The organism is Actinomycetospora soli (genome assembly GCF_021026295.1).
In the GTDB taxonomy this organism is placed as follows: domain Bacteria; phylum Actinomycetota; class Actinomycetes; order Mycobacteriales; family Pseudonocardiaceae; genus Actinomycetospora; species Actinomycetospora soli.
Map to the genome: position 1 here is coordinate 1 of NZ_JAJNDA010000026.1, position 56,232 is coordinate 56,232.

The 56,232-nt window shown below is 71.2% G+C and carries 58 protein-coding genes and 1 other annotated feature; of the genes, 33 read left to right on the forward strand and 25 right to left on the reverse strand.

The genetic code is table 11. The features are described 5' to 3' along the window. Positions 1 to 101 (forward strand): integrase core domain-containing protein (locus tag LN037_RS27830; RefSeq protein ID WP_230759716.1); only part of this gene is annotated, 101 nt, incomplete at its 5' end. Here LN037_RS27830 and LN037_RS27835 read toward each other — a convergent pair. Together LN037_RS27835 and LN037_RS27840 are read right to left on the reverse strand one after the other, a co-directional pair. After that, a complete protein-coding gene (locus LN037_RS27835; protein WP_230759610.1) occupies positions 82 to 990 on the reverse strand; it encodes a hypothetical protein in 909 nt (302 codons plus the stop codon). The two genes, LN037_RS27830 and LN037_RS27835, sit on opposite strands and share 20 nt — an antisense overlap. A 53-nt stretch (positions 991 to 1,043) precedes the next feature. Continuing rightward, a complete protein-coding gene (locus LN037_RS27840) occupies positions 1,044 to 1,976 on the reverse strand; it encodes a hypothetical protein (protein ID WP_230759612.1) in 933 nt (310 codons plus the stop codon). Between the two features lie 423 nt (positions 1,977 to 2,399). Here LN037_RS27840 and LN037_RS27845 point away from each other — a divergent pair, with 423 nt between their 5' ends. The 8 genes from LN037_RS27845 (at position 2,400) to LN037_RS27880 (ending at position 7,779) form a co-directional block, all read left to right on the forward strand. Then, on the forward strand, positions 2,400 to 3,656 hold the full coding sequence (locus LN037_RS27845; protein WP_230759614.1) for a hypothetical protein: 1,257 nt from the start codon (positions 2,400 to 2,402) through the stop codon (positions 3,654 to 3,656). A gap of 41 nt (positions 3,657 to 3,697) precedes the next feature. Further along, entirely contained in the window at positions 3,698 to 4,159 is a 462-nt protein-coding gene (locus tag LN037_RS27850) for a hypothetical protein (protein WP_230759616.1), read from the forward strand. A 106-nt stretch (positions 4,160 to 4,265) separates the two neighbouring features. Continuing rightward, positions 4,266 to 4,634, forward strand: coding sequence for a cold-shock protein (locus LN037_RS27855; protein ID WP_230759617.1), 369 nt, complete (start codon positions 4,266 to 4,268; stop codon positions 4,632 to 4,634). Further along, entirely contained in the window at positions 4,631 to 5,020 is a 390-nt protein-coding gene (locus LN037_RS27860) for a hypothetical protein (RefSeq protein WP_230759619.1), read from the forward strand. The genes LN037_RS27855 and LN037_RS27860 overlap by 4 nt, the downstream gene beginning before the upstream one ends. 6 nt (positions 5,021 to 5,026) lie before the next feature. Continuing rightward, positions 5,027 to 5,221 (forward strand): hypothetical protein, encoded by a 195-nt coding sequence (locus LN037_RS27865; RefSeq protein ID WP_230759621.1) that lies wholly within the window; start codon positions 5,027 to 5,029, stop codon positions 5,219 to 5,221. 107 nt (positions 5,222 to 5,328) lie between these two features. Next, on the forward strand, positions 5,329 to 5,763 hold the full coding sequence (locus LN037_RS27870; RefSeq protein ID WP_230759623.1) for a hypothetical protein: 435 nt from the start codon (positions 5,329 to 5,331) through the stop codon (positions 5,761 to 5,763). Positions 5,764 to 6,179: 416 nt separating this feature from the next. Further along, complete coding sequence (locus LN037_RS27875; RefSeq protein ID WP_230759625.1) at positions 6,180 to 6,737, forward strand: hypothetical protein; 558 nt, start codon at positions 6,180 to 6,182, stop codon at positions 6,735 to 6,737. 781 nt (positions 6,738 to 7,518) lie between these two features. Beyond that, positions 7,519 to 7,779 carry a hypothetical protein gene (locus LN037_RS27880; protein WP_230759627.1) on the forward strand — a complete coding sequence of 87 codons (261 nt, stop codon included), beginning with the start codon at positions 7,519 to 7,521 and terminating at the stop codon, positions 7,777 to 7,779. Between the two features lie 276 nt (positions 7,780 to 8,055). On the opposite strand, the gene LN037_RS27885 is transcribed toward LN037_RS27880, so the two are convergent. Together LN037_RS27885 and LN037_RS27890 are read right to left on the reverse strand one after the other, a co-directional pair. Further along, positions 8,056 to 8,253, reverse strand: coding sequence for a hypothetical protein (locus LN037_RS27885; protein ID WP_230759629.1), 198 nt, complete (start codon positions 8,251 to 8,253; stop codon positions 8,056 to 8,058). 149 nt (positions 8,254 to 8,402) lie between these two features. Next, a complete protein-coding gene (locus LN037_RS27890) occupies positions 8,403 to 8,597 on the reverse strand; it encodes a helix-turn-helix domain-containing protein (RefSeq protein ID WP_230759631.1) in 195 nt (64 codons plus the stop codon). Positions 8,598 to 8,760: 163 nt separating this feature from the next. On the opposite strand from LN037_RS27890, the gene LN037_RS27895 reads away from it, so the two are divergent. The 8 genes from LN037_RS27895 (at position 8,761) to LN037_RS27930 (ending at position 14,337) form a co-directional block, all read left to right on the forward strand. Beyond that, positions 8,761 to 9,588, forward strand: a complete 828-nt coding sequence (locus LN037_RS27895; RefSeq protein ID WP_230759633.1) for a hypothetical protein — start codon at positions 8,761 to 8,763, stop codon at positions 9,586 to 9,588. Between the two features lie 31 nt (positions 9,589 to 9,619). After that, positions 9,620 to 9,784: a hypothetical protein gene (locus tag LN037_RS27900; protein WP_230759635.1), complete on the forward strand. Its 165-nt coding sequence runs from the start codon at positions 9,620 to 9,622 to the stop codon at positions 9,782 to 9,784. Then, complete coding sequence (locus LN037_RS27905; RefSeq protein WP_230759637.1) at positions 9,781 to 10,134, forward strand: hypothetical protein; 354 nt, start codon at positions 9,781 to 9,783, stop codon at positions 10,132 to 10,134. The genes LN037_RS27900 and LN037_RS27905 overlap by 4 nt, the downstream gene beginning before the upstream one ends. Continuing rightward, positions 10,131 to 10,340, forward strand: coding sequence for a hypothetical protein (locus LN037_RS27910; protein ID WP_230759639.1), 210 nt, complete (start codon positions 10,131 to 10,133; stop codon positions 10,338 to 10,340). Before LN037_RS27905 ends, LN037_RS27910 begins: the two co-directional genes overlap by 4 nt. Beyond that, the gene (locus tag LN037_RS27915) at positions 10,337 to 10,570 is read left to right on the forward strand and encodes a hypothetical protein (protein ID WP_230759641.1); all 234 of its coding nucleotides are present in this window, start codon (positions 10,337 to 10,339) and stop codon (positions 10,568 to 10,570) included. Before LN037_RS27910 ends, LN037_RS27915 begins: the two co-directional genes overlap by 4 nt. Before the next feature lie 8 nt (positions 10,571 to 10,578). Then, entirely contained in the window at positions 10,579 to 12,651 is a 2,073-nt protein-coding gene (locus tag LN037_RS27920) for a type IV secretory system conjugative DNA transfer family protein (protein ID WP_230759643.1), read from the forward strand. Beyond that, positions 12,648 to 13,364 (forward strand): hypothetical protein, encoded by a 717-nt coding sequence (locus LN037_RS27925; protein ID WP_230759644.1) that lies wholly within the window; start codon positions 12,648 to 12,650, stop codon positions 13,362 to 13,364. Before LN037_RS27920 ends, LN037_RS27925 begins: the two co-directional genes overlap by 4 nt. Before the next feature lie 175 nt (positions 13,365 to 13,539). After that, complete coding sequence (locus LN037_RS27930; protein WP_230759646.1) at positions 13,540 to 14,337, forward strand: SAM-dependent methyltransferase; 798 nt, start codon at positions 13,540 to 13,542, stop codon at positions 14,335 to 14,337. Positions 14,338 to 14,354: 17 nt separating this feature from the next. On the opposite strand, the gene LN037_RS27935 is transcribed toward LN037_RS27930, so the two are convergent. Beyond that, the gene (locus tag LN037_RS27935) at positions 14,355 to 15,449 is read right to left on the reverse strand and encodes an IS630 family transposase (protein WP_230759648.1); all 1,095 of its coding nucleotides are present in this window, start codon (positions 15,447 to 15,449) and stop codon (positions 14,355 to 14,357) included. Positions 15,450 to 15,854: 405 nt separating this feature from the next. Between LN037_RS27935 and LN037_RS27940 the strand changes: the two genes are divergently transcribed. Continuing rightward, complete coding sequence (locus LN037_RS27940) at positions 15,855 to 16,781, forward strand: hypothetical protein (RefSeq protein WP_230759650.1); 927 nt, start codon at positions 15,855 to 15,857, stop codon at positions 16,779 to 16,781. A 245-nt stretch (positions 16,782 to 17,026) separates the two neighbouring features. Here LN037_RS27940 and LN037_RS27945 read toward each other — a convergent pair whose 3' ends face one another. Then, positions 17,027 to 17,782: a hypothetical protein gene (locus LN037_RS27945; protein WP_230759652.1), complete on the reverse strand. Its 756-nt coding sequence runs from the start codon at positions 17,780 to 17,782 to the stop codon at positions 17,027 to 17,029. 1,427 nt (positions 17,783 to 19,209) lie between these two features. Between LN037_RS27945 and LN037_RS27950 the strand changes: the two genes are divergently transcribed. Both LN037_RS27950 and LN037_RS27955 read left to right on the forward strand, forming a co-directional pair. After that, complete coding sequence (locus tag LN037_RS27950; RefSeq protein WP_230759653.1) at positions 19,210 to 19,500, forward strand: hypothetical protein; 291 nt, start codon at positions 19,210 to 19,212, stop codon at positions 19,498 to 19,500. Between the two features lie 75 nt (positions 19,501 to 19,575). Then, positions 19,576 to 19,731: a hypothetical protein gene (locus LN037_RS27955; protein ID WP_230759655.1), complete on the forward strand. Its 156-nt coding sequence runs from the start codon at positions 19,576 to 19,578 to the stop codon at positions 19,729 to 19,731. 591 nt (positions 19,732 to 20,322) lie between these two features. Here the strand turns inward: LN037_RS27955 and LN037_RS27960 are convergent. Continuing rightward, positions 20,323 to 21,210, reverse strand: a complete 888-nt coding sequence (locus LN037_RS27960; protein ID WP_230759657.1) for a heparin lyase I family protein — start codon at positions 21,208 to 21,210, stop codon at positions 20,323 to 20,325. Between the two features lie 471 nt (positions 21,211 to 21,681). On the opposite strand from LN037_RS27960, the gene LN037_RS27965 reads away from it, so the two are divergent. Beyond that, a complete protein-coding gene (locus LN037_RS27965) occupies positions 21,682 to 22,083 on the forward strand; it encodes a hypothetical protein (protein ID WP_230759659.1) in 402 nt (133 codons plus the stop codon). Positions 22,084 to 22,161: 78 nt separating this feature from the next. Here the strand turns inward: LN037_RS27965 and LN037_RS27970 are convergent, their stop codons facing one another. The 3 genes from LN037_RS27970 to LN037_RS27980 all read right to left on the reverse strand — a co-directional run bounded on the left by LN037_RS27970 (position 22,162) and on the right by LN037_RS27980 (position 26,015). Next, positions 22,162 to 22,449 carry a hypothetical protein gene (locus tag LN037_RS27970; protein ID WP_230759661.1) on the reverse strand — a complete coding sequence of 96 codons (288 nt, stop codon included), beginning with the start codon at positions 22,447 to 22,449 and terminating at the stop codon, positions 22,162 to 22,164. 609 nt (positions 22,450 to 23,058) lie between these two features. Further along, a protein-coding gene (locus LN037_RS27975; RefSeq protein ID WP_443611906.1) for an IS3 family transposase occupies positions 23,059 to 24,326 on the reverse strand; the annotation gives its coding sequence in 2 pieces (ribosomal slippage) (positions 23,059 to 24,041 and positions 24,041 to 24,326; 1,269 coding nt in all). Beyond that, positions 23,941 to 24,072, reverse strand: a sequence feature (AL1L pseudoknot). It overlaps the preceding gene by 132 nt. Before the next feature lie 51 nt (positions 24,327 to 24,377). Further along, positions 24,378 to 26,015, reverse strand: coding sequence for a lytic transglycosylase domain-containing protein (locus tag LN037_RS27980; RefSeq protein WP_230759662.1), 1,638 nt, complete (start codon positions 26,013 to 26,015; stop codon positions 24,378 to 24,380). An 824-nt stretch (positions 26,016 to 26,839) separates the two neighbouring features. On the opposite strand from LN037_RS27980, the gene LN037_RS27985 reads away from it, so the two are divergent. After that, positions 26,840 to 30,232 (forward strand): RHS repeat-associated core domain-containing protein, encoded by a 3,393-nt coding sequence (locus tag LN037_RS27985; protein ID WP_230759664.1) that lies wholly within the window; start codon positions 26,840 to 26,842, stop codon positions 30,230 to 30,232. 2,013 nt (positions 30,233 to 32,245) lie between these two features. Next, complete coding sequence (locus tag LN037_RS27990) at positions 32,246 to 33,163, forward strand: tyrosine-type recombinase/integrase (protein WP_230759666.1); 918 nt, start codon at positions 32,246 to 32,248, stop codon at positions 33,161 to 33,163. 21 nt (positions 33,164 to 33,184) lie between these two features. Here LN037_RS27990 and LN037_RS33920 read toward each other — a convergent pair whose 3' ends face one another. The 3 genes from LN037_RS33920 to LN037_RS28005 all read right to left on the reverse strand — a co-directional run bounded on the left by LN037_RS33920 (position 33,185) and on the right by LN037_RS28005 (position 35,395). After that, positions 33,185 to 34,354, reverse strand: coding sequence for a restriction system modified-DNA reader domain-containing protein (locus tag LN037_RS33920; RefSeq protein ID WP_230759668.1), 1,170 nt, complete (start codon positions 34,352 to 34,354; stop codon positions 33,185 to 33,187). 173 nt (positions 34,355 to 34,527) lie between these two features. Then, positions 34,528 to 35,052 (reverse strand): ImmA/IrrE family metallo-endopeptidase, encoded by a 525-nt coding sequence (locus tag LN037_RS28000; protein WP_230759670.1) that lies wholly within the window; start codon positions 35,050 to 35,052, stop codon positions 34,528 to 34,530. After that, positions 35,036 to 35,395 (reverse strand): helix-turn-helix transcriptional regulator, encoded by a 360-nt coding sequence (locus tag LN037_RS28005; RefSeq protein ID WP_230759672.1) that lies wholly within the window; start codon positions 35,393 to 35,395, stop codon positions 35,036 to 35,038. The genes LN037_RS28000 and LN037_RS28005 overlap by 17 nt, the downstream gene beginning before the upstream one ends. Before the next feature lie 179 nt (positions 35,396 to 35,574). On the opposite strand from LN037_RS28005, the gene LN037_RS28010 reads away from it, so the two are divergent. The 3 genes from LN037_RS28010 to LN037_RS28020 are packed head-to-tail and all read left to right on the forward strand — an operon-like array spanning position 35,575 to position 37,612. Continuing rightward, the gene (locus tag LN037_RS28010) at positions 35,575 to 36,555 is read left to right on the forward strand and encodes a nucleotidyltransferase family protein (RefSeq protein WP_230759674.1); all 981 of its coding nucleotides are present in this window, start codon (positions 35,575 to 35,577) and stop codon (positions 36,553 to 36,555) included. Then, complete coding sequence (locus tag LN037_RS28015) at positions 36,552 to 37,073, forward strand: hypothetical protein (protein ID WP_230759676.1); 522 nt, start codon at positions 36,552 to 36,554, stop codon at positions 37,071 to 37,073. The genes LN037_RS28010 and LN037_RS28015 overlap by 4 nt, the downstream gene beginning before the upstream one ends. After that, positions 37,070 to 37,612 carry a hypothetical protein gene (locus tag LN037_RS28020; RefSeq protein ID WP_230759678.1) on the forward strand — a complete coding sequence of 181 codons (543 nt, stop codon included), beginning with the start codon at positions 37,070 to 37,072 and terminating at the stop codon, positions 37,610 to 37,612. The genes LN037_RS28015 and LN037_RS28020 overlap by 4 nt, the downstream gene beginning before the upstream one ends. A 46-nt stretch (positions 37,613 to 37,658) precedes the next feature. Here the strand turns inward: LN037_RS28020 and LN037_RS28025 are convergent, their stop codons facing one another. After that, the gene (locus LN037_RS28025; RefSeq protein WP_230759680.1) at positions 37,659 to 37,973 is read right to left on the reverse strand and encodes a sigma-70 family RNA polymerase sigma factor; all 315 of its coding nucleotides are present in this window, start codon (positions 37,971 to 37,973) and stop codon (positions 37,659 to 37,661) included. A 322-nt stretch (positions 37,974 to 38,295) separates the two neighbouring features. After that, positions 38,296 to 38,619 carry a hypothetical protein gene (locus tag LN037_RS28030; RefSeq protein ID WP_230759681.1) on the reverse strand — a complete coding sequence of 108 codons (324 nt, stop codon included), beginning with the start codon at positions 38,617 to 38,619 and terminating at the stop codon, positions 38,296 to 38,298. Between the two features lie 459 nt (positions 38,620 to 39,078). Here LN037_RS28030 and LN037_RS28035 point away from each other — a divergent pair, with 459 nt between their 5' ends. Further along, positions 39,079 to 39,522 (forward strand): GntR family transcriptional regulator, encoded by a 444-nt coding sequence (locus tag LN037_RS28035; RefSeq protein ID WP_230759683.1) that lies wholly within the window; start codon positions 39,079 to 39,081, stop codon positions 39,520 to 39,522. Then, a complete protein-coding gene (locus LN037_RS28040; protein ID WP_230759685.1) occupies positions 39,515 to 40,033 on the forward strand; it encodes a hypothetical protein in 519 nt (172 codons plus the stop codon). Before LN037_RS28035 ends, LN037_RS28040 begins: the two co-directional genes overlap by 8 nt. A gap of 45 nt (positions 40,034 to 40,078) precedes the next feature. On the opposite strand, the gene LN037_RS28045 is transcribed toward LN037_RS28040, so the two are convergent. Further along, the gene (locus tag LN037_RS28045) at positions 40,079 to 40,912 is read right to left on the reverse strand and encodes a ParB/RepB/Spo0J family partition protein (protein ID WP_230759687.1); all 834 of its coding nucleotides are present in this window, start codon (positions 40,910 to 40,912) and stop codon (positions 40,079 to 40,081) included. 3 nt (positions 40,913 to 40,915) lie between these two features. Then, entirely contained in the window at positions 40,916 to 41,623 is a 708-nt protein-coding gene (locus LN037_RS28050) for a ParA family protein (RefSeq protein ID WP_230759689.1), read from the reverse strand. Positions 41,624 to 41,793: 170 nt separating this feature from the next. On the opposite strand from LN037_RS28050, the gene LN037_RS28055 reads away from it, so the two are divergent. Continuing rightward, the gene (locus LN037_RS28055) at positions 41,794 to 42,342 is read left to right on the forward strand and encodes a DUF4429 domain-containing protein (protein ID WP_230759691.1); all 549 of its coding nucleotides are present in this window, start codon (positions 41,794 to 41,796) and stop codon (positions 42,340 to 42,342) included. A gap of 590 nt (positions 42,343 to 42,932) precedes the next feature. Here the strand turns inward: LN037_RS28055 and LN037_RS28060 are convergent. Continuing rightward, positions 42,933 to 43,424: a GvpU-like protein gene (locus LN037_RS28060; protein ID WP_230759693.1), complete on the reverse strand. Its 492-nt coding sequence runs from the start codon at positions 43,422 to 43,424 to the stop codon at positions 42,933 to 42,935. Positions 43,425 to 43,590: 166 nt separating this feature from the next. On the opposite strand from LN037_RS28060, the gene LN037_RS28065 reads away from it, so the two are divergent. Then, entirely contained in the window at positions 43,591 to 44,328 is a 738-nt protein-coding gene (locus LN037_RS28065) for a hypothetical protein (protein ID WP_230759694.1), read from the forward strand. A gap of 213 nt (positions 44,329 to 44,541) precedes the next feature. Then, positions 44,542 to 44,664: a hypothetical protein gene (locus LN037_RS32965; RefSeq protein ID WP_255695140.1), complete on the forward strand. Its 123-nt coding sequence runs from the start codon at positions 44,542 to 44,544 to the stop codon at positions 44,662 to 44,664. Between the two features lie 180 nt (positions 44,665 to 44,844). Here the strand turns inward: LN037_RS32965 and LN037_RS28070 are convergent, their stop codons facing one another. Further along, on the reverse strand, positions 44,845 to 45,060 hold the full coding sequence (locus tag LN037_RS28070) for a hypothetical protein (RefSeq protein WP_230759696.1): 216 nt from the start codon (positions 45,058 to 45,060) through the stop codon (positions 44,845 to 44,847). Between the two features lie 201 nt (positions 45,061 to 45,261). Here LN037_RS28070 and istA point away from each other — a divergent pair, with 201 nt between their 5' ends. Both istA and istB read left to right on the forward strand, forming a co-directional pair. Beyond that, positions 45,262 to 46,902, forward strand: a complete 1,641-nt coding sequence (istA, locus tag LN037_RS28075; RefSeq protein ID WP_230759698.1) for an IS21 family transposase — start codon at positions 45,262 to 45,264, stop codon at positions 46,900 to 46,902. After that, positions 46,899 to 47,693, forward strand: a complete 795-nt coding sequence (gene istB, locus LN037_RS28080) for an IS21-like element helper ATPase IstB (RefSeq protein ID WP_308286204.1) — start codon at positions 46,899 to 46,901, stop codon at positions 47,691 to 47,693. Before istA ends, istB begins: the two co-directional genes overlap by 4 nt. On the opposite strand, the gene LN037_RS28085 is transcribed toward istB, so the two are convergent. From LN037_RS28085 to mobF, 6 genes are all read right to left on the reverse strand, one after another. Continuing rightward, entirely contained in the window at positions 47,690 to 48,772 is a 1,083-nt protein-coding gene (locus LN037_RS28085; RefSeq protein ID WP_230759700.1) for a methyltransferase, read from the reverse strand. The genes istB and LN037_RS28085 overlap by 4 nt on opposite strands. Before the next feature lie 113 nt (positions 48,773 to 48,885). Further along, positions 48,886 to 49,398, reverse strand: a complete 513-nt coding sequence (locus tag LN037_RS28090; protein WP_230759703.1) for a hypothetical protein — start codon at positions 49,396 to 49,398, stop codon at positions 48,886 to 48,888. Beyond that, positions 49,395 to 49,601: a hypothetical protein gene (locus LN037_RS28095; protein ID WP_230759705.1), complete on the reverse strand. Its 207-nt coding sequence runs from the start codon at positions 49,599 to 49,601 to the stop codon at positions 49,395 to 49,397. The genes LN037_RS28090 and LN037_RS28095 overlap by 4 nt, the downstream gene beginning before the upstream one ends. A gap of 761 nt (positions 49,602 to 50,362) precedes the next feature. Continuing rightward, positions 50,363 to 50,980, reverse strand: coding sequence for a class I SAM-dependent DNA methyltransferase (locus LN037_RS28100; RefSeq protein ID WP_230759707.1), 618 nt, complete (start codon positions 50,978 to 50,980; stop codon positions 50,363 to 50,365). Between the two features lie 364 nt (positions 50,981 to 51,344). After that, positions 51,345 to 51,866 (reverse strand): hypothetical protein, encoded by a 522-nt coding sequence (locus tag LN037_RS28105; protein WP_230759709.1) that lies wholly within the window; start codon positions 51,864 to 51,866, stop codon positions 51,345 to 51,347. 5 nt (positions 51,867 to 51,871) lie between these two features. Then, a complete protein-coding gene (mobF, locus tag LN037_RS28110; RefSeq protein ID WP_230759711.1) occupies positions 51,872 to 56,140 on the reverse strand; it encodes a MobF family relaxase in 4,269 nt (1,422 codons plus the stop codon). Between the last annotated feature and the right edge of the window lie 92 nt (positions 56,141 to 56,232).

Sequence of the window (56,232 nt, forward strand, 5' to 3'; positions counted from 1 at the left end):
CGCGGCTGGCCGCCCTGGACAGCTGGGTCCACGACTACAACACTCGCCGCGCCCACTCCGCCCTCGGCGGCCAACCACCGATCACCCGCCTCGCCTGCTAACAACGTGACGGGTCACGACACCTAGGGCGGTGATCCAGTCGCGCAGGGTCGCCGCGACGGGTTGGGGCAGGTGGGCGCGGCGGGACTCGACAAGCCCGTCGACCGAGGTGATCCGGTTCATCACGTCCGCCTCGTCGGCCCACTCCGCGAACACGGCCTCGATCGTCAGATGCTTCACGTCGCCGTGGTAGTAGGTGCCGCGGAAAGCGGTCTGCGTCCAGCCGGCCGGCTTTCCTGGCATCGGGCGGCGGAACCGCTCGAACAGGTCGTTCTCCACCTCCGCCTCGGTGACCTGCGGCGGGAGCCCGGTGATCACCAGGACCCGGCCCCGCTGGTCGTCGACGACCCTGGTCTGCGCGGAGAGCAGCAGATCGACCGGCTCACCACGCAACAGATCATCGATCCGGCCTTCGACGGTGCACCCGGTGGGGAACACCGGGGCGCCGACCGCGGCCACCACCGCGACATCGGGGAGCCCGGGGTCCTCGATCAGCCGCAGCGCGGCGTCGAAGACCCGCCCGGGCTCGAACGGCGGCTGCTGCCCGCCGCGGGTCATGTCGCCGTTGATCAGCCCGATCGGCAGCCCTAACGCGGTCCCAGCGCCGTCGTGCAGCACGATCCGCCCCAGGTCGGTCAGTCGGCACTCGGTGTGGGGCGGGTCGGCCGGCGGGTTGTCCATGAACCCGAAGTTGCCGTGGCCCTCCAGCAACCGCAGACCGGCCGCCTCGGGGCCCACGATCGCCACCAGCAGTGCGTACAGCTCTTCGCGGGACCCGGGGGTTCCGGCCCGCTCCAGCTCGTCGAGGACAGCTTGCGAGCGCACGAACCCTTCCTCGCCGCTCTCGAGGCGGTCCACCGCGGCGACCACGACCTGTTCGACGGTGTCCACGGCGGGCACCCTGTCACGCGCTGCGTCGTCCGCCCGGTCCCGGTGCTGGTGGTTCACGCGGCGAGCGGTGGCCGCTTGCTCGCGGGCGGCTTCGGCCGCGGTGGGGTGGGCGGCTTCGGGCGGTGGCGGGCCTCAAGGAGCCCGGCGGTGAAGCTGCCCGCGAACGTCACAGCGCAGGCACCGGCGAGGGCGATCTCGAAGCGGTACGGGTTCCCCGGTCCGCGGCGACCAGGGGTGTGCGCGCGGCGCAGCTCGGCGACCGCGGCGTCGTGGCGCGCGCGGCGGGCCCGGACAGCGTCCACCCGGGCCGGAACCCGCGTGTACTCGATGTAGAAGCCGAACCCGCGGGCAGCGAGCTTGAGCAGCCCCGCAGCCAGGCGGGGCCACTCCTTCTCGGCGTAGGCGGGGTAGAGCTGGGTCTCCCAGACGGTGATCGCCTCGGCGGCCACGGTGGTCGCGCCGAGGGTGGCCGCTTGCCGGCGCTGGTAGGCGATCTGCTCGGCGCGGGGAGCGCGGGACGCGGCGTTGACCGGCAACTGCTGCCACGACAGCGCCGTCCACCACGCCGGGCCCGGCCGGGCCACCCACCGTCGTCCCACGACCAGCTGGTGGCGGTCGGGGCGGTGGCGGGCGTAGTCCCAGCCGGCCTGGACCCAGCTCGCCGCGTACAGCGCCAGCGGGGTCAAGCACCCCACGGGACTGCGGTCCGGGGGTAACAGCGCCGCCAGGGGGACGTGCACGCCGTGCGCGCTGCGGCGGGTCTGCGCCGCGACCTGGCGGTCGAGGGCGGGGCGCTGCTCCTCGCGGGCCAGGTCTTCCTCGGCGCGGCGGCCCGCGCGGCGGTAGTTCACGACGTGGGTCAACACCGTCGAACTCGCCGAGAGCAGCAGCGCGGCCACGGCAGGGAAATCCCGCCGCGCCCACGCGTCGCGGCCGCGGGTCAGGCCCACCAGCGGCCAGACCGCGACCAACCCGGGCCCGGCCAAGCGCAGCGTGCGGCGATGGTGCTCAGCCAGCGCGTCACGGTAAGCCGTCCGAGGGTCGCTCACCCTGCCAGCCTCGCACCATCGAGAAGCAGCCCCGCACTCTGCTGGGCCGGAGAGCTGCCCCGGCGCGAGCCTCTCGCTGAGCATCAGCTGCTGGTGCGCCCCGTACCCCTTGGTCGGGCCGAGGGAAAGCTGACGAGAGTCGACAGGCTCTTCGGACGAGGCGCAGTGCTACAGACAGCGATGACGCTGACCGGGCCCAGCCCGAACACCGGTCACCTCCGGGCGCTGGGGTCCCGACACCACGATCCCTGAAGCGGGCGTACCTGTTCTGGCACACTGCTCGGGTGCGTCGACGCGATCGGATCCATGCCGGGTAGAGCCACCGAACACGGCTCGTCCAGGCCCTCGCGGGGTCTTCTGGTGCTGTTGGGGACGCTGCCGGTCGAGGACGGGCAGACCCCGCCACCGGCGGTGGGCGACGTGGTCCGGCTGACGTTGCGGTTCGCCGAGGCCGATGCGGACGCGGCCGACGCGGCCGTATCGGTCATCAGCGCCCGCGCGGAACCCGTCGGGGACGGCTCTGCCCGCAGCCCCGGGATGCGGTGGGACGGCACGGTCGATGACCGGCCGCCGGTCTGGCCGACGGTGCTCCACGGTGACGGCTGGTCAGCGATGTGGTCGGCGCCGCGCCCGGTGATCGGGCAGGTGGTGCTCCGCGGCACCCTGATCGACAACCTCGACATCGGGAACCACACCGGGGTGCGAGGACGTGTCCTGCGGGCCCAGGTGGTCACCGAGACCATCGACAACACCGACCCCGACCAGCGCCAGTGGCGACCGATTCCCTCCGCGCAACGTCTGCGCGACGTCGAGGTCTCTCCACGCTGGTTCGACCACGGGCTGGTCGTCCCTGATGACGTCCCGACCGGCGGCTGGGTGTCCCCGGTGCCCGGCGACCCCTACGTACTCGAGCGCGGCGTCCTGCTCGACCTCGACCTCGACGACGTACCCGCCCTGGCCCCGCGCCCGAGGATCGTGCCGGGCGCAGTCACCGCCTACGGCGAGGACGTGTGGGTCGCCGACACTCGGCTGCCGCTGGTCCTGCGCGTGCGCCGCCCCCTTGACGCGCACCCAGAGATCACCGAGTACCCCTGGCCCGGCCGCATCCTCGACCCCGGGCACGGCGAACGTCGCAGCCTGCACGCCGACCACGACGGCGCGTGGATCACCGGCCCCGACGGCATCTACCGGATCGACCACACCGACAACGGGCGCGAGGACAACGACCGCGAGGGCACGGTCCGCCTCGTCGACGACGGGCCCGCCTGGGTGCTGGCCGCCACGAACCGCGAGGCGCTGCTTACGGTGCTGCGCCTCGACCCCGGCGACCCGCACACCCCGCTGGTACTGCGCCTGATCACCCCGAACGGCGACCGTAGGGACACCACGCTCGACGACCAGTCCGTCGCCGCCGCCACCGAGGCCGAAGACGGGGCGGGGTTCGTGTTGCTGCTACGCCACCGCGACCACCCACCCGGACCGGACTCGCCCGGCAGGCCGACCGCCGGCCCTGGCTGGGCCGGCTCAGCGCCACCGGCGACCTCGTCGAGGGCCCCTACCTCGACGTCGGCCACCCGGGCCTGCTCCAACTGGTCCCCGGCGACCCGCCGCTCGTGATCGACCAAAACGGCAGCGGCCTGCGACGGGTCCACCCGGACTTGACCCTCGCCGACGGTGTCGCCCTGTGGGCGGACGTGCTGCAGGCCTACGCCACCGGCGGGCGACTGTGGGTGGCCACCCACCCGCCGCACCCCGAGGACATTCGCCGGCGCGGCACCGTCGCCTGCTGGCCGCTGCCCGGGCCGCCGGACTACCCCGAAGACCGGCAGTACTGGCTGCTCACCGAGCTCGACCCCGCCACCCTCACCCCCCGGGTCAGCACCCTGGTCCCCCACATCCCCGACAAGCTCGCCCTCGACGCCGCCGGCACCGTGTGGATCGCCGCCGACGGCGTCCGCCACCTCCCCCTCCCCGGCATCAACGGCTCGGCCGCCGAACTTCTCGACATCGCCGGACTCCTCAACGCCCACGCCACCGAACCCGCCACCACGAACGCTGCTCCCGCGGCCGACACCGACCCCCAAACCGACACCGGCGGCGGGCGGGGCCCAGTCCGGTGAACCTTCCCTTAAGGACCCAGCACCTGCCGTGATGGCGCCGTCGCATCCCGCTCCGCTGATGCCTCCGACGTCCCGGACGCCGCTATCGCGCCCACAGCTCAGAGCGGTGGCGTGCGACGCTGCGGCGGTGGCGGCGGCCGGGCGGGTGTCTGCGTGGCACCCCGAAGACGGTTGGGGCGTTCTGGAGTCCGACCAGACCCCCGGCGGGTGCTGGGCCCACGTCAGCGCCGTCCGGACTCCGTCCGGGTTCACCGAGCTGCGTCCCGCGCAGGAGGTCGAGTTCGACTGGGAACCGGCCATGCAGGACGGATACCGGTTCCGGGCGGTCTCGGTGTGGCCGCGGGGCCGGCCTCCCCGGGACTCTCCGGCGGCGGAGGGCGAGACGTCGGCGTACGGCAGCGCCCTGGTCATCGACTGGGACCAGCCCGACAACCCAGGACCGGACCGCCGCGACGAGCCCGGTGAGTCCCGGTGAGCGACGAGCAAGTCGTCCGGGGGCGGGCGGGGGACGTGTATCGGCGGCGGGTCTCGCTGGAGTGGCGGGCGGCAATCGCGGTCGCCGCGGTTGCGGTGACGGGAACCGTGCTGGGGCTGCTGCCCCTGCAGGACGCGTGGCTGGACGTGGGGCTGCTCGGTGGATTCGGGGTGATCGTCGTGATCGCGCTGGGGTTGCTGGTCCTCGCGTGGACCCGTCCGGTGCCGCTGCCGCCGGTCATGCCCAAGCGATTCAGCTACCGCGACGCCACCACCGCCGCCGGCCGGGTCCGCCGCGGGGAGCCGGTCGACCCGCCCGAGCTGCAGGCCGCAGCGATCGACCAGACCCGCCGCGGCCTGCGGACGAGCCTTCTCACCATGGGCTGACTCCCGGTGCTGGGAGCGACCTGGGCGCTGCGCATCGGCGACGGCGGCTTCTTCACCGGCTTCGGCTACGCCGGGCTGGCGGTGATACTGCTCGGGATCAGGGGGCTGGGGTGGAGCGGGATCGTGCAGGCCCGCCTCGACCGCCTCGAGGACTCTGGCGAGAGCAGCGACAGCGCCGCTGACGAGTACCGCACCGGCTGATAATCCGTCTCCGGACGGAATGTCAGGAGGCGATACCGGACCTGGCAGCGGCGCTGCACGGCCAGCGGCTGGCTGGTGTTGGTGTGGGCCGGGCGCATCATCGGCTGGTGGGGCACTACGTGCAGGGACGCCGCAAGGCCGGCGCGGTGGTCGTGCTCACGGTGGTGACGGTGGCGTGTTGGGCGGCGTGGTTGGGATGGGACCTCGACGCGGGTGTCGACGCCGACAGGCTGCTCGGCCCGTACGGGTGGTGGCAGGTTGTCGGGTGTGGGCTGTGCCTGCTCGTCGTGGCGGGTGCGGCGGGACGGTGGCTGCCGTCGGCGGAGATCGCTTGGACGGTGACGTTCGCGTTCACCCTGGCTTTTGCCACTGGGGCGCTGCTTCTGCCGGGTCGGCAGCCGGGGATGGCTCTCGGGACCATCCCGGTCTTCTTCGCGACGTTCGCCGGCACGGCGGCGGTGGCCTGCGCCGCCGAGGTGTTCTGGACCCGTCACCTTCATAGTCCGGACGACCCGGCGACCTGCTTTAAGGGGCGGCGGTGATGTAAGCGCCTGGCTCAGGCTGACTGGACGACCCGGGACCGGGAGAGGACCGTGGTCGGCCATGAGTGAGGAGAAGGGGCGGGCCGGCGGCCGCGGGTGGTGGTCACGGTTGAAGGCGCGGTGGAGCGGCGCCCGGGTGCCGGACGGGCAGGTGCGGCTGCGGCAGCGCCGCAACCGGGTTGCCCGCACCTCGGCGGGGTCGGTTCCGGGTCTGTTCGCGGCGGGCTACACGGCGCCTCCGGCCGCTGGTCACCACGCCCCTGCGGCTCCTGTCGCCCCATGTCATGCCCCACCGCCGGTGCACGTTCCCCCGCCGGTGCACGTCGCACCGCCTCCCCCGCCGCCCTGCTGAGGCCCCGCTCAGGCCGTGCTGGGTCCGTGCGGCTCGGTGGGCGCGGCTAGGAGAGCATCGGTGGGTGCGCTTCGCCCGACTGTTGGCCCCCGGCGTGGTCGACCGGGATCGGCAGTGGTCGTTGGCGAACTCCCGGGCGGCCAGCGCGGTGCTGGTGGTGCTGCTGGGCGCGATCGCGGCCCGGGGGTTCGGGGTCGGATGGGCGATCTGGGTGGGGTTCGCCGCCGGCGGGGTCGCGTTCGTGGTCGCAGTAATGAACGTGCCACGCGGTCTCGTGGCACGGTCGGGGTCGAGTTCGGGGTCGATGAGGTCGATCCCGGACGGTGAGCGTCGGCGGGTGGCGCAGCTGATCCACCGTGGTCGTGCAGTGCCAGCGGAGGACCTCGAGACTGCGGACGAGTTGGCTCGCGGCACGTTGCGCAGTGTTGGGCTGCAGCTCTGGACGGGGCCGCTGATCATCACCTCGCAGCTCGGGTCGCTGCCGGTGCGCGACGGAGAGGACGTGTTCGGGCTGGTGTTGCTGGTGCTCGGAGTGGGTCTCATGGTCGCGGCGCTGGTGTCGAACGCGCGATACCGCCGGGTCTTGATCGATCACCCGCGTCCCACGCCAACCGGTCTCTAACAGCCTGTTGGCCCGGACGCCGACGGAGGAGGACCTGGTCGAGTTCAGCGCGGGCGGCGGCTCGGACGGTCGCGCTGGCCACCCCTCGGTCTGGCCGAGGGCGGGCAGCGGGGTCGGCTTCAGCGCTACGGAGGGTTCGGAGGCGTCGAGCGCGGCCGTCGACCGCGGCGAGGGCGGTGGGGAGGTCGCTGAGGCGGCCGCGCCAGGGGCTCAGGCGGTGGCCGAGGATGCGTAGCGGGTCACGGGCAGCGCGGGCGGCGTCCCCGCGGGAACGCTCGGGGTGGTCGGGGTGGTGATCGACGGCGTGCAGCAGCCCCATCACCGACCAGCCGTCCTCGAACCACGGTCCGAGCATCGCCACCGCCCGCCAGCGCGGGACCCGGGCGCCGAGCCCGGCCCGGTCGAGGAACGTCGCGACCGCCCGGGCTCGCTCTGCGGCGGTGGCGGCGCGGTCGTAGACCGGCCACGGCTCGCGGGGGTCTTGGTCGTGGCGTCGGGTGAGCCCTCGTTTTGGTCGAGGGCTTGTTTGTTGACCGCCACAGGCGGGGGGGTTGCCAAATTCATCCCCAGGGCTTTGAGCCGGCTTTGGCGGGACCGACAGATTGTCACCGCCGCCAAAGCCGAGGGGGGCGGTCAGGACGTAGGACGGGGCCCGGTTCGAGGTCGCCCCGAGGAACTCCGCCGTCGCCCCGGCCTCGACACACACCACCAGCCCCGCCTCGACCGCCCACGCCACGACCCGGGACACGGTGCGCGTCGAGCAGCCCGCCGCCCCGGCGAGGTGGGCGCGGGTGACGCCGGCGACCAGGCCGGTATCCCACGCCATCCCGCACACCAGCCCCCGCAACACCGACAGAGCGACAGCGCGACGGTCTTCGCGCCACAGCTCGGCGTCGACGAGCTCTTCGAGGCGGGCCAGGGCGAGGGCCTGGTCGCGCAGCACCACGACGCCCTCGGGGAGGCGGTGGCGCCAGCCGGGGTGCACCGCGAACCGGCCGGCGTCGACGCGGCGGGCCGCGCGGCGGCGGCCGTAGGCGAGTGACCGAGCCCGCGCCACGGCGCGTCGGTGGGCGTGCTCGGCCCCTGGAGTAGGGCGAACACGGTCAGCAGGGGTCGCCGGAACGCCCCGCGCGGGGGACGACGGCGTGTCGCGGACGCGCGCAGGCTGTACCGGCGGAGCGTCCGATGTAATCTCGGCTCCGCAGCACTAAGCCGTCGACGCGGGTGCCCCAGGTTGGTAGCCGGCAGGGCCCGAGTCGAGCGGGATGATGTGTAAGCGCGAACGCCTCGACCTGGCCGGGTCGGGGCGTTTCGTGTGTCAGGCCGTCTTGAGCGCCCCCTGCTCCGCGTAGGGAACTCCGACGAGCTCGGCCAAGGCCTCGCCCACGAAGTCGTTGAAGGTCATGCCGCGACGCGCGGCCTCCTCCTGAAGCGCCCTGCGTAACGCCACGGGCACGCGGGCGCGGACTTCCTCACGCTCGCCCTTACCGGGCGGTCCAGGCTTGCGACGCTCCATGCGGCAGATCGTGCCGTCTCTGCGCGCAGGGAAGGGGTCGCGACACGCCGTCTCTGCGCGCAAAGTTGTGGAAGGGTCCGTCCTCGGTACTGGGGCGACAGCCGGACGGCGCGCCAGCGGAAGCTCAGCTCGTCGGTGGTTGCGCTGGGCTACGGCTTCCCGTGCTCGCGGCGGGTGAGGTCGTCGACCTGACGTCGCAGGTCGGCGACGTCCCATCGGAGGTGTCCGCCGACGGTGCGCTGCGCGGGCTGGACGAGCCCGTCGCTGGCCCAGCGGGAGAGCGTGGAGCGGGCGACGTTGAGTGCTTCCGCTGCCTTCGCGGTGCTCACCAACTCGTTCGCCACCCCGGGATCGTGGCACAGGCACTTCGCGCAGCTCCGCTAGAACGCCCTGGTCAAGCACCTCGCGCCGATCGGTCACTCCGAGCATCTTGCACACTTCACGACGGAGCCTCTACCGTCGGCTTTGCACACTTCGCACACTTCGAGCGGCGGGAGGCGGGCTTCGATGGGCGAACCTGAGCACGACGTCGCCGAGGCGGCGGCCGCGGTGCGCGGCTGGGTCGACCTCGCGACGTGGACCGCGATCGGGCTGGGGCTGGTGTTCACGGCGGTGAACGTGCAGGCCTTCGCCGCGGCCGGCGCCCCGGTGGGATCGCCGGGCTGGGTGGTGGCGTGGCTGCTGGACCCGATGGTGTCGGTGCTGCTGCTGGCGGTGGTCCGCGCCGAGCAGCTGACTGCCCGCTGGCAGGTGCCGATGGGCTGGCAGGTGACCGCGGTGAAGTGGGCGGCGTTCGCCGCCACGTACGCGATGAACTCGTGGTCGGCGTGGCGGGACGGGGTCCCGTCGTCGGTGGTCCTGCACTCGGTGCCGCCGGTGTTCGTGCTGCTCGCGGCCGAGGTCGCCCCCGCCCTGCGGGAGCGGCTCACCGAGGCCGTCCGGGTCGCCGCCGCCTCCAGTTATGCCACCGATATGGAGACCTTCTCCGCGCCCGAGTCGGGCGAGAAGAAGTCGCCGCACAGCGAGCCCGTCGGCGCGCACCGGGCTGGCAGCTCGCTCGTGGCCCCGAGCGACATCCTGGCACCTCCCTCGCCGACCTCGGCGCCGTCTCCGAGCAGCGACGACCGCACCGACCCCGAGGGCGCCGACGACGGTGCGCGGGCTGATGGCCGGGTGCGGGAGATCGCGGAGCTGCTCGCCGCGGGCTGCGAGGTCACCGGGGCGCAGGCCGCCGCGCTGCACCAGGTCTCGGCGCGCACCGGCCGCCGGCTGCTCGGCGCCGCCCGCGCCCACCTCGCCCAGCACCCACCCCGCCCCGCCCCGACCTGCACCTGATCACCACCCGGCCCACCGCAAGAGGCAGCACATGACCCTCGACGACCACGGGCTCGACGAGCTCGGCGGGTTCGACCGGGCCCGGTTCGACGAGTCCATCGAGCTGGCCCGCACCCAGCTCGCCTTCCCCCTGCCCGACCCCGAGCCCCACGCCGAGCTCGACCCCCGGATTGACGATGAGGAGCGGGAGCGATGAGCACCTGGCCAGACGACACCCAGCTCGACGCCCTGCTCACCGCCGCGAGCCACACCCGCTCCCAGGCGCTGCGCTTCGACCCCGAAGCTGGCGGGTTCCGGGTGCTGACCGCCCAGGAGGACGCCGAGCTCGTCCGGGCGATCGCGCTGCCTCAGCAGCGCTACGAGCAGGACCGAGAGCACCTGCTCGACGAGCGCGAGCACGCCCGCCGCCTCGGCGACGCCGACGGGGTGGAGACCGCCGAGGCCCACCTCGAGGTCCTCGCCGCCGAGCACCGCGCCGCCCACCAGTTCACCGAACCCGAACCCGAACCCGGCCGGGACTTCGACGACGAGGAGCGAGAGCGATGACCTTCGTGCCGCTGGTGACCGCCTGGGAGAACAGCCGCCAGGAACGGACCCCGATGCCCGGCCAGCAGCGGGTCGCGTCGGTCGAGTACGAGCACGGCACCTCCGAGCGCCCCGCCACCTTCCTGGAGTGGCTGCTCGACCTCGACCGCGAGCAGGACCTCGACGACCCCGACCGCGACGACGAGGAACGGGAGGCCGGCGGATGAGCTACCTCGGGATGGACGTCAACCGGCAGTCGGGTCTGTCCGAGCGGGCCCGCGACGCGCTCACCCGGGAGCTGTTCGCCCGGTGGGAGGCCGCCGAGCCCGGCCGCCACCACTGCTTCATCGGCTCCGACGCCGAGATGGTCGCCGCCGTCGAACGACTCCGCCATCAGGACCGCCACGACCTCGACAGCGAGCAGCACCGCGACAACCAGGACCGGGAGAGGGGCTGACCATGTCCGTGACCACCCCACCCGAGGACGACACCCGTCCCCGGGCTACACGGCGGCGGGCCGCGGTGCTGGCCGGGCGGGTGCGGTTCGCGGCCGCCCGCACGGGTCCGCGTGCCCGCCGCGGGGCGGTGCGGGCGGGTCACCTCGTGGTCGGGGTGCTCACCGCGGCCGCGGTCGCCGCGGTGTTGTCGATGCTGGTCGCGGGCCGGGCGTGGGCCTCGCACCCCCGCTGGTCGACCTGGGCCAGCTGGGTCGCGGACCGGCTGGGGCGCTGGCAGGTCCTCGCGACCACCGCGGTGCTCGGGCTGCTGGATGTGACCCTGTTCGACCCGTTCACCCTGCCCGGAGCCCTCGCCGCCGGCCCGGGGCTGGTGGTGTGGGGGACCCGGGCCGGTCGTCTGGTCTATCCGCACACCGTCCGCGGCCGCGTCCGCACCCGCTACGGGCTGACCGGGTGGGCGAATCACTGGGACCTGCACCGGCACGTCTCCGCGCACGCCGTCCGCGCCGTCGCCGCCACCATGCGACCCACCCTCGCCACCGAGCTCCCCGACCCCGACGCCAACCCCGACGCCGAGGACATCGACGTCGGGCAGCGGCTCGCGGCCACCGCGTGGCGCCGGATGGCGGTCGAGCGGCTCCCGGTCGCCGAGTGCGGGACGTGGCTGGGCCGCAGCGCGGTGGGCCCGGTGTGGGGCTCGGACTGCTACGCCGCGCTGCGTGACGTCGTCGGGCTGGTCGCCCCGCCGCAGACCGCGAAGACCGCCCTGATGGGGCATCACGTGATCGACTTCCCCGGTGCGGTGTTCACCACCTCCACGAAGCCCGACATGTACGCCCACACCGCCGCCCTGCGAGCGAGGAAGGCCTGCTCGGGGCGGGTGGAGGTGTTCAACCCCGAAGGCCTCGGTGACGTCGACTCCACCCTGTCCTGGCCCCTGGTGCGGGGCTGCGCTCAGCCGTCGGTGGCGGCGGAGCGGGCGGGGGCGCTAGTGGGCGCCACGTCGGCGGCGGGTGGGGAGGACGGCACGTTCTGGCTCGATAGCGCGGCGAAGGTGCTGCGGTGCCTGCTGCTGGCCGCCGACCTCGGCGGCCGGGACATGCGCGCCGTGCAGCTCTGGGTCGCCAGCCCCACCGAGGCGTGGGACGCGGTGCAGCTGCTGCGCCACCACCGCGCCGTGGTGCCGCACGGGTGGGCCGCCGACCTCGAGCAGATCCTCGCCACCGACGCCAAGCGCACCCGCGAGTCCATCTTGCTGACCTTGTCGCAGGCGGTGGCGTTCATGGCCGACCCCACCGTCGCCGCCGCCGTCTGCCCCGACGGAGAGGTGCCGACCTTCGACGTCGGCCGGTTCCTCGCCGACCGCGGCACCCTGTACCTGATCCTCTCCGAACGCCCCCACGCCTCGGTCGCGCCGCTGGCGGCGGCGTTCACCACCTACGTGTTCGAGGAAGCCAAGCGGCTCGCCGCCACCCGCGCGCACGGCCGGCTCGATACGCCGCTGGGGCTGGTCCTCGACGAAGCCGCGCTGACGACTCCGGTGCCGCTGGACCGGTGGGTCGCCGACGCCGGCGGCCGCGGCATCCACATCATCTGGTCCTGCCAGAGCCCGTCGCAGCTGGCGCAGCGGTGGGGCCACGACGGCGCCGACACCATCTGGAACGCCACCAACGCCAAACTCGTCTTCGGCGGCCTGTCCCTCGACAGTGACCTGGAGGCGATCTCACGGCTGTGCGGGGACTACCGCGACCAGGTCGACCGCGGCGACGGGCAACTCGGCTACGAACGGGTCCGGGTGCTGCCCGTCGACCGGTTGCGCACCCTGCCGCAGGTCCGCCGCGGCGACGGGCGGCTGGTCATGTTCGGGCTGCTCCTGCACCGCGCCACCCCCGCCACCATCACCCGGGTCACCCCGGTCTGGGAACGGTCGGACGTCCAGGCCGCCGGCGCCCCCGTGCCGGTCGCGCCGATCAACGAGGTCCTGCGCCCCGCCGACCCCGACCAACCCCAGCTCGACGATCCCTCCGCCGACCCCACCGACCTCGCCGGCCCTGACGACGACGGGGACGCCCGCGGGTGAGCAGCGACCACACCGCAAGCGGCGGGGAGGGAGACCTGGCGGCCGAGCTCGCGGCCCTACGTCGCCGGGCCCGGGAGACCGACGCCATCGCCCGGGAGTCCGCCGCCGTGCTCTCCGAGCTCGCCCCCCACGTCCACGACCTCACCCAGGCCCAGGCCTCCGAGGCGGCCGACGGGAACGCGGGAACGGCTCAGCAGACCGGCATCGGGGACCAGGCGGGCGATGCGGCTCGTGCCGAGCTCGGGATGGCCGACGTGCCGCCAGCCCCATGGTGCTGGCCGTTGTTCGACGACGAGCAGGCCACCGCGGCGTGGGAGGCACTTGCCCGCTGGGTCGACCGGGTCCTGGTGCCCGGCTACGGCATCACCCGCGGCGAGCTCCCCGACTGCTGGCCCCACCACCCGCGGATGGTCAACGAACTGTCCTGGCTGCGCGCCGCCCACCTCGACGCCCACACCCCGCGTGCGGCCGCGTCGCTAGCGGCGGACTGGCATCTGCGCGCCCTGCCCGGCGCCCTGGCCGCGGTGGCGGCCGCGGTCCCCCTCGAGCACGGCGCTGGCAGCCGACGACGGCCGCTGTGCGGGCCGGGGCATCACCACAGCCGCACAGGGGTCCACGAGGACGAGACCCAGCAAGCCGCGGGCATGCTCGCGGACGCGGAGCACCGGCACCCGACTGCGGGACCTGCGATCGCCACGAGCGCCCCCGCGTGACCGCCCGGGCCGCTGCGAGACGCACGCCGCAGGTCAGGGCGACCGGGGCAGTGACATTACGGCCGTGTGCGCGGCGGGAGCGGCGGCTCCTGCTCGGCATGCCGGGTCGCGGCGCCGGGTACGGGATCTCGAGCAGGGCCGGGGGCGGCCGAGGGGTACGGGGTGGGGGCGGTCCATGGAGGACGGCATCGACTTCGACCGGCCGAACGCCGCCCGGATGTATGACTACCTGCTCGGCGGGGCGCACAACTTCGCCGCCGACCGCGAGCTTGCCGAGCGGGCCCTCGCCGGGTTCCCGACCCTGCGCTATCTCGCCCAGGCCAACCGCGGGTTCCTGCGCCGGGTGGTGACCTGGTGCCTCGCCCAGGGCATCACCCAGTTCCTCGACCTTGGCTCCGGGGTGCCGACCGTCGGCAACGTCCACGAGATCGCGCTGGCCCACACTCCCAACGCGCGGGTGGCCTACGTGGACTTCGAACCGGTCGCGGTCGCCCAGGCCACCGAGATCCTCGCCCAGCTCGACGCCCCCGACCGCGAGCAGGTCACCGTCACCCGGGCCGACCTGCGGCTACCCGAAACTGTGCTCGACGCTCCCGGGGTCGTCGGGCTGCTCGACTTCACTCGCCCGGTCGCCGTCCTCGCGGTCGCGGTGCTGCACTTCGTCGACGACGACCTGCCCGCGATCCTCGACGCCTACCGTGCCCGGCTCGCCCCGGGCAGCATCGTCGCGATCAGCCACGGCACCGACGACAGCGACGACCCCGCCGTCGCCGTCGCCGCCCGGGCGGTGGCCGAGGCCTACCGCGACAGCGCCACCCCGCTGATCCTGCGCGACCGGACCACGGTCGCGGGGCTGCTGCCCGGCCTGGACATCGTTCCGCCCGGCACCGTCGACGTCGTCGATTGGCCGCACCCCGACCCCGGCGCAGAGCGCTCCTCGGTCTACGCCAGCGTGGGCCGCGTTCCCGAGTAGATGCCGCCGCGGTCTCGCTAGTGTCCTGAGTCGGAAGTTCGCCAGCGGCTGCAGTAGTGGGCGATGCTGTCGAGGATTTCGTCGGCGGTCTTGGTCCAGACGTAGGGCTTGGGATCCTCGTTCCAATTCTTGATCCAGGCGCGGATGTCGGCGTTGAGGGCTGCGACCGAGCGGTGCGCGGAGCGTTGCAGCTTCTTGGTGGTCAGCTCGGCGAACCAGCGCTCGACGAGGTTGAGCCAGCTGGAACTGGTCGGAGTGAAGTGCACGACGAAGCGCGGGTGCGCGGCGAGCCAGCGCTTGATCGCCGGGGTCTTGTGGGTCGAGGCGTTGTCGAGCACGAGATGGACCTCGAGGTCGTCGGGGACCTCGGCGTCGATCTTGCGCAGGAACTTGCCGAACTCGACCGCGCGGTGCCGTGAGTGCAGCGAGCCGATGACCTTGCCGGTGGCCAGGTCGAGCGCGGCATACAGGCTCGAAGTGCCGTGACGGACGTAGTCGTGGCTGGCCCGCTCCGGGGTGCCGGGCAGCATCGGGAACGTCGGCGCGGTCCGGTCGAGGGCCTGAACCTGCGTTTTCTCGTCCACGCAGAGCACCACCGCCCGCTCGGGTGGGTCGAGGTAGAGCCCGACGACATCGCGGACCTTCTCGGTGAACAGCGGATCCTTCGACAGCTTCCAGGTCTCGGCCTTGTGCGGGGCGAGCCCGAACGCCCGCCACACCCGCGACACCGTCGACTGCGACATCCCTAGATGGGCGGCCATCGACCGGGTCGACCAGTGCGCGTCGGCCTTCGGGGCGTTCTCCAGGGTCTCGGTGATCAGCTTCTCCACCGCGGCGTCGTCGACGGTGCGCGGCCGGCCCGAGCGCGGCTCGTCGACCAGCCCGTCGAGACGGGCCTCGAGGAAACGCTTTCGCCAGCGGGCCACGGTGTTGCGGTGCTGCTCGAGCCGGGCGGCGATCTCGGTGTTCGAGCCGCCCTCAGCGGCGGCCAGCACGATCCGGCTGCGCATCGCCAACCCGGCCGCGCTGGTCCGCCGCCGAGCCCACGACTCCAACTGCTCACGCTCGACATCGGAGAGCACGATCTCCACCGGCGCAGGTCCACGAGCCATGCACCCGAACCTAGCAACCGCTGGCGAACTTCCGACTCAGAACACTAGAGCTGGCGCTGCAGTGCGGCCAGGAGGTTCCGCACCGCGCGGTGAGGGTGACGACGGTGTCAGTGCCGGCTCCGGCGCTGCTGCCGACGTCCAAGACCGAGAGGTCGTCGTCGTAGACGTTGAGCACCGCGCCGCCAGCGCTGCGGAGCTGCGCGGAGGCGGGAAACCTAGGGCGCCCGCGGCCGCTGCCCCGGCCGCGCTGGCAGGTGCGAGTCGAGGATCACCAGGCAACACCCAACGTCGTCGACTCACCGACGGTCGAAGGGGGTGATAAAGCGCGTTATCACCCCCTCTCCCCGCGGCCGTGCCTTCCCGGCGCTGTCGGGGGCCGGCCGTACCGTGCGGGATGTGCATGACGTGCCCGCAGCCGAGACCCGGCTGCTGTCCGAGCGCGAGCAGGGCCGCGGACCGCGCGAGCGCGTCGAGCCGGTCCCGCGCGCCCTCGAGCCGCACCTGCGCAGCTGGCTGGCCGGCTTCCTGCACCCCCGCCTCGAGCGCCGAGTAGCGGCCCGGCTCGGCCTCGAGCTCACCCCGCGCGACCGCATCCCCTCCACGGTCGGCCCGCCCCGCGAGCTCGCCTGGCACCCGGCGCTGCAGGGCACGGTGCTGCTCGACGCGATCGACCTCGCCCTGCAGTGGGACGACGCCATGAACAACCAGCTCGGCCTGCCCCGCAGCCTCATGGTCGACGACGAGGGCGAGCCGCATCCGCAGTACCGCCGGCTCCATGAGCTCGGCGACCTTCACGAGCTGCTCGACGACGGCGGCTCCACCTACCGGGTATGGGCCCCGCCCGAGGAGGGCACGGCCAGACTCATCAGCCGGGTCGACCCCACCGTCCAGGCCAGCGCCGACCGGGCCGGCAGCGTCCCCACGCCAACCGCGGGCACACTGCTGCGCCAAGCCTGGTCGCAGGCCTATAGCCGCGACACCGATCCCGACGGCGCCTACCGCGACGCGGTCCGCGCCGTTGAGGTCGCGATCTCCACCGTCGTCTCCCCCACCAACGACCGCCAGACCCTCGGCACCGCGATACGCGACCTACGCAGCGGGGCCCACAACTACGAGCTCGTACTCCTCGACAAGCCCGGCGCCGGGACCGTCGACCCGCTCGTCGGGCTGCTCGAGCGGCTCTGGGAAGGCCAGAAGTCCCGACACGGCGCCGGCCACGGCGCCCGCTCCTCGACGCTGCACGAGGCCCGGGCCGCGGTGCAGATCGCGGTCCTCGCGGTGCAGTGGCTGACCGACGGTGCCTTGCGCCGCCGCCCGCCGGAGACGTCATGACCCCTCACCGAGGCTCGTCGCCGAACCCGGCGTCCATACCCCGCCGGGCGCCACCCTGCGCGACTCCGAGACTGCGCTGGCCACGCTGATGCCCGCGCCACCCCGCTACGACAACACGCGCGGCGGACTCGACCGCCACACCGCGACGCCCTCGCCGGCCACCTCAGCCAACTTTAGTAAAGCCGACACAGGTGGTCGTGGTAGAGAGACTCGGCCAGCGTGTGGCAGCTCGACGTAAAGCCTGCTCAGGGTGCGAGTTGCTGCAGAACTCGGATGACAAGCACGGTGGCTTGCGCGGCCGCGTACGCGTCCACTCGATCAACGCCGCCATGAGTGACTTTCTGTGCGAGGTCCCACGCGGCAGGGACGAAGGCCCGTAGTTCACGGTGGGTGCGGCCGGCCGCGTGCTGAGCCAAGAAGAGGTCGAGCCAGGACTTGGCGTCCCCGGCCTTCGGCGCCTCAGTCCCATCCGCCACCAGGTCCGGAGTTGCGAGCAGTCGGGCGGCATCGATGAGTACCTCACGGCACCGACGACCGACATCCTGCAGATCGTCTCGGTCGCTAGCAGAGCCAAGCTCACGAACGATCCCCGCGAGCCGCGTGTCGAGCGCCGCCCAGGTCGATGCTCCCGAAGCGCCTGGGTCTGCCAGCTCTACCCCCGCCAAGGCCGACTCCAAGCCTTCTCGAGCCGGCCGAGCTAGATCAGCGACTCGATTACGGCGGGACTGGTAGGTCGTTAGCCCCTGGGCCTGCCAGTAGCCCCGCCACGACCACAGATCCTCAAAGGGGAAGGGCGCGGACATCCCACGCGCCCGAAGCGCTTGGTCGAGCTTCCGCCGGCGCCCCCGGTAGGACTCGTTGACGCTGTTGATGGGCGAGCCACCTGTGGCTACGTCGACTAGTAGAGCCGCCTGAGCGTCTAGCAGTCCGAGGAGCCCCTCAGCAGTGCTTATGTCGGGCTCTTGCTCCTCAGAGTCTTCCCACGGCAGTGGATCATCCACCCAGGCAGGCATAGGACCAGTATCCCTCAGACCCCTGGATATTGAGGTCCTGGGGGTTCAAATAGTCCAACTTTTCGCCCCCGCTTCTGGGCGTGCGACGCAGGAGGTGGCCATTGGCGTGGCTCACGGCCCGCCTCACAGCTGAGCGCGAAGGCCCCGTCCCGCCGGGTTGCGTTGACCCGGTCGCTGAGGAAATCAGCAGTCGGGCACCGACCAGTCAGTATTGGTCGGCGGCATCTGCCCAGGCAAGTCCCCGTTAGTGAAGACATTGGCTACAGCGTAGTAGCTGTTATTCCAGGGTGGCGATGCGATTCGATACCAGTAGCCGTCGGGTTGAGTGCTTGGAAAGATGGGTGCATACACTTTACAAGAGACCTCGACGAACGCAGCCGTTGGAATCCGTGCTCCGGATGACCCCGCGCCACGTGCTGGGTCGGTAAAGGTAGGCGCGCCCGATCTATTCGAAACCTGCTCCATCTTCACTATGGTCGGCGAACGATCCAAGGCCAGGTACATGATTATGCCCCCGATCAGGAGGGCCACCACGATGCCGGGCGGCCCCGATCATTATCGGACGGCGACGCCACCTCGCTGAACAACCTGGGTCAGAGAAATCCTCGTCTAGTTCTTTTCCCTCCGGCGACGTCCAGGGTCGCGGTGGAAGTGGTGTCGTGGTGCTTCTTCCCTCGCGCTTGTCGTGCTCGTGCAGCTTGGCGACCCAGGCGGCATAGGACGCTCTCTCTGCTGGCGTGAGGACGTCTCTCGCGACGACCGCCTCGACGATGACCGGCAAGGGGAACGTCTCGCCGCGGAGCGCACGCCCGACCGTTGAGCTGGACAGGTTGGCCGTCGCCGCGACGTCGGCGTTGCTGACTGCGGGCGTGCGGGCGACCACGTCACGTAGCCAGTGGGCGAGTTCGCCGCGAGCAGACCCGAGGTTGTCCGGCTGGGTCCGTGGTCGTCCGCGTCTTCGAGGGGGTTGATCCGCCGCCACGGATCTAACCTACTACGTCGCGCATCAATGCTTGTCGGGACCGATCCGATAGTGGCGCGAATAGATTCGTCGCTCTCTATCCCGTTTCTTCCTCGCACGCTCGTGCAAACTGTCTAGGCCGGGTAGGGGAATGAGCGAGGACGCCCCTGACGGGTCCAGGCGCGAGTCGCGCCACACGCGAGGGAGAGGCAGAAATGAGCAACAGCAGGGAGCCGGTGCAGGAACCGAGCAACGCCAGTAAGGCCGTCTTCAACCCCAATACGGAAGTCACCAGCAACTTCTACGGGAGCGGGCCCCACGGCGATGGCCCTGGCCATGGTCACGCTGAGGTCACCTCGAGTGGCGACGTGACCTACAACCGGGAGCCGAACGGCTGAGCTCCCTCCCCTACGCGCAACCGCACGGACCCACTCAGAAAAGGAGAGAAGACGTCATGGTGGCAAACCTGATCGAGGAGATGAAGGACCCCGCAGTCGAGGCGGCAATGAAGCTGCTGGGCGCCCGGGGGCTAGGAGTGACCGTCGTTCACGGTCACGACGACACCAGCGACGAGATGACTCCGCTCCCTGACGGCCTGGTCCAGTTCGAGGACGACTTGCAGGTCCGTTTCCTCCGCGGCGACGATGCCGCTCTCGAGAACGCGACGCCCGTCACGGCGGCGTGGATCAACGGGGAGAAGCGCGTGATCGGCCGGTGCCGGCAGGGCCACACTCGCTCTGCCTGAGTTACCTCCCCGGAACAGATGTCGAAGACAGCACTTTCCGCGCGGTTATGCCCGCACCACGAGAGGAGAACTGACATGAAGGAAGGCCAGGCGGACAAGGCGCCGGAAACGCGCAGCGGACCGGAGCGCAACTCTTACGAGCAGCACCCGCAGGGCGGGCAGTCGACCGAGCAGGCACTCGGGTCGACGGCTCTCGGCGGGGCGAGCGTGGAGTCGCCGCAGGAGGACTAGGTCGAGCGACCTGGCTGGCGGTCCGGTCCTCAGCACCGCTGAGGCCGGACCGTTCTACTGCCAAACGCCGTGATAATCCGCTGTATTGAGGCCTCGGCGGCGAGCGCCGCCAGCGTCCAAGCGACGCTCGTGGTGGCCCGCTGAGAGCGCGTCGGCGTAACCGACGACCTGGTTTCCGGGACCGCCGCAAGCGTCGTCTGAGCTGAGCTATGGCTGCAGCTCCGGCGCGTGCTGGCCGAACCACCGCTGAGCACGCGGTCGAGGTCTGTCTCTAGCCAGGTGTGAGCAGCGTCTGGTGTGGCGCGAAGATCGGTGGGCCACCGTCTGGGTCGAGCTGCAGTCCGAGACGCCCGGCCGGTCGCACGGTGGGGTGCCCTTCCCCCGGGCCGGACGCCGCTTGGTCCCGCTCCGACGTAGCTGCACCCACCGCTGGCGTCCCGACGGTGTGCGCGTAGCCGGCGGCGGGTGGGGCGGTGGACAGCAGGAGAGGTAGGAGCCCGGCGGTAAGCAGGACCGCGACGGTGTCGGTGATCCGCTCTCGCGCTCGGGTGGACCAGCCGCCGGGCTGCTGCCCGTCCTGGTGGTGGCGGGTCACGGGGTGGCTCCGACGGCGGCGGGGGTGTCGCCGATGACGAGGTCGGTGACGGTCATCGAGGTGGGCTGGGTGATGTCGGGGTCGCGGTAGAGCCCGAACTTGAGGTAGTTCGAGGAGTCGAGCAGCGTCCCGCCGGGCGGGTGGTAGCCGGCGAGAACGGGGCGGCCGTCGCGCCAGACCTCGACGAGGCCTTCGGCGGGGTCTTGGGAGAACCGGACGTGCAGGACGACGTCGACGACGTCGTTGCTCCCGATGGGGCCGAGGGACTGTTGGTGGGCGCCTTCGTTGGCCAGGCGGAGCTCGCCGCGCCCGACCTCGAGGGCGATGGGCGGTGAGCCGGAGTTGCCGTTGTGGTGCCACTGCAGGATCAGCTGCCAGCTCTCGGTGTCCACGGGCATGTCACGCAGCTGGGTGCGGTAGCGGACCCAGCGCTCTTCGCCGTCTCGGTCGGAGGGGGTGTCGGGGACGATCTCGGCGCGTTTCCCGCCACCAGGCAGGGAGAACTCGGCGACCTCGACGCCGTCGACGGTGCGGTACCGGGGCTTGGGGGCGTCCTCGGCTTGTTCTTGGTCGGCGGTGGCGGCGAAGCCGTCGCGGCGGGAGTCGAAGGTGGCGGTGCCGTCACCTTCGCGCGGGGCCCACGGGTTCCCGGTCAGCGAGTTCAGCGCCGCGGGCGCCACGGTGGCGTGTTGGCCTGGGGGGAGCCCGGTCGCAGGCCACCAGCCCTGCCCGTGGGCCTGAGTGCCCGCCCACAGCGCGAGCATCGCCGCGGCGAGCAGCATTACCGCGACAGCGACCCACCACGGCCGCCGCCCGGAGCCGGGGCGGGGTGTCGTGGCCGGCGGCTCGGGTTGTTCGACGGTTTCGCGGCGGTGGGTGGCCATCGCGGGACCGACCTCCTCGTCCGGCCGCGTCGGCGGCCCTCGGGTACCGGCTCCTTCAGGGGAGCTGTCGGCGACCCAGAACAGTCGAACAGCGCCGGGGAGGTGAAGAGCGCGCGCGGAATTGATTTATCGCCGCGATATGGTGCTGTTTTGGCCGTGTTCGGTTGAGTTTCGTCGACCCGACGAAACTCAACGAATCCACCTGTCCACGCCTGTTGTGAGCGTCGACGCGGGCCGTTTGTCGAGTGCGCGACCAGAGGCCGGATTCCGAGTGCGACCGGTGAGCGGTCACGACGAGTTCGCCGCCGGTGTACGCAGCGGATGCGGGGTGAGCTGCGGGGATACCGGTGGGCGTCTGGGAGGTGCCGCCCGTGGATCGGCTGTGTTGTTTTCTCATGGGCCGCTCAGTTGCTGGACATACTGCTGCGATGTGCGCTGTCTAGGGTCGGAAGCGTCAAGGTGGGCGTGAACGTGGCAGAACAACCAGCGGGAACCGATGAGATGGGGCCCGGCGAGGTGGGCGGTGAGCAGATGCTGACCTCGGCGCCTGCGCTGACCGCGACCTGCAGCGGCTGCCAGCGGTGGACCCCGGCGGAGGCGGCGCTGCTGGCGGCGTTGCCGGATCCGGCGGAACCGCTGGAGGACGCGGCGTGGTGCGAGCTCGAGGCCGACCATCCCGGACCGCACTACGGGCTGGGGCAGATCAGCGCCACCACGTGGTGGTGGCTGCGCTGGAGTTCCGACCCGCCGCGCCGCGAGCTCGTCGACGCCGGGTTCTGCGGACAACGCCCACCCCCGCACGGTCCCGGGGACTGCACGCTGCCCGCCGCGCACGTCGGCCGACACAGCTACGAGCTCGACAGCACCGAATAGACCGACCCCGTCCCCCGCCCCGAAGTCGCCCTCCCGCTCGGAGGTTGTCCTCGCGGCCACGAAGTGGCTGGGAGGGGTTCAGCCGGGGGCGCGGGGCAGAGGAGTCTCGGGGGTGCGGGCGAGGCGCAGTTCGGCGCGCAGGGTGGCGATCTCCTCGCTGGCGGCCATGAGCCGGTCGACGAACTGGGCCTCGCGACGCTCGGCCCGATTCTCGGCGTCAGCCACCGCCCGGGCCCGATCCTCAGCCACGGCTTCGGCCCGCTCGGCGCGGCGCAGGGCCGCCTCGAGCTGCTCCAGCGCCGATGCGCCCGCCCCCGCTGCCGCGCGCAGCTCCCCCGCCGGCTGCCGGGGTGCCTCGACGGCCACCTGGGGCGTAGCGAGAGTGCCCGGGGGTGGGCGCCCGCCGGGAGCGCCTTCGGGGTGCTCGACGGCGAACCGGCTGGCCTTGTTGTGGTCGGGGTCGGTGCAGTACGCCGGAGGGCGACCACCCCGGGGGTTGGGTGGCTTCGCCGGCTGGGTGCACCCCGGGAACCGGCACCGCCGGGCCGAGCGCCGCGGACCCGGCACCGGCCCACCCGCACGTACGCCCGCCAGGCGCTCGACGTCCTGCTCGAGCGCACCGGTACCGCCAGCGCTGTCCGACTGGTCGACGGCTGCCCCTGGTGCTGCGCGGGCCGTGTCAGGGCGAGTCTTCGGTGTCTCGGTGGGCTCGAAAGTCTCCCCCTCGGCGGCAGGCTGGTGTGGCTGGGCGGGATCGGGGCCGCCGGGGTTCATCGCCCGACCCGGCTGACCGGTACGTGACAGGGCGGTGTGTGATAAGGCGAAACGTGGCTGGGTAGTGCGTGGCGGTGGGTCCGCACAGTGATTGAGGCCCCCTCGCGGTCGGCGGTGCTCACATCAGGCGTGCGGCCACGGTCCCGAGTCCGGCCTGCGCTGACATCGGCGTCAGCGAGGCGTCACTGAAGCGCCCCGGGTTCAGTGGAGGCTGGGTTCTCCCGAGAGTGGATCTTCTCGGGCTGTCTGGTGAGCGTAGTAGTTCTGTTCGTACTCGACCGGCGGAACGTGTCCGAGCTTCGAGTGCAGGCGGCTGGTGTTGAACCAGTGCGCCCAGGACGCGGTGACCAGCTCGAGGTCGCTGACGCTGCGCAGTGGGCCGTCGCGGGTGACGCACTCGGTCTTGTAGAGCCCGATCATCGACTCGGCCAGGGCGTTGTCGTAGGAGTCGCCGATCGAGCCGATAGAGGCCAGGGCACCGGCCTCAGCGAGCCGGTCGCCGTAGCGGATCGCGGTGTACTGCGACCCGGCATCGGAGTGATGGATCAGCCCGTCGAGCCGCCCGTCAGTCGTCTGACCAGCCTGTTCCCGGGTCCAGAGCGCCATCTCCAGGGCGTCGAGGGGTAGCTCGGTGGGCATCCGGGCCGCGCAGCGCCAGCCCACGATCCGCCGGGAGTACACGTCGGAGACGAACGCGGTGAAGACCATGCCCGACCAGGTCGGGACGTAGGTCAGATCCACGACCCAGAGCTGGTTCGGGCGCTGGGCGGTGAAGTCCCGGTCGACCAGGTCCGGGGCCCGGTCGGACTGCCGATCCGACCGGGTGGTGATCACCGGCTGGCCGCGGCGCACCCCGCGAAGCCCGAGGGTGCGCATGAGCCGCTCGACGGTGCAGCGCGCCACCGGGCCGCCGGCCAGGCCGGTGACCCCATCGCGGCGCAGCTGGGCGCACATCTTGCGGACCCCGTAGAGCCCGCGGCTCTTGTCCCGGTCGAAGAACGTCGCCTCGATGACCTCGGCCAGCCGAGCGTCCGAGAGCGCTCGTCGTGAGGGTGGGCGCGCCTTGTGGGCGTAGTAGCCCGACGGGGCGATCTGGATGTCCTCGCTGGTCAGGACACGGCAGATCGGCTCGACCCCGAAGCGGTGCTTGTGCTGATCGATGTAGTCGACGATCAGCGGATATGGCGGTCGAGCTCCGCCGCCGCGAAAAACGCCGACGCGGTCTTCAAGATCTCGTTCGCCCGGCGGAGCTCGGCGTTCTCCCGCCGCAACCGGCGGAGCTCCTCGGACTCCGTAGTCGTCGTCCCCGGGGCCTCACCGTCGTCGACCTGGGCCTGACGGAACCAGCCCCGCAAGGTGTCGGGGGTGATCCCGAGCTGCGGACCGATCCGCTTGCACGCCGCGTTGACCGATAACCCCGGCTCCTGCTGGCGGGCCTCGCGGACCATCCGCTTCGCCCGCTCCCGCATCTCGTCAGTGAACTTCCTCGGCGCCGGCACAACCCCCACCTTCCCGTGGGATCAGCGCCTCCACCACACCCGGGGCGCTTCATCACCCGGGACGGTGAGCCGCAGCTGGTCCCGCCCCCCGAAGCTGATCACCAGTTGCCGTCCCTGTCCGGATTTCATCACAGAGCGGTCACTCATGCGAGTGCTCTGGTTGCTTTGCGTGACGTCGATGGTGAGCAGGAGCCCGCCCAGGCCACGGAACTGGCAGCCGGCGGCGTCGCTGCTGCGCGACACCGTCCCCGGCGGCAGACCGAACGCCTCGGCGACCTGTCCGGGGGTCAGAGCCCGGCAGGCCTGCTCGGCCGAGGTGGGCTTGGTGCTGGGCACCGTGCTGGTCGTAGCGGGCGCACCCGGGCCGCCTGGTGTGGTCGGACGCGGCGGGGTCGTCACCGTCGGGCTGCCCGGCGCGGGGCTACCTGGGGCGGGGCTGCCCGGTCCGGGTCGGGGTGATGCCGGGGTGCCCGGGACAGTGCTGGTGGGGGCGGGGTTGGTCGTCGAGCGCGGCGTCGACGTCCTGGGAGCCAGCGTCGTGGGAGCCGACGTCGTGGGGGCCGGCGTCGTCGGGGTCGGTGGCTGGCCTCCGGTCGCTGGGGACGCCGGGCCGGCAGCCGGCGGCACGGCCGATGTGGCCGTTGCCGGCGCAGCCGTGGGTCCACTGACGGCGGGCAGCGGGACGTTGGCGGGGAGGGCGGCAGAGGCCGCGGCGAGGGTGAGCGGGTCACGGCCGGTCCGGGCGCCGCGGCCGGTGCCGGTGTCGGCGTTGGGGGTGCGGGTGGCGTCGGGGGTGGCGGTGGCGCCGGAGGCGTAGATCCGCGCCCAGGACAGGACGGTGTTGACGTAGCTCTCGGAGTGGTTGTAGCGGAACACCGCGTCGTGCAGCTGGCGTGGGTCGGCCAGGTCCAGGTCGCCGGCGCACAAATAACGGCCGGTGGCGGTGGCGGCGTCGTGGGCGTTGTTGGGGTCGGCGCGGCCGTCGTTGTTGGCGTCGACGCCGTAGGCCTGCCAAGTGGAGGGGATGAACTGGGTCGGGCCGACGGCGCGGTCCCAGACGGTGTCGCCGTCGTAGGCGCCGCCGTCGGTGTCGGGGATGGCGGCGTTGGCGCCGCTGCCGTCCAGGCGCGGCCCGAGGATCGGCGAGAGGGTGGTCCCGGTGGCGTCGAGGGCGCCGCCACGGGCGTGGCTGGACTCGACCTTCCCGATCGCGGCGACCAGCGCCCACCCCAGCCGGCACGACGGAGCCGACCCGGCGAGGTTGGTCTCCGCCCGGCGGTAGGCCACCAGCATCCCCGCCGGAATCCCCGCCACCCCCGCACCAGCGTCTACGCCAGCGGGGTTCGTCCCGCCGGGGCCGGATGCGTCGGGGAGGTCGCCGGGTGGGGTGAAGAAGTCCGGGAGCGCGCCGGTGGCGCCGAGCGGGCCGTCGTCGGCGGGGGGCAGCGCCCCGGCCGCGACGCTACCGACCGGGCCTGCTGCGACCAGCGGCCCGAGCAGCGCCGCGACCACCAGCATCGAGGTCAGCAGCAGCGTCGCCCGCCGCGGACGCTGCGGCCGCCGCCCCTGCGTGCCGAGAGCGGCCGTTGCAGGGCTGGGGCGGGTGGCGAGGCGGCGGGCGGCGTGGGGAGCCAGCAGCCACCACCACGGAGGCGCCACGCCGGCTCCGTTCCGCGCGCCTTCGGTGCCGGTCGCGCGGTAACGGGTGGGGCCGGTGGGTGCGGTGACCAGCCGGTGCTCACTGAGGGCCTGGCGGTGCCGGCGTGCGGTGCGGGTCCCCCGCCCCGTACCGCGGTGCCGCCCACCCTCGCCCCGCGCCGCACCCGGGAGCGGTTCACCGCCCGGGCCGGCGTAGCGGCGGGCTAGGTAGGACGCCGACCACGCCGGTAACACGTCCAGTCGGGCGTCCCGGCGCGCCCGCGGCCCCTCGACGCCCGCGTCGCCCGCTTCCGGGCCGATGGCGCCGTGGAGCACCTCGTGCCACGTCGGCGTCTTGCGCAGGAGCCCGTCCGGGGTCGGCGAGGCGGTGTCGTCGGCTGGGGTGCTCGGGTCGTGGTCAGGGCTGTGGTCGGTGGACACCGCGGCGGGCCTCGCTTCTCACGACGGGACAGGGCTCGCCGGGCACTCGCCCGGCGGGGGCCGACAAACCGGCACGAGCTCGACCCACCTGGGCATATTCGAGAGAGATCCTCTGCCGTTAACCAGTTGCAGGGAAAACACGCCAGTTTGATACCGCCGGGAAATACGCCCGCGTTAGGTCAGGTTTCGTTCCGTCACCGGCTAACGAAACCCCGCGGAACGAACCCAAGTCACGCGGAAACTAGCGAGAACTCTGACGATTCGCCCACGCGAGTGGATTGTCAGCGAACTATTACCTGGTTTCGTGTTTCCGGCCGTGTCCTGTTGTTCGCCCCGCATGTTCGAAGTGGGGCTTTCACAATTCCCTGCCTGAAAGGCCTGGCCTGCTCATGGCTGTCCGTCGAATGTCTCGTCCCCCGACCACCACGACACCCTCGGGCGGTGCCGGCTCGCGGGAACCGGCGCCGCCGGGCCCGGTGCGCGCGGCGCAGTGCCAGGGTGCCCTGTCGCACCGGCTGTTCTCCCGCAACACGTTCTGGCGCGCCGGGCTGGTCGTGGGTCTGTCGACCGCGGTCCTGGCCGGGGTCGCGGTCGAGCCGCCGCGCGCCGAGGCGGCACCGCTGCTGCCGACCCAGACCGACCCGTCCCCGGGGGCGCCGGGCTACAAGCCCGGACCGGCCGGCATCTTCGCCCCGCTCGCGGCGATCAACCGGATTGTCACCGGCGGCGCCTCCCCGTCCACGTGGGGCCGGGACTCCTCGCAGGGGCTGCCGACCGACGTCCCCACCGACCCCTCCGCGCAGGCCCCCAAGCCCGGGCTCGGGACCAAGGACTTCTACCCGCTCGAGCGGCGCGCGCTCGGGGACCGGATGGAGCTGCTGGTCAACCTGGCCAACGGCAACGTCATCGTCCGCAACAAGGACCTCGCGTTCGCCGGAACCGGCCTGAACACCGCGGTCAACCACGACTACAACAACCTCGCCACCAACCGCGGCAGCTTCGGCAAGCGCTGGACCATGACCACCGGCCGCGACGTCGGCCTCGACGTCTCCGACCCCAACAAGATCAAGCTCCAGGGCCCCTCGGGGTACCGGGAGGACTACGACGCCGACGGCAACGGCGGCTTCAAGAGCCCCTCCGGGGCGAACGCCAAGCTCACCAAGACCGACACCGGCTACCGGCTGGAGTTCGACAAGACCAAGGAGAAGTGGAACTTCGACAACAACGGGTTCTTCACCACCCAGGTCGACCGCAACGACAACACCATCACCTACAACTACAACGGCAACGGCACCCTGGCCTCGATCAAGGACACCCGCGGCGCGGTCACCACGTTCGACTACGACGCCGCCGGGCGGGTCACCAAGATGACCGACCCCACCGGCTACGAGTACTCCGGCTACACCTACGACCTCCAAGGCCAGCACACCGGCTTCACCGACCCCTCGGGCAAGCGGGTCCGCTACGAGTACGACCAGGCCGGGAACCTCACCTCGATCACCGACCCCAACGGCAACGAGTACCGGCTCACCTACGACGCCGACCGGAGGGTCACCAAGGTCGACGAGCCCCGCGAGACCGGGGTGCTCACCAACGACCGCGCCGTCACCAACTACGAGTACGTCTCGGCGACCGAGACCAAGGAGACCAACCCCGCGGGTGGGGTCACCACCTACACCTTCGACTCCGACGGCCGGCAGACCAAGGCCAAGGACCCCCTCGGGCGCGAGGAGTCCAAGACCTACACCGCGAACTCGGATGTCAACACCACCACCAGCGTCGGCGGGAACGTCTCCACCGCGAGCTTCGACCCGAACAACCGGCTCATCGGCACCCAGCTCCCGACCGGGGCGCGGAACACCGTCGGCTACACCGACGCCGCCAACCCCTTCGGTCCGACCTCGATGACCGACTCTGAGGGCCGCCAGACCACCATGACCTACGACGCCAAGGGCAACCCGCTCACAGTGAAGAGCGTGGCGAACTCGGTGGGGATCGAGCGGCAGTACAACGACAACGGCACCGTCAAGGAATCCAAGGACGGCCGCGGGATCATCACCCGCTACGACTACGACCCCGACGGCCGCCTGATCACCGTCACCCCGCCCGGGCCGCGGCAGCCGATCCGCTACGGCTACGACTCCCGCTCGAGGATCACCTCCGTGACCGACGGCAACGGCGTCGTCATCGAGTACGCCTACGACGCCGCCGACCGCGTCGTGCAGCAGTCCCAGCGCGACGGCACCACCCGCCGGGTGATTCAGCAGACCGACTTCGACGCCAACGGCAACAAGACCTCCAACTACTTCGCCGGAGTCACCAAACAGTTCACCTACAACCCCCGCAACCAGGTCCTCACCGACGTCCGTCGCGGCGGCGCCCTCGCCCCGACCGACTCGGTCACCTACACCTACGACGCCGTCAACAACCTCTCCTCGCTGACCGACGCCGGCGGCAAGACCAGCTACAAGTACAACACCGCCAACGACCTCACCGAGCTCACCGACCTCGCCGGCGGCAAGACCACCTACGACTACGACCGCGACGGCAACCAGAAGACCACCACCTACCCGAACACCATCTCCATGGTCCGCGAGTACGACAAGTCCGGCCGCGAAACCAAGCGCACCAGCTACGCCGCCGGCGAAACCCCGTCGGTCCGCACCTACAACTACGGCGGCGCCAACGGCGGTGACACCGAACTGCTGCAGTCGATGGGTGAGCCGAACAACTCGACCACCCGCTACAGCTACGACGGCGCCAGCCGCCTCACCCGCGCATTGAACCGGTCGAACAGCAACGGCGCCACGATCACCGACTACCAGTACACCTACGACCGGGCCAGCAACATCAACGGAATGCAGGGCCGCAGCCAGACCTGGTCGAGCGGGAACCTGCTCACCGCCATCGGCAGCCTGCAGGTCCGCTCCGATGCCCAAGGCAACCAGACCGGCGACAACAACGGCGGGTCGACCAGCTACACCCCGACCAACCAGCAGAACGTCCGCGTCGACCCCGGCCTGGCCTTCCAGGCCCAGTACGACACCTCCGACTCCACCCAGCTCTACAAGATCGACGACGTCGTCCGCTCCAACGGCGCCCGGTTCTCCTACGAGTTCACCAACACCGCCCTGGGCATGACCGGACGTATCCGCGCCGGTCAGGGCCGCTACTCCATCTCCCGCGACCCCGACGGCAACCCCGTGATGCAGCGCGACCCCAACGGCTCGCTGCACTACTTCGAGCTCGACCGCCAGGGCAGCATCATGGGCACCACCGGCACCAACCGGGCCCGTACCTCGGCGTTCCACTACCAGCCCTACGGCGCCTACGACTACGCCGCAGGATCGCACTCCAGCAACGCCGACAACTTCCTCGGCTTCCAGGGAGGCTTCTTCCACTCCAACGCTGGCTACACCAAGTTCGGCCACCGCTGGTACAACGCAGGGGCAGGGATCTTCACCCAGCCCGACCCCATCGGCACCCCCGGCAGCAGCGGCTCCGGCCAGGACAACCGCAGCGGAATCGGAGGACCGTACAGCACCGAGTTGAACGCCTTCGGCTTCGCAGAAGGAAGCCCGTGCAATAACTCCGACCCAAGCGGGCTCTTCTCGATCACAGGAAGTGAGTACGGTGACTGCATCCTTCGAGGAACCGCGCAGTTTGCGAGTCTCGGCGCAATTAGCGGACTGGTTGGCGGAGGCGCCGCTAGCGCACCCCTCTTCCTGCTCGGAGCAGCTACGGGAGCGCTGATTGCCCAGCGTGACTGCCGCCGGACGCCGACTAGCTTCAGCTAGGGAGTTCAGTAGCTAGACGAGAAGCGGCAGGAGTTTCTCGCTGAGAAACTTCTGCCGCTTCTGCAGGTCGCTGCAGTTTCACATGAAAGGCGAGACCAATGAAATGCAGGATAGTTGCGTTCTCAGCTTTACTTGTCGCCGTTGTTGCAACATTCTGGGCCAACGACGGCGGCGGCTGGCCCTCAGCAGGATTGGGTCTCGTCGCCGTCGCGGTACTACTAGGGTGCGCATTTCGAATGCGCATGTCTGGTGATTCTTAATCATGGCCGTTAGCGCGGTCAACATCAACGGGAACACAGGAACCGCGCGGGTCGTGTTCACGGGACAGTGAATACCAGGTTGTAGGATATGATGGGGTCGTGACCGACGACCTCCTCGTACATGCAGCCAAGATCGCTGAAGCAGTACTCCTGAAGCTTCAGAGCGATCCGCAAGCGCCCGATGGTCGGTGTCGAGCGTGAATTACGTGCAAACGCAGTCCGACGCCGACCATCGGGCACGCTCGTCAGGAATTAGCTCGCCACACCACATTCTGATCCAACTCCACGGGTTAGACCCCCTGACGTGAAGGACGAAGCCGTCTACTTCACCGTGGTTGCTCCGCGAATGAGCGCTACCGTTTCCACGGCGGAACAGATCCAGGAGCATGCTCTCGAGAGACAGCTCAAGGTCGTGCCTTGCCAGCTTGCCCTGGACGCAAACACCCGCTCGCTGCTCGGGAAGTAAGTGGGCAAGCTTCTTGGACCTGTCCAAGTGAAGGACCCGGACATCATCTAGAACCTATTCTTACAGATTGAGATGTATCGAGATCGATCCTCAAACTGTAGCCCAAGATGTTGCGCGGGCTATCGTAGCGGGACGCCGACCAGCACCAGGAGTGGGAGCACGAAAGCGGCTCTGATTTTACGGTTGAGCATGTTGGTTCTTCCATCAGACGGGCCCCCGACGCGATGCCTGGCTTTGTCTGACTACAACATAATCAGCTATTGAACAATTTGAGACTTTCCTCATTACCTCCCAACGAGGACACTCCGCGTAGTCCCATCAAGAGGACACTACGGTCAGAGCGCACTATGCGTTTACCATAGTAATCGTTACTGTAGGCGCGTGCCGCCTGGCCCTCACGCGCTCGTTGTACTGCACGGGGGACCTATGGATCACACAGGCCTCGCCGTCCGAGTGAGCAACGGGAACGGGCGTCCGCCGGCTCTGCTGTCGTTCACCCTCGCAGCAGGCGGGGACGAGTTGACCTATCGGCTTGAGCCGCAGGAACGCGATGGTCTCGGATGGCACGCGCACTTCGAGAGCCAGTCCCCTCCGGGGCTTGAGGGCGACGCTTCATAGATTGGCGCTTCTCGTGCCAGGGCCCTCGCGGGCGCGCACCCAGACGCCGTGATAATTCGCTGTATCACGGTGTCCAGGCCCCCCGGCGCGGGAGCCGTAGCCTGTCGGGGGGCCGGGCTAGCGTCCGGACCCGTGGCCGCCCCCTCCGCTCCCCTCCCCCCGGGGTCCGGGGTGGGCGGCCACCTCGACCTCTTCGCCCCGAACCTCCCTGGTGAGGACCTCTCCGGGGCCGCCGAGCCGGCCCCGGAGAGGGAAGAGGCCCTCAGCGAGAGGGAAGAGGCCCTCAGCGACCCGCAGAAGCCCGTGGTGGTGGCCCCAGCCCCCTCGCTCGAAGGCCCCGGAGATCGGCCGTCAGCCGCCACTTCACGGCTTCAAGATCTTCGCGATGTCGAGCCGATCGCGTGTGGTAGCCAGCAACCGAAGCAACCACTCGCCGAGGCGAACCGTTCGGACACGGCCGACCTGATAGCCGCATCGGCGAGCTGGGCACCTCCGCGTCCGGAGCCGGTCCCGCGCATCACGTCAGCCCGGGCCGTCGTCCATGGCGGGACCGGCTTTCCCGTTGCGGGGGACGGGGCCGGCCCGGTCGAGGAGCTCCTCGACCGGGCCGGCGCCGACGCCGGCACGCTGGCCGGGCTCGGTGACCTGGCCGGCCCTCGCCTCGAGCTGGTGGCCGCCGGGTGGCTGGCGGGGTTCCGCTCGGCCCGGACGCGGCGGGCCTACGGCGCGGACCTGGCCGCGTTCGCCGCCTGGTGCGCTCCGCGCGGCCTCGATGTCCTGGCGGCGCGGCGGGTGCAGGTCGACCTGCACACCACCGGGCTGCTCGACGCCGGCGCCGCCGCGTCCTCGGTCGCGCGCCGGTTATCGGCGCTGTCGTCGTTCTACCGGTTCGCGGCCGCCCACGACCTGCGCGCCGACAACCCCGTCGCCGGAGTGCGGCGGCCCGCCGTGGATCCGGACCACACCCGCACCGTCGGGCTGACCCGCGACCAGGCCCGCGCGCTGGTCGCGGCGGCGGACGCCGACCCCGGTCCGCAACGGGCGCGGTCGGCGGCGCTGGTGCGCCTGCTGCTGCACAACGGGCTGCGCGTCGACGAGCTCGTCTCGGCCGACGTCGACGACCTCGGTACCCGGCCCGGTGCCGGGGGTCCAGCCGGGCGGGTGTCTCACCGGGTGCTGGGGATCGTCCGCAAGGGCGGCCGCGGCGCCACCGTCGCCCTCGCCCCCGCCACCGTCGAGGTCCTCGAGGTCTACCTGACCCAGCGCGCGGCCGCGGCCGCCGTCGACCGGACTCGGCTGGTGGGGCCGCTGCTCGCCACCCGCACCGGCGGGCGGCTGACCCAGAAAGCCGTGTGGGAGCTGGTGCGGCGGCTCGCCCGCGCCGGCGGGATCGAGACGTGGGCGGAGCTCTCCCCGCACTCGCTGCGCCACACCGCCATCACCCTCGCCCTCGACGCCGGCGCGGCGATCCGCGACGTCCAGGACTTCGCCGGGCATCGCGACCCCCGCACCACCCGCCGCTACGACCACACCCGCGACAGCCTGGAGCGCTCCGCCGCCTACACCGTCGCCGGCTGGCTCGCCTGAGCCTCCGCCAAGATGCGCGCGCTACCGGCCGGGGTCCGGACCTTCGTTGGGTGCTTCGGCGAGTCGACGTCGAGCCTCCTTGAGCTTGACGACGTCGCCTTCGACCGCGTCCTGCACCGACCAGAACTCCCAACCATCGGTGGCGAGGACTGAGCGTGGCAGGTCAGGACCCCTGGCAGCGATCTTCACCATCTCGCCGGCTTTCGACGGGCTGCTGCAGGCTTGTCCGTTCACGCTCAACGAGCCATCGATGCCGACCTGGGCCTGCCAGGTCTGGCCGTCGTAGCGAGCGGTCAGGATGCCGGGCGCAATACGGCCGAGGCGGACGAGGTCGGCGAACTTGGTGGCCCGCTCCTCGGACGAGACTTTCCGTCTGGCTGGCGACGACCCGGAGGTCGATGCTGGCCGTCCTGCGGCCGGTTCTTCGGCCTGAGTGGGCTTCGGAGCGGAACGCAGCGGCTTCGGACTCGGAGGAGCCGGCTGCGTGAGGAGGGGAACCGGCGGCGTGCTGGCACGAGTGGGGCGCGGGAAGTCGAAGGCGGCGCGGGCTCGGATGAGGCTGGCCCGGACGTCGTCTTTGCTGAGCCGCTCGGCGCGCTTGGAGATCAGGTTGATCAGGTCGTTCGGTGGTTCCGTACCGCTGAAGAGGGCGGTAAGCACCGCGTGAGTCTGCCGGTCGACGAAGTAGCCTTGCCAGAGTTCCTGGATGCGGTTCTCCCGCATGTTCTCCTTCGACAGCAGCTCCAACAGCTCCACCGCGCCCTCGGGGTCACCGGCGACGTCAACGGAGCGGAACAGCTTGTCCTCGACCGGGACCGGGGCGTGAGCGTTGTAGATGCGCCATTGGGCGCCGTCGGTCAGCGCCACCCACTCCACGCCTGCGACCGCGGCGTAAGAGATCGTCTGGTTGGCCCACCGCGGGTCGTCGATGTTCTCGCCGAGTCCTTTGGCCTCGACGAACAGACGAGGCGTCCGCAGCAGCAGCAGGGCGTAGTCGACCGGGTTGTCCGCGCCGCGACGGCGGTACTCACGGTTGACCTCCTCTGGGTCGAACAGGTCCCAACCCAGGGCCTGCAGGACCGGCTCGATGAGCATGACCTTGGTGTTCTGCTCGCCGATGCGCTGGTTCGGGCGACGGTAGCGATCGAGCCTCTCCGAGCACGCCTTGATCGCCTCGCCGAACTCGATCACAGCCTCGCCCTCCACCTCGCTCGCCCACAACGACTTCGCTACCGCCAGAGCTCAAGCGGTCCGTGGGTCATACCGCCTCGACAGGAGGCTCTGTTACCGCAGGGGTCCCCGGAGCAGGAGGAGTGGCTCCCTTGTGAACGGCTGTAAGTCGGTTCCGGCCACCCTCCGTCTCATCAGCTTGCGAGGCCGAGGTTGACGAGCCTGAAGCTCATGGCCAGACGGCTGACGTCGAACGATCGAGCCAACTCGCCGGCGGCCGCCTCAGGGTCTCGACGTTGAGCGGGCGGGAGGTCGCTGACACGCTGGCGGACCAGTCGTTCGGGCATGAGCAGGGCCGCAGCGAAGGCGTTGGCCTGGATTTCCTCGCGGTCGGTGGCCATAGCCGAGACCGAATCACGGCGGTTGATCCGCATCGGGCGGTCGAAGATGACCAGCCTGCCCGGATGCAGTGACCAGTGCCCGAGTTCGTGAGCGATGGTGAAGCGCTGCCGGACCCTGGAGTGGGCGGTGTTGACCCCGATGACTGGAGCTACGCCGTCCTCGCGTAACAGCATCCCCGAGACGTCGCCGTCCTCGAAGTGCTGTGGGACGACGTCGACTCCGCACGACTTGGCCAACTGTTCGACATCGACGGGAACCTCCCGCGGGCCGTATGCGGTGAGCAGGTTCTCCGCGGATATCTCAGCGCGCGACGCCATCGCTGACCCCCTGCGACACCTGGCCGGACCCCCGCGCGCGACGGACGGCGAGTACCGCGTCCCGGTCGGCTCCCATCAGCCCCTTGAGGGTGTCCATGGCCGGGCCGGCAGGCATCAGCTCCTCGGTCGTGGTCTCGAGCGCGCGGGCGAGCACGGGCAGTTGGTGGGCGAGTAGACGCTGACGGCCCTTCTCGATGTTCGAGATCGAGGTCCGGTTCAGCCCCACCACCCGCCCGAGGGCCTCCTGACTGATCCTCGCCGCGGTCCGCGCGTCGTGCAGCCGCTGACCGAACTCGCGGTAGAAGCGCTCGACGTCGCCGTGGTCGTCATGGTCGGCGGTCACACCCGCAGTGTGTCAGTCACACCAACATGTTGCTAGATCGTGAAGATCACGAGTAGACAGTTGGTAGATCGTGCACAACGATCGGGCTTGACACCAACGTAGCCGAGCTGCTCTCCTCGTCGTGGTCGCGCTCCCCTACGACCGCCGACAGCACTCCCCCGACCCGGAAGGTCCCCGAGATGACTTCCTTCCTCGACGAGCTCCTCGACGCCGGCCGCTGCCGCATCGAGGTCCCCGAGCCCGTCCTCTCCGAGGCACGCCGCCGCCGCGAGCAGATCGTTGTCGCCCTACGCGACGCGTTCCCCGGCTGCGAGATCTACTTCAATGGCTCGGTCGCCCACGGCGACGCCACCCACCCCTTGGCCGACATCGACGTCGGGGTGATCCTCAGCGAGCTGGCCGCCGACGGGTACGGCCCCAACGGCCAGGGGCCGCTGCCGCTCATGGAGGACGCCCGCGAGGCCATCCGCGAACACCTCAAGGGCGACTACGACAACCTCGCGGTCACGGTCGCCGGCCAACGCCGCGCCGTGCTGGTCCGCTTCGGGGAGCCGGTCACGGACGGCGAGCCCGACTTCACCTGCGACGTCATCGTCGCGCTGCGCCACCCTCAACAGGGCCTGTGGATCCCCAACACCGAGATCGCTGCCGGCTGGGACCAGGCCGATCCGGTCGAGCACACCCGGCTGATCCACCAAGCCATCGAGAACACCGACGTGGTGTTCGCCCGTGTAGTGCGGCTGCTCAAGCAGTGGCGCGACCGGCACAGCGACCCGCTGTGCTCCTGGAACATCAAGGCCCTCGCGCTGGCCTGCATCACCGCTCCGATGGCTCTCACCGCCGGACTGCAAGTCTTCTTCGACCACGCCGCCCGCGACCTCGCCGCCCGCTACACCCCCGACCCCGCCGGTGTCGCCGGACCGGTCGAGCCCAACCTCGACCGCGACCGGGCCGTCACCCGGCTCCGACGGGCCCGCGACACCATGAACGAGGCCCTCACCCACCTCGAGGCCGGGCGCACCGCGTCGGCCCAGCAGAAGCTGCACAGCCTGCTGCCCGACGTCGTCGACGCCCCCGACGAGCGAGACGTCCTCCGCGAGGCCTCCCGATCGGCGGGCGCGGCGAGGACCGCCTCCCCGACTCGCGCCTGGGCGCCGTGAGCGACTGGTACGGCACCCGCCCGTCGTGGCGGGTGCCGTTCGAGGCCGCCGCCCGCCGCAAGTTCGGCACCGACCTCCAAACCTCCCAAGAGCAAGACCTTCACTCACTCCGTCGACATCGACGTGGCGGACGCGACGACGGCCCTGACCACGCCGAGCGCCTCGTCTTTGTCGTGCGCAACCTCGAGGTCGATGGGCGGCCTGCTTTGGTCGACGTCGTCATCCGGTTCTGGGCCCGCCCCCACTACGACACCTTCGGACTGGCCCCCGAGGACTTCCCACGCGTCCACGCCGAACCCGGCCGGCTCTCACCGCATCGCCATCGAGACGACGCGCTCTGCCTCTGGAGCCCCTTCGATCCACCTGAGCTGCGCTGGCACCACAGCCACGGGCTTCTCGACCTCGTCGAGATCACCCGACGCCACCTGTTCCTCGAGCGCTACTGGCGGATGACCGGCGCCAGAAACGGCGGCGTCTGGCTGCTACCCGACGCCCCCCACGGCATCCCCGCCGCATGATCCCTTCTCAGGCCCCGCCGCTGCCGCTTCCCGTCGCCGCCCCAACGGGCTGGGACTGGGGCTGGGCCCAGACCGTCGCGCTGGTCGTCCCGGTCCTCGCTGGCCTCGGCGCCGTCGCACTCTGGGCTCTCAACCAGCTCGCGCACCGCCGAGAGCGACGCAGCAAGGCCTTCGCCGCTGCGCTCTCGGTGGTCGAGGCCTACGCCGAGATGCCCTACCGCATCCGCCGCCGCCCCGACAACGTCCACGTGCGTCACGAGCTCACCGACCAAGTCAGCACCATCCAGGCCGACATCGCCTGGCACCAAGCCTGGCTCGAACTCGAAGCCCCCACCGTCGCCGAGCCCTATCGCGCGCTAGTACGCGCCGCTCGCAGCCAGGCCGGCACTCAGATGCACCAGGCCTGGACCCAAGAACCTCTCCGCCGCGACCAGGACATGAACCTCCACATCGCCTACCCACGCGAACAGATCGACGCCGCCCGGGCCGAGTGCCTCACCGCCATGACCTCAGCGCTGCGCCTCCTCCGCTCACGCTGAAATCGGCGGGCACGAAGAACCTGTGGCAACGCGTCGATCCAGGCCGCTAAGCGCTCGACGGATCAACGTGGCCGAAGCGCTGCTGCGCTGCTTGACGGGTGACACCAAGCAAGCCACCAATCCGGGCCCACGACCGTCCATGCGCGCGAGCAGCACGCACAGCGGCCTCCAGAGCGTCCCGCGACCGGTCTAGAGCGTCAGCCGCGGCGGTGACAGAGCGCAGGTCAGCCGCATCCGCGGAGGGGTCGGAGAAGTCGACGTTGGCGAACGCCGCGTCCACGTCGAAGGCCTCGAGCTCTTCGTCGGAGAGCCGTGGGGTCTCGCCTGCGATGTTGTCCTCTGTGCGGGTTCGAGTGCTCATACTCATCACCTCGGGAAACCTGGTCGGGCGGGCTCGTAGGCGTGGAAGATGCGCTCGTCATCGTCGAGCGAGACGAGCAGCTCAAGCTCAGCTGTTCCTGTGCGATTAGGTCCAACGATCGCCCTCACGACATTGCCGAGGTTGTCCTCCGTGGGCTTGTCCAGACGGGGGTTGCGGTAGGCGTGCAAGATGTCCTCGTCGGAGCACCCGTTCTTACGAGCGCTGCCGAGTATCCTCGGCATCACACGTCAATGATGCCTTGACAATCCCTCTCGCGCAACTGCGCTGATCCCCGTCGCCAAGGTCCTAGCTGAGGTGCTGGTCATCCTCGCTCACGAGCGCCCTCCCCGGCCTCTGCCGGAGCGTCGGTGGGTCCGCCGGGTCCGGTGCTGCGGACTTCGAGGTAGGCCCGCGGGTCCGCGACCCAGGACTCGAAGTCGGTCTGCTCACTTCGGAGGTCCTCCACCGCGACCGTGCGCCCGTGCCGGTCCCGGAACAGGGCGGTGCGCAGCGCGACCGCCCGGTCCTCGACGACCGCGAGGAACACCCGCGCCCGCTGCTCGTCGTCGGAGTGGACCAGGTCGGCGGGGAGTTCGCCGTGCTCGACGGTGTCGAGGGCGACCTCTGCGGTCTCGGCGTCAGTCATCCAGCACAGGACGCGGCGGTCGTTGCTGCAAGCCCCGGATGAGGCTCCGGCGACCGTGCCGTCGGCGGCGGGGTAGCGGCCCACGCCGGTGGCCAGGCCGCCCCCGGCTGCGAACTCGACGAACACATCAGCTGTCGGGACGGCGTCGGTGACCCCGTAAGCCAACGTCCAGCACTGCCCACCGGGCAACACTCCGTCGGCGACGACCGGGCGTCCAAGTCGGAGCCGGGCCAGGAACTCACGTCCCGACGCCGCCCGCTCCCGCTCGCCACCCGAACCCACCGGGCAAAGGATGCCCTACCCCCGGACCTTCAGCTCCCCGGGAAGGACCGGGGGCCGCCGCGTCAGCGAGGCGCAGCTGTCATAGCGGTAGAACCCGGATTACCGCACCACCACCGGCTCCGAGCAGCACTTGTCGCAGTCTTCTAACTCTCTCTGACCTCTAGTAGACTGCTCGTCATGCCGAAGTACCGGGAGATCGCCGCCGACCTGCGCGACCGGCGCCTGGGCACCGAGTTCACGGTCGGGGACCGCCTGCCCGGCATCACCGAGCTCGCCCGTCAGTACGACGACGTCGCCCTGAACACCGTCCGCAACGCGGTGACCCTGCTCGCCGAGCAGCAGCTGCTGCGCATCGAGCACGGCGTCGGCACCTTCGTCACCGCCCTGCCGGACCGCAGCCCCGCTGGCCCGCTCGCCGAGCTGCGCCGCACCCTCGACGCGCTCGGCCAGGCTCTCGACGACGCCGTGGCCCACGTGAGCGCCCAGGTCGCCGACGAGGCCGCCCGGGCCCGCCACGAGGCCCTCGCCGCCGCCGCGGACGACCTCGAGGCGATGGACCCCCCGATGGACATCGCGGCGGTGCCGGCGTGGCTGCGCGAGCGGGCGGCCCACCGTGGCTGACGCCCCCGCAGCCGACGAGGGCCCGAGCGATGGCAGCGGAGACGCTGACGTCATCGAGCGGGCCGCCGGGCGGCTGCAGGCTGAGCTCGTCGCCCTGTTCGAGCAGATCGGCGCCGACTTCCGCGCCTCATACCGCCTCGACCTGCCCGACGAGCACGGCGAGGTAGAGGACGGCGACCTCGAGGACGTCGTGTTCGACCTAGTGTGGGTCACGAAGCGCGCGCTCGAGGTCGACGAGCACGACGTCACCTCGACCAACCCGGACTCCGGACAGACCGCCGTCGGGATCCTGGTGTCGATGCTGCGCCCGAGGCTAGACGAGCTCGGGGTGCTGCCGAACCCGCTCGCGGCCTACGACGACGGCCGGGCGCTGGTCGAGGTGGCCGGCGGAGACGACGCGTGGCTGGAGACGCTCGGGGTCGACCGGCCGCTGCTCATCGTGCGTCGCGTCGTGCGCTGCCACCTCGACCCCGAAGTGCCTATGGATATCCATCGCGAGTGGTGGTCGTAAGGGGCGCCGACCGTCCGGGCACGTCGCCTGCCACTGCTGACTGACCTACGCGTCTTCGGCAATCAGCAACCGGATCAGCTCAGCCAGCTCGTCGCCCGAGTACAGCTCCCGAATCGACCGCGCAGCAGCTTCCGGGTTCCCCGCGGGGAGGTTGCTCGATCGACCTGCCGCACGCCGCCGCGAGGCATTAACGCGGTTAACGCGCGGGGCCCAGTCCGGCGGGCCGGCTGCCGCGATTGCTCCCTGCTCCTCATCCGGGAGGGAACCGAACTCGCGAGCCAGCTTCACCGACAGCGACCCGTCCTCGAGCGCCGCGCGCAACACGGGGATCAGCGTCAGAAGCGCGAGTCGCTGGGTCACGTACGCCGGGGTTCTGCCGATGCGGCGCGCCAGCGCGGCCTGCGAGACCTCGTCACGGTCGAGCACTCGGCGCATCGCTTCCGCCTCCCGCAGCGGCGCCAGGTTCCGACGGTGGCTGTTCTCGACCAGCATCACCTCGAACATCGAACCGGTGCGCTCGTCGTTAACGACCGCCGGCACCTGCTGCAGACCCGCATTCCGGGCCGCCACCAAGCGCCGGTTCCCGATTAGTGCCACCCACCGGGACCTGCCGAGCGCTGCCGTTTGGTCCGGGTATCGCTGAAGGAACGCCTCAGTGGTCGCGACGACGAGAGGCTGCAGCACACCGTGCTCGCGGATAGTCGCGGTCAGCTCTGCGAGCTCGTCCAGGTCCTCGTCGCCGTCAGTGCGCTGGTTCAGCGGGTTGAGGGCCACCTTGTCGATCGGCAGCTCGGCCGCGCCTGCGCCGTGGCGTTCCTGCGGGGTGCTGTCGGCGACGTCGTCGGCGGCGAGCGACGCCAGGTTGACCTTCCTGGCCATCGGTCACGCCTCCCGGGGCGCGTCGGCCTCGCGGGCGTGCCGCGGCGCCTGTCCGTCGCTGCCGAGCACCTCGAGCGCGAGCCGGAAGAAGTCCTGCCGGGCCTCGAGCGCGACACGGTTCTTCGCGTACTGCACGACGGTGACGCCCTCGGCTGATGCGCGCGCGTGGAGCTTGTAGTGCCGGATCACGGTGTTGAACACCGGCCAGCCCTTGGCCTGCACGAACCCTTGGGTCTGCGCCAGGTCCGCTTCGCCATCACGGGGGTCCCAGTTGTTGAGCAGGACTCGCCACCGCGCTCCTGACGGTGCGATGACCCGCTGGATCGACCGGGCCGCCGGTGAGAACGACATGGGCTCGGGCTCCAACGGCACGATCACGTCGTCGGCTTGGGCGAGGACGGTCTGCAGGATCGCCTCGTCCTCAAGCGAGCCTGGGGTGTCGACGAAGATGTGGTCGTACTGCTCGAACTGGCGAAGCTTGCTCAGGCTGCCTGGGTCGTCGTGGCACTGGGCGAAGTCGAATGGCAGGGCGTCACCGACACGTTCTGCCCACTCGAGCATCGACGCCTGCGGGTCTGTGGAGACCCCCAGGACTGATGGCTTGTCAACGTTGCTGCCGAGTGTGTCCGCGACGACGGCCGCAAGGTTGACGGTGACGGTCGTCTTCCCGACGCCGCCCTTCTGGTTCGCGATGACATGGACGCGCGCCAAGAGAGGCTCCCCGTGTGCTTCCCGCCGAGACCGGCAGTACTTCGGATGGGCAGCCCCGATGCTGCCAGAGCCTCGATACGCGTCCAGGCGCCGCGCCGGGTTATTAACCGGGTTAACGCTGCCGGACGGACTCCCGCCATCGGTGGGCCGGAGGCAGCAGGCAGCCCGCGATGCGAGACACTCCTCGCCGCGCTGGGGGCGGCGGGCTGCTCAGCTCTGCGGAGGGGGAGTTCGTGGAGGTCAAGGGCGTCAACGGCACCGTCATCGTCGACAGCGGGTTCGTGACCATCGCCCGCAAGGGGTTCCTCGCCAGAGCCGGCGTCGGGAAGGGCGAGAAGCGCATCCCGCTCCGTCAGATCACCGCGGTCCAGTTCAAGCCCGCGGGCATGGTCGTCAACGGCTTCATCCAGTTCTCGCTCGGCGGTGGCAACGAGCGCCAGTCGCGGCTCGGTTCGCAGTCCTGGGACGCCGCGAGCGATGAGAACTCGGTGATGTTCACTAAGCAGCAGCAGCCGCAGTTCGAGCAGCTGCGCAGCTCAATCGAGCAGGGCATCACGGCCGGCTACAACCCGTCCGCCGGGGCCCCCGTGGCCACCGCCGCCCCCGACCAGGGCCTAGTCGGTCAGCTCAACCAGCTCGCCGACCTCCACCGACAGGGGGCTCTGACCGACCAGGAGTTCCAGGCCGCCAAGTTCCGCCTCATCAACGGCCCGCGCTGACCGCCGACCCTTAACGCGGTTAACGCTTCCTCAGCGCAGCGCCGCGAGCAGCTCCTCACGCTGCCGCGGGTCGAGCCCACTCACGCGCCAGGCTCTCGTCGATCTCGACCTCTTGCCACCGTCGGGGACCTTGTGCGGGCGCTTCTTCCCCCTCGAGGAGGGTTCAGACTTAGTCATCATCTTCAGCCGGACCCCGGCAGGATAGGACGACGCGTCCTCGTCCTCGTCGGGTCTCGCTGACCCCCACGTAGGTCCTTTCGTCGTTTCAGCCGCGCTTCGAGGACCGCGGGTTCTCCGGGCGGGCCAGGGCGCCACAGGCGAGCGCAGCGACTCCTGGCGGGCTTGGAGGTTCCGTAGTCACCTTCGGTCGACCGGAGCGTCGTGCGGGACCCTCAGCTTCTACCCCTTACGCTGAGTCGCCGTCCGGACCTGCCGGACTGAGTGAGGCACCCGCTATACCGCAACCAGCGGCAGTGCCCTGACCGGCCAGGACGCACCGATCGGCGACGTCGACCACGACCCGCCGTGGGCCAGCCAGCATAGGAGAGCACCCACCTGGCCCTGAGGAAGCGGGGTCTCGGGGCCGGTGACTAGCCCAGCTCGCCGAACACCCAGCCGACGACGTCGCTGAGACGGCCCCGCCAGAACGTGCCCTCCCCGGACGGGACGGTCGTCGCCCCCGCCCAGATTCGGGCGTCGCGGAGGTGGATGAAGGACGGATCGTCGCTGGTTGCGATGTGTTTCCGATACCGGTCAGCGAGGTCGACGGCCGCGTCCATCGCGGCCTTCTGCTCGTCCCGCCGTGTGGTCATCGCGGTACTGATCCGGTCGAAGTACTTCGACCAGGGGCTGTGACCGTCCTCAGTCAGCTTCCCGCCGGCCTCGATGTACGCCGCGCGGTGACGCTCGCCGGCGTCCTGGCTCCAGTACCAGTTCGGGATGATCTTCCCAGTGATGAGGAGACCGGGAACGGTCAGCGTGACGCCGGGCCCGTCGAGGGGTTCGGCGACGTCGTTCACGACGCTGACCAGGGTAGTGAGGGCGACGTCGACGGCCGGATGATCGGAGGAGGATGTGCTCACGGTCCGGAGTGTGGCGGGACCCCCCGACAGTCAACCCTCAACGGCCGTGACGACCACGGTCCGACCGTCCGGGTCGGTAAGTGTGTGGTCTCCGTATGCTGTAACAAGATCGCGCACATGAAGTGACGCGCATCCATCTTGCAGTGCGCGGATACCGTGCTTGGACGTGGCCGACTTCCCTGACCCCCGCCCGATCCGGGCCCGCCTCGCCGGCAACCCACACGATCTCGCCGCGCTCGCCGACCTCACCGCTGGCGGCGACCCCCACGTCGAGGAGACCGAGAAGGGGTGGGCGCTCGTCGGGACCGCCCTCGACGACCGGTGGGAGGACCACCCCGCGGTGCACGCCGAAGCCCAGCGGATCGTCGCGCACCTCAATGGCATCGGCCGCCTCGAGCGCGGCGTCGAGTTCCGGCCCGTCACCGCGCTCCCCAGCTACGACGGCGACGACCACTCCGTACACGTGATCGGCGTGGCCGAGGTCCAGCTGTCCAGCTCGTCCACGGTCACCGTCATTGCCAGCGGCGGCACCCCCGTTCCGCCGCCCCCGCCGCCCGCACCCGGGCACCTCGCCGCGGCCGCCCAGCACCCCGACCTCGACCAGGTCCTGAATTGGATCGGCGCCGACCAGCTCGACGCCGTCCGGATGTGGAAGGTCTACGAGACCATCCGGAAAAACGTCGGCGGCCCGAACCGACGAACCGCGCAGCAGACCCTCGTTGCGACCGGCTGGCTCACCCCTGCCGAGTTCGAGAGCTTCGCCGACGCTGTCAACAACCAACACGCCACCGGCGACGCCGCCCGCCACGCGCAGCACCAGCCGACCAACGCCGCCCCGATCACCATCGAGCAGGCCCAGGCGCTGCTGCTGCAGCTGGTCGCGAACTGGCGTCAGACCCTCTGAACTCCAGACCCGCCACGACGCCCTCGAGGTACGCGTCCCGGTGCCCGTGTGCTCGGGCCAGTAAGCACACTGTGTGCAGGTCACGGACCCGCACGGACGGTCTCGCCGTACGCCGAGGTGCCACCGGTCAGAACCATGCACGACGGGTGTCCACACCGCCCCCATTGGAGCGATGTGCTCGGCGGACACCCGTTGGGCAGAGAGCAGGCAGTGATGGCGTCCGGTGATGGCAACGGCAACGGCAGCGGCAACGGCACGAAGGGTGTCGGCGGGACGGGCAGCAGCGGCAACGGCAACGGCGGGACGAAGGGCAACAAGGGCGCCCCGCAGCAGTAGGCAGCACCGAACGCCCGGGCACCCCCTCTCTGGGGTGCCCGGGCGTTCGTGTGTCCGGAGGGACCGCGCCGACGGCTCGCCCGGTCGGCCACCGATCGGCGCGGTCGGCGAGAATCGCGGGCCGGACCTCCGAGACCACGTTGGTCATGACGTCCCTCTGCGCAGCAGCCGAGAGTGCTCCTAGAGACTCCGCGTCTTCGACGGCGTGCCCGCCGGCTCATCGCCACCGCCGGACCAGGTGACCGTGTAGCCCAGTTCTCTCAGCGCACGAATCGCGTGCTGGGGAGCGTCTCGCGTCGCAGTGGCCAGCTGCACCCCACGCCACGACTCCCGGGCGTCGCGCAGCGCCGCCAGCCCATCCGACGTGCAGTCGACTCCGAACTCGTTGACGAGCATCTCGAGGACATCCTCGAGGCACGGACGAAACCGCGGTGGGTGTGATCACCTGATCTGGCCCCGGTAGGTCGGTCTGTGGTCATCGGTTCTGGCCCCACCCCGTGGGCGGGATGGGCGTGTCGTCGTCGGTTTTGGCCCCACCCCTAGATGGAGTAGTCCCGGCAGGCCGGCGTGGGTCTGGTCGCCGGGAGGGACCGGAGGGTGGCCAGGCGGGTGGAGCTGTTCGAAGCGATCCGGCGGGACCGGCGGTTGGAGGGACTGTCGATCCGGGCGCTGGCCGAGCGGCACGAGGTGCACCGCCGCACGGTGCGCCAAGCGCTGGCCTCGGCGGTGCCGCCGCCGCGCAAGGCGGGAGCGCGGCCGGCGCCGAAGCTGGACCGGTGGAAGCCGGTGATCGACGCCTGGCTCGAGGCCGACCAGCAGTCGCCGGTGAAGCAGCGTCACACCGCCCGGCGGGTGTGGCAGCGCCTGGGCGCCGAACACGGCGCCGAGCTCGCCGAGATCACGGTGTCTCGCTACGTCCGCGCGTGGCGCGCGGAGCATCGGCCTCAGGTGGAGGTGATGGTCGCCCAGGAACACCTGCCTGGGCAGGAGGCCGAGGTCGACTTCGGCGAGTTCGTCGCCCGCATCGACGGCGTCGAGACGAAGTGCCACCTGTTCGTGCTGCGGCTGTCGGCGTCGGGCAAGGCGGTGCAGGTCGCGTTCACCAACCAGGGCCAGGAGGCGTTCCTCGAAGGTCATGCCCGCGCGTTCGCCGCGCTGTGCGGGGTGCCGGCCCGGATCCGCTACGACAACCTCAAGGCCGCGGTCTCGCGAGTGCTGCAGGGCCGCGACCGGGACGAGGCGGAGCGGTTCGTGGCGCTGCGCAGCCACTACGGGTTCGACTCGTTCTTCTGCCGCCCCGGTCAGGAGGGCAGCCACGAGAAGGGCGGCGTCGAAGGGGAGGTCGGCCGGTTCCGGCGTCGTCACCTCGTCCCGATCCCCGAGGTCGCCTCGCTCACCGAGCTCAACGAGTTCATCGCTGGCTGCGCGAGCATCGACGACGCCCGCCACCTCCCTGGGCGTCAGCACGACATCGCCGCGGAGTTCGCCGCCGAACGCCGCGCCCTGCAGCCAGTTCCGCGCGAGAGCTTCGAGACCGGGGTGATCCTCTGGGCCGGGGTCGACCGCCACGCCCGGGTCCGGGTCCGCTCGGCGTCCTACTCGGTCCCGGCCCGGCTGGTCGGGCGCAAGGTCCGGGTCATGCTGCGCGCCTGCGAGCTGGTGGTGCTCGACGGGCGCCGCGAGGTCGCCCGCCACGAGCGCTCGGCGGTGAAGAACTCAGTGACCTTGCGCTTGGACCACTACCTCGAGGTGCTCTGCCGCAAGCCCGGCGCGTTGCCGGGGTCGGTCGCCTTGGCCCAGGCCCGGGCGGACGGGTCGTTCACCAGTGAGCACGAGGCGTTCTGGGCCGCCGCCCGCCGCGCCCTCGGTGACGGCGCCGGGACCCGGGAGCTGGTCGAGGTCCTGCTGCTGCACCGCCACCTGCCCCACGCCGTCGTCCTCGCCGGCCTGCGCGCCGCCATCAGCGTCGGAGCGGTCCGCGCGGACGTCGTCGCCGTCGAGGCCCGGCGCCACCAACAAGACCACACCCCCATCGCGGTCGCTGCGAGCAGCGTCGACAGCTCGCTGCGAGTGGTCAGCCTGACCGAGCGACGCCTGGCCGATCCCGGCGCCACCGTCGCCTCGCTGCCAGCGGACACGCGCCCCCTGCCCACGGTCGCCGCCTACGACGAGCTCCTCGCCCGCCGGTCACCGACGGGCACGTCATCTGCCTCGTCGTCGACAGGAGAAGTCTCGTGACCAGCGCCCGTCGACGTCGCAAGGCCCTGACCGAGCAGGCCGCGACCGCAGCGATCGACCAGGCCTGCCGCACCCTGCGCCTGCCAACGATCAGGTCCTCGGTCGAGGACGTGGTCGTGACCGCGGAACATGAGCAGCTGTCCTACCGCGGGTTCCTCGCCGAGCTGCTGCTCGGTGAGTGCGACGACCGCGACCGGCGCCGGTCGGCCCGGCGGGTCAAGGGGGCGGGGTTCCCGCGGGAGAAGTGGCTCGAGGACTTCGACTTCGACGCCAACCCCGCCATCAACCCGGCCACCGTCAACACCCTCGCCACCGGGGCCTGGATCAAGGCCGGCGAGCCGCTCTGCCTCATCGGCGACAGTGGGACAGGCAAGTCTCACCTGCTCATCGGGCTGGGGACCGCCGCCGCGCAACAAGGGTTCCGGGTCCGCTACACGCTGGCCACAAAGCTGGTCAACGAACTCGTCGAAGCCGCCGACGAACGCCAGCTCGCCAAGACCATCGCCCGCTACGGGCGGGTCGACCTGCTCTGCATCGACGAGCTCGGCTACATGGAACTCGACCGCCGCGGCGCCGAGCTCCTGTTCCAGGTCCTCACCGAGCGGGAGGAAACCAACGCGATCGCCATCGCCTCCAACCAGCCGTTCTCCGGCTGGACCCGCACCTTCACCGACCCACGGCTCTGCGCCGCGATCATCGACCGGCTCACCTTCGCCGGGAACATCCTCGAGACCGGCAGCACCTCCTACCGCCTCGCCCACGCGCGCGGGGCTCGCAACCACGCGGGCTAAGCCGGCTTGCGCGCCAACAGCACGCCGCGGTCGGCGGCGGTCGCGCGGTGGGTGATGTCGACGAAGCCGACGGCCGCGGCGAAGTCGGAGAGCTCGCCGACCGACCAGCACTTACCCGGGGTCGAGTGCATCAGCAGCGTCGAGTACTCCGCGACCGGTTGGGGCCCGGTCTTGTCCTGATTGATGTGGGTGTCGTGGTCGAGAAGCCACCCGCCGGGCTCGAGGGCGGCGAACGAGGCAGCCAGCAGCGCCTGGACGCGTTCGCCGTCCCAGTCGTGGAGAACCTGCGAGAACAGGTGAGCGTCGAACCCGGGTGCCAGCGCGTCGGTGAACATGTCGCCCTCGATGACCTCAATGCGCTCGTTCAGGCCGCGCTCGGCGAGCAGAGTGCGCGCCGCCTCATCGACTGGGGCGCGCTCGAAGACTGCTGCCTGGGCCTGCGGGCGCGCCTCAAGCAGCGCGGCGGCATAGACCCCGGAGCTCCCGCCGATGTCGAGCAGTCGCGCAAAGCTCAAATCCGCGACCGCTTCCGCGAGCGCGGGCCCGAGGAACGCGCCCCGAGCGTCCATCGCGGCCGTGATCCGGTGAGCGAAGTCAACGTCATCCAGGCGACCTGACCAGTCGCTTGCGGCGCTGCCGGTCGGCTCGCTCCGGTCCTGGTCAGCGCTAGGAGCTGCCGGCGCGGAGGCGCTCGCCCACGCCGCCGGCGCGTCGGTGCGCAGGACCTGGACGAACTCGCCCACCGCCGGGCGCTCGCGCAACGAGGAGTAGTAGGCGCGCAGATCGAACCGCGACCCGGCCACCAGATGCTGACGAGCGAGCTCGGTGACCGCGACCCGATCACCGGACGCGAGATCACGGACCACCAGGCCCTGCGCGGCGGCCAGCGTCAGCAACACGTCCGCAGGGCGAGCAGCCCACCCCATGGCCTCGCACACGCCCTTGGCCGAGACCGGTCCGTGCTCGTCCAACCACGAGAACAGGTCGAACTCCGCCACCGCGGCGATCAACAGGTCCGCGGCATACGCGCCATCGCGAACGCGATACAGCCTCGTTGGATCAAGGACGTCGTCGGCCACGGCCAGCACCCTGCCCCGCTACCTCCAGGCTGTCACCCCCGAAGTCGATCAACACGGCTCGCCGCCGGGGCCAGATTCGATGAAGACGGCGGGGCCACGCCTCTTGACGACACTCACCGCGGGCCGCCTAGCGGAAAGTGCAGCTCGCTCATCCGCGGGACCGCGTCACTCTCGGCTCGTCGGCGCCCTCGCCTGGTTCCTGTCCCCGCACGCGACATGACGTGAGTGATCGCATCTCGGTGTCCGTGAACCTGCAGATGGGCACCCGGCTTGTCCGGGTTGGGCCACCGCTCGTACTCGTAGCGGAACAGAGGCTCACCCTTGGCTTTCGCGCCCTGCCAGACCTTGAACTCGGAGTTGTCGACAGCCGGGTACTGCCCGGGGGCGTCCCAAGAGAGGAACATCAACACGGTCAGGGTGAGCAGAGGCTCGCCGTCGACCTTAAGCGGCACCCCTGTGTCGGGGCTTTGCCTGATGCTGATGCGTCCCCGCCCCTGCTCATCGGTGAGCACGGCCGCTTCGAACCGGTCGCAGCCAGGGACCAGCGTCTTGACCGTGGCGGTGAGGTCGTCCGCAAACTGGTTGGCCTGCTCCTCGAGGCTTGATGGCGGCTCGACAGCCGTCACGCGGGGCGCTGGGCGCCGTCGCGCAGGTAGTCGAGGCCCCGCAGCTCTTCGTAGGCGGCGAGCTCTTCGGCATCGAGGGCGTACCGGCTCCCCCGGTCTCGCAAGTCGGCCTCGGTGGTCTTCACCCGCGCAAGGATCGTGGTGCGGCGCTTGTCCAGCTTGTCGCTGTTGAAGACCTTGACTCTCTTGGCGCTCCCGGGCATCGGACGCTCCTCCCGTGTGACCGTTCGTCTCTGCCATCAACGAGATACCACGCCACTCTGACACTCATGGGTCACCCGGTCGACTGACCCGTGGGTTCGAGGACGCCTGTCCGTGCACTCGACCAGGTAATCCTGTCGTCGTTTCGGCCGCGCTCCGCGGACCTCGGGTTCTCCGGGCGGGCCAGGCGCCGGAGGCGAGCGGAGCGGTCCCTGGCGGGTCCGGGGGTTCCGTGGTCACCTCCGGTCGGCCGGGACGACGTCAGGGATGATCCCGCTCTACTCACTCCTGTCGGAGTGAGGCCCAGGGTCCGGGGCGGAGCCCCGCCCGCTCTCTGCTCGTCCGGCTGCTGCGGGGTCGGGAGGTCAGCACCTGGCCCCGGTTCGGCGGATGGGGCTCGGGCTCGACCACCCCGACGGTCGAGCCCGGGCCCACGGTGCACGGTCGGTGCTCCCAGCTCCGAATCGTCCACCCCATGGTTGTATCGCGGCCAAGGCCCCCGCCGCTGAGCTGCACAAACGCGACGTCCGGCGGTCTGAGGCGGAACCACCGGATCGGAGTATCCAGCGGCCGGCACCGGGTCGTCACCGGCCACCCACGCGGCCCTGTCGGCCCCTCCGGTCGGCCCAACTCGCCCGCGTGGCCGCCACCGCGGTACTCGCCGGACCCGCGCCGGGGTGACCCGCCGCCGGGCGCCTGATAATCCGTCCTGCGCGGTTATGACAGCGAGTGGAGACGCTGCGGCATCCGCCTCGAGGCGACGTCAGCGGGCCGCGGCAGCGATCGCGGCGAACCGTCGGTCCGGTCGCTCCGGGAGCGCGTACTGCACCCGCTGCAGCTCCACGAACCCAGCCTGAGCCAGGTGCTCAGCGAAGACGGCCACCGGCCAGTGGTAGGCGGTGGTCACCTTGTGCCCGAAGGTGGCGACCTCACCGGCGCTGTCGAAGAAGCCGACCACGAGCACGCCGGAGACCTGCAGCAGACGTCGGAACTCCGCGAGGGCCCGGTCGAGCTCGACCGGCGCCATGTGAATGGTCGAGTACCAGGACAGGACCCCGGCGACGGATCCGGCGGGAAGGTCGACATCGGTGAGCGAACCGAGCTGGAAGTCCGGGCCGGGATGGGTCTGACGGGCGTGTTCGATGAACCTGGGCACCAGGTCGATGCCCGTCACGTCCACGCCGGACGAGTGGAGGTGGCCGGTCCAGTGGCCGGGCCCGCAGCCGAGGTCGAGCACGGGCCCGGACAAGCCGGTGAGGTGGTCTCGAATGATCGCCATGTCCTCGGGGTGGGTCCGGTCCTCCCACCCGTCGTCGAAGAGCCCGATGTACTGCTCCGACATGGCCGAGTAGGCCTTTCGCACCGTCTCCTCGGGTCCCATGGCGGCAGGCTAAGTGCGGCCCCCGACAACGAACCCCGACCCGGAACCTGTCGTCCCTCGGCGGGCCCGGGGTTCCGTAGTCACGGTTGGTCGAGACGACGTCAGAACCTCCTCCTGCCCTCCTCGCCTCCTGTCGGAGCGAGGACCTGGGGCCGGGGCGGAGGCCCCGCTTCCTCTTGAGGCCCACGGACATGCAGAAGGCCGCAGGGGAGCGATCTGCGCTCGACCCTGCGGCCTCTGAAGCTAGGCGGGATTCGAACCCGCGACCGCCTCTTAGTCGGAGAGGTGCTCTATCCACTGAGCTACTAGGACGTGCCCCAGTCTACCGACCGGCGTGCACCCGCTGGTGGTGTCGATGCCCCGCTCAGGGACAGGCGAGGATCGCCTGGAACGGGCCGTAGAGCCCAAAGCAGGTGTGGTCGATGACCCGGCCGTGGTTGACGCCCTCGATGCCGCTGCGGGTCCAGATGATCCCGAGCTCGGGCTGGGCGTCGGTGACGTCGATGAGCCGGTCGAGCTGCGCGATCCACGCCTCGGCGCCGGCGTTGTCGAGTTCGGCGCGGGTGACTGCTCGGCCGTGGCGGTCGTGGGCGGCGAGGAAGACGTGCACGTGGGGGTGGGAGGTGCGTGACCAGGAGACCTGGTCGTGGCGTTGTGGGGTCATCGGGACGTCGGGGAACGCGGCGGCGAGGACGGCCACCGCGTGCCCCATCGCCGGCTCATACGCGGCGAGCCCGGCGGCGAGGTAGCGGTCGCGGCTGCCGCGGCGGGCCTGCTGCTCGAGCCAGGCGATGTAGGCGGGCGGGGCGACGACCTGCACGTCCCACGCGTCGCCGGGTGGTGCCCCGGTCGCGGGGTCGAACAGCTCGGGGGGTGTCGCCAGCACGCCGCTCATTCCATCTCCAACCCGGCGTCGATGTCACGCTCGCGCTGGAGCTGCAGCTGGTGGGCGGGATTCATCTCGCGGAGCTGCTGCTGGGCGCGCTGCAGCTCGAGGTCAGTCTCGATCTCGGCGTACGCCGCTCGAGACCGTTCCCGCTGCTTGGCCTGCGCTTCGACGGCAGCGAGGCGCGCCTGCTCCTGCACCCGCGCCAGTTCCTGCGCGCGGGCCTCCCGGCGCTGCTCGCTGAGCTCGACGGCGGCGCGCAGCCGCTCGCGGGCCTGCTCGGATGCGACCCGCTCGGCGTCGCGTTCGGCCTGAGTCTCTTCGGGCACCAGCCGGACCGGTTCCGGGTCGGGCCGCTCAACGGTCGCGCGGGTCTCGGGCAGCCCGCGACGGTCGAGCTCGTCCGCGGCGGCCTTGTCGGCCTCCCGCTCGCCGGTGGTGCGCTCCCACCAGGCGCCGCGTCGTTCGTGGGCGACGCGCAGGGTCGCGGCGTGGGCCTCGTCGTCGGCTGCCATCCGCTCGTGGCGGGCGGCGTCGCGCTCCAGCTCGTCGCGGCGGCGGGCGTCCGGGGCGAGCTGTTCGAGGCGGGCGCGCTCGAGGACGGCGTCCTCGTGCCACTGCCGGGCGGTGCGGGAGGTGTCGGCGAGCTGGTCGGCGACCCACGTCGGGGCCTGCTCGGCCTCGCGGGCCCATCGCTCGCGGGTGGCGTACAGCTCGGCGTCCGGCTCGGCGCGCCAGTCCCGCTCCCCGGACTCGGGTGCCCGGTCGGGGGTCGCGGCGAGCGCCGCGTCGTACAGAGCCCGCTCCAAGGGCCGCTCCCGCGACGGCGGGGCACCGAGGGAGAGCCGATCGGGGCCGATCCCGGCGTGCTCCCGGTACAACGCGGCCGCTCCGGCCCGATCACGCCACGCTGCCACCTCAGCGATGTCGGCCTCGAGGTCGGGGCGCTCGCCGACGGTGACCGCCCACGCGGGGGCCTCGGCGGCGACGCGGTCTCCGAGGTCGCGCTGACGCTCGCTGAGCAGCGCGGCGACCTGGCGGCGGTACTCCGACACCGGCTCGCCCTCGCGCTCGACGACTCGCGTGGTCCAGTCAGCCGAGTCGACCGCGCGGTCGGGGTCGTAGGCCTGGACCAGGCCGCGGATCCGGTGGCGCAGGGCGTCGGGCACCGAGTCGACGTCGTCGAACCCGCGGGACTCGACTGCGCGGTCGAGCAACGCGGCCGGGTCGTGGCCGGCGAGCTCGGCGGCGTCCAGGGCCGCGAGCAGCCGCCCGGTCCCGCGGTCCGCGGGGTCGATCCCGGCCGCGAGACCATCGCCGAGGCGCTCGCGCAGGTGCTCGAGGTGGCGGGGGTGGCCCTCGTGCTCCATCGCGACCTGCAGCCGCGACAGCAGCGCCGTCGCGGAGTTCTCCTCGAGCTGCGCGCCGGCGAGCACCGCGGCCGCAGCGTGCTGGGCGCCCTCACGCGCCAGCACGGCCGTCAGCCGCTCGGCGGCGACCTCAGCGAGGCGCTGCGGCTCGTGGGCGTCGGGCTCGCGCTCGGTCACCAGATACAGGTAGTTGTGCTGCCGCCCGCGGCTGGCGCCGACGTAGACCGCCTCGCGGGTGGCGTCCCGGTCGACGACGTCGTGCGAGGCGTCGACGGTGATCCCCTCGGCGGCGAACACCGTGGAGGCGTAGCCCAGCGCGGCGTGCTCGGCGAGGTAGTCGGCCGGGAGGTGCGCGATCGCGCCGTGCCGGTCGCGGCCCAGAATCGTGCCGTCGTCGCCGCGCCCGACAATTGTGTAGCGGCTTCGGTTCATCACCGGCTCGGCGACCCCGTCGCGGGAGGGGTCGACGCGCAGGCCCCAGGCGTTGCGGCGGGTCTCGATGACGTCGCCGAGGCCGGCGGCGTTGTCGTCGGCGAGCTCGGCGATCGGGGTGCGATCGACGCGGCCGAGGGAGACCAGTTCGCCCTGCAGCTCGGCGGACATGTCTGCGGCGAGGTCGTTGGTGCCGACGACGAGCACGGCGTCGAGCCCGGCGAGGCGGTCGACCAGCCATCCTCGGCGGGCGGCCGCGGTCATCTCCTCGACGGTGCCGGCGACGAGGCGGCCGTGGTCGGCGTAGGCCTCCACGGCGCGGGGGTCGCCGTCGCGCAGCTGCAGCGACGCCTCGGCCTCCCAGGACTGCTGGAAGCGGTGCGGCTGGTCGAGGGTGTGGACCTGCCCGGCGGGGAGGGTGTCGGCGAGGTGGGCGAACAGGCCTCCGGCGCCGACGGCGTCGAGTTGGTGGGGGTCGCCGACGTAGACGACCTTCGCGCCGACCCGCGCGGCCGCGGTGGAGATCGCGGCGAGATCGGGGGTGGAGGCCATCGAGGCCTCGTCGACGACGACCAGGTCGTCGGGGCGCAGCGGCATCCGGGCCTGGCCGGTGATCGGGTCGGGGGTGACGGCGCCGAGGAAGCGGGTGGTGTTCAGCGCGGTCAAGCCGTCCCCGGCGAGGTTCGCGGTGGCGATCTGGGCGGTGGCGACGCCGTAGACGGTGCCGCCGGTGGTCTCGCTCCACGCGTGGGCGAGCGCGCCGACGGTGCGGGATTTCCCGGTGCCGGCCGGGCCGATCAGGACGTCGCCGTGGCGCCCGGAGGTGACGATGCCGAGTACCGCTTCGGCCTGGTCGACCGACAGCCCGGCCTGCTCGCAGGCGGCCTGAACCGGGTCGCGGTCGAGCACCCGGGCGCCGGTGCGGGTCGCGTAGGTGCCGACGCCGGCTTCGGTCTCCAAGTGGGCGGCAGTGGCGAAGCGGCGTTCCTCGTGCGGGCGGAACACCGGGCGACCGTCGCGGCGCAGCAGCTCGGCGGGGACCTCGACGGGCTCGTGCCCGGTCAGCTGCACGACGTCGAACCCCGCACCGGGTGCGATGACGGCGCGGGCGAGGTCCTCGAGCGCCGCGGGCCGCTCGGCGGCCGGGACCCCGAGGGCTGCGGCGTCGCCGAGGTGGCGGTCGATGGCGTCGACGAGGTTGCCGAGCATCCACGTCGAGTAGGCGGCCTGGACGTCGGCCAGGCCGGCGGCCATCGCCTCCTGCACCCGGCCGGGGTCGGCGGCCAGCGCGGGTGCGGCGGTGGCCATCGCGACCGCGGCCAGTTCGACCTCGTCGACGGCGGCCACGAGGTGGCCACGGCGGCCAAGGTCGCTGTCGGCCCATGCGGCCACCGCGGCCGGGCCGGCCATCCCTGTCTTGGCCGCCCGGGTGTCGTAGGTGGCCTCCTGGGCCATCACCTTGCGCGCCGCGGCCCCGGGTTCGCGGCCGTGCCGGTCGCGGTAGCGCTCGACCATGGCCTCGACGCGCTCCACGATCTGGCCGCGGCGGGTGGAGGCGTTGCGCAGCAGCGCCGGGTCGACCCCGGCGACCTCGCGGGCCTTGCCGTCGGGGCGGGTCTCGAACGCCACCCCGACCCGGTCGGTCATCTCCTGCTCGACGGCGCGCTCGTAGGCGGTGGCGATGGCCTCCTTGAACGCCCGGAACCCCTTGCCGTCCAGGGCGCCGATGCGCCCGTCGGCGGTGCCGACGCGGTTGAGGACCGCAGCGTGGGTGTGCAGCTGCGGGTCTCCGGAGCGGCTGGTGTGGTGGGCGAACGCCACCACTGCGAGGCCCTCGGCTTCGGCGTAGACCCTGCCGTGCTCGGTGCGCCCGAACCGGGTGTGCGCGACGTGCTGCTCGGCGTAGGAGAGGGCGATCTTCACGGCTTCGTCGTGGGCGGCTCGGACCTTCTCGGCTTCGCCGTGCAGCCCGGCCGCGAGGTAGGCGGCGTAGAGCACCGAGACGCTCTTGACGGGCGAGAACGTGAAGTCGTAGTAGGCGACTGGGCGGGTGCCGCCGGCGGCGGCTTCGCGTTCCATCGCCCGTGCCCGCTCGGGGGAGGGGTCGGGTTCGGCGGCCTGCAGCTTCGCCAGCCGCTCCTCGTAGCCCTTGTAGGTGCGGGGCTTGGACCCGATGTAGGTCGGGTCGCGCTCGGTCGAGTCAGGGCGGCGCAGCTGCCCGAAGATCGCCCGCACCTGCTCCTCGCGGGCCTGGGCGCCGGCCTCGATGTCGCTGAGGCCGAGGGCCTCCCAGCCCTTCCCCAGCCACACGCCCTGAGGCTCGCCCATCTCCATCGCCTTCGCGAAGTAGCGGTCCGCGCCGAGCTCGGCGGCGTCCGCGCGGGCCTCCAGCTCGTGGGCGTGCTCGTGAGCCTCGCAGCCCGCCAGCAGGTACTCCACAGCCCCGGCGCCGATGGCGGTGATCCGGAGCATGAGGCGACGGTACGGCCCCACGCGGCCGCCCCCAAGATCATTCCGCGATAGCAATGGCATAGGTGTGTTGCGGTTGAGCGACAGCGAAATGC

What these genes read in the sequence shown, in the direction of transcription:
- LN037_RS27885 (WP_230759629.1), bottom strand. Translation starts at nt 8,253, where the DNA reads ATGGAGCGTCGCAAGCCTGGACCGCCCGGTAAGGGCGAGCGTGAGGAA.
- LN037_RS27895 (WP_230759633.1), top strand. Translation starts at nt 8,761, where the DNA reads ATGGGCGAACCTGAGCACGACGTCGCCGAGGCGGCGGCCGCGGTGCGC.
- LN037_RS27900 (WP_230759635.1), top strand. Translation starts at nt 9,620, where the DNA reads ATGACCCTCGACGACCACGGGCTCGACGAGCTCGGCGGGTTCGACCGG.
- LN037_RS27905 (WP_230759637.1), top strand. Translation starts at nt 9,781, where the DNA reads ATGAGCACCTGGCCAGACGACACCCAGCTCGACGCCCTGCTCACCGCC.
- LN037_RS27910 (WP_230759639.1), top strand. Translation starts at nt 10,131, where the DNA reads ATGACCTTCGTGCCGCTGGTGACCGCCTGGGAGAACAGCCGCCAGGAA.
- LN037_RS27915 (WP_230759641.1), top strand. Translation starts at nt 10,337, where the DNA reads ATGAGCTACCTCGGGATGGACGTCAACCGGCAGTCGGGTCTGTCCGAG.
- LN037_RS27930 (WP_230759646.1), top strand. Translation starts at nt 13,540, where the DNA reads ATGGAGGACGGCATCGACTTCGACCGGCCGAACGCCGCCCGGATGTAT.
- LN037_RS27935 (WP_230759648.1), bottom strand. Translation starts at nt 15,449, where the DNA reads ATGGCTCGTGGACCTGCGCCGGTGGAGATCGTGCTCTCCGATGTCGAG.
- LN037_RS27950 (WP_230759653.1), top strand. Translation starts at nt 19,210, where the DNA reads ATGGTGGCAAACCTGATCGAGGAGATGAAGGACCCCGCAGTCGAGGCG.
- LN037_RS27955 (WP_230759655.1), top strand. Translation starts at nt 19,576, where the DNA reads ATGAAGGAAGGCCAGGCGGACAAGGCGCCGGAAACGCGCAGCGGACCG.
- LN037_RS27960 (WP_230759657.1), bottom strand. Translation starts at nt 21,210, where the DNA reads ATGGCCACCCACCGCCGCGAAACCGTCGAACAACCCGAGCCGCCGGCC.
- LN037_RS27985 (WP_230759664.1), top strand. Translation starts at nt 26,840, where the DNA reads ATGTCTCGTCCCCCGACCACCACGACACCCTCGGGCGGTGCCGGCTCG.
- LN037_RS28000 (WP_230759670.1), bottom strand. Translation starts at nt 35,052, where the DNA reads ATGGCGTCGCGCGCTGAGATATCCGCGGAGAACCTGCTCACCGCATAC.
- LN037_RS28010 (WP_230759674.1), top strand. Translation starts at nt 35,575, where the DNA reads ATGACTTCCTTCCTCGACGAGCTCCTCGACGCCGGCCGCTGCCGCATC.
- LN037_RS28020 (WP_230759678.1), top strand. Translation starts at nt 37,070, where the DNA reads ATGATCCCTTCTCAGGCCCCGCCGCTGCCGCTTCCCGTCGCCGCCCCA.
- LN037_RS28025 (WP_230759680.1), bottom strand. Translation starts at nt 37,973, where the DNA reads ATGAGCACTCGAACCCGCACAGAGGACAACATCGCAGGCGAGACCCCA.
- LN037_RS28030 (WP_230759681.1), bottom strand. Translation starts at nt 38,619, where the DNA reads ATGACTGACGCCGAGACCGCAGAGGTCGCCCTCGACACCGTCGAGCAC.
- LN037_RS28035 (WP_230759683.1), top strand. Translation starts at nt 39,079, where the DNA reads ATGCCGAAGTACCGGGAGATCGCCGCCGACCTGCGCGACCGGCGCCTG.
- LN037_RS28045 (WP_230759687.1), bottom strand. Translation starts at nt 40,912, where the DNA reads ATGGCCAGGAAGGTCAACCTGGCGTCGCTCGCCGCCGACGACGTCGCC.
- LN037_RS28055 (WP_230759691.1), top strand. Translation starts at nt 41,794, where the DNA reads ATGCGAGACACTCCTCGCCGCGCTGGGGGCGGCGGGCTGCTCAGCTCT.
- LN037_RS32965 (WP_255695140.1), top strand. Translation starts at nt 44,542, where the DNA reads ATGGCGTCCGGTGATGGCAACGGCAACGGCAGCGGCAACGGCACGAAG.
- LN037_RS28070 (WP_230759696.1), bottom strand. Translation starts at nt 45,060, where the DNA reads ATGCTCGTCAACGAGTTCGGAGTCGACTGCACGTCGGATGGGCTGGCG.
- LN037_RS28095 (WP_230759705.1), bottom strand. Translation starts at nt 49,601, where the DNA reads ATGCCCGGGAGCGCCAAGAGAGTCAAGGTCTTCAACAGCGACAAGCTG.
- LN037_RS28100 (WP_230759707.1), bottom strand. Translation starts at nt 50,980, where the DNA reads ATGGGACCCGAGGAGACGGTGCGAAAGGCCTACTCGGCCATGTCGGAG.
- mobF (WP_230759711.1), bottom strand. Translation starts at nt 56,140, where the DNA reads ATGCTCCGGATCACCGCCATCGGCGCCGGGGCTGTGGAGTACCTGCTG.